Raw genomic sequence first — 56,104 nt, forward strand, 5'->3', positions numbered from 1 at the left:
TGGCGGTCAACCACGGCGGTGACTCGGACTCCACGGGCTCGGTGTGCGGCAATCTGCTGGGCGCGCTGCACGGGGAGACCGCGCTGCCGCCCGGCTGGCTGGTGGAGTTGGAGGGCAGGGCGGCGATCGCCGAACTGGCGGACGACTTCGCCCTGGAGATGACGCAGGGGCCGGCGCTGCACGGCCCGGGGGAGTCGTCCGCGGCGTGGCTGGAGCGCTACCCGCGCGGCTGACCGGCCGGGGTGCCCTCCCGGCGTGGTGGGAGAGAACGGGAGGGCATCCGTACCGCTGGTGTGCCGTGCCGGCACGGTGGTGGTGCGGATCAGCGCGGCGGGAACCCGGTGGTCCGTGCCACCGCGCCGACGAACTCGGTCCAGGGTCCGGTACCGAACCCGAGCCGTGGCCCGTACGGCACTTTGGAGTCCCGGACGCTCAGCAGTGCGGGGGCGTCGGACCTCACCTCGAGACAGGCGCCGTTTCCGCCGGAATACGAGGATTTTCTCCAGGTGGGGGTGGTGCCCTGCTTCACTGCCATGGCTGCTCCGGCTCTCTCTCCCGGTGGGGGTGGGAGCGCCGCCGGGTGATCATGCGGCGGCGCATCGGAGCGACCGTACTCGTCCGGCCGGACACCTGACGGAGACCTTCACCCGACCGAATGATGAGCGCGTAATTCCCTTTACTGAAAAGGTTTTTGACACTACAATATGCGCCCGCTCGATCGCGGTGCGCTACGACGCCTGCTTGATGAACTCCGCGAGCAGCCCCTCCAGAAAGTCCCTGGTCTGCTCGGGACTGAGCGCCTGCGCCCGCAGATGCTCGTACATCACGCTGTAATGCTGCACGTCATGGGGCTTCTCCAGATAAAGATCATTGGTGACCCCCTCCAGATACACCACCGTGGAATCCGAGTTCTCCGGGAACTCCATGATCGTGTACTGCCCGTTCACCCCCGGATGCGCGCCCGCCGAGAACGGCATCACCTGAAGCGTCACGTGCGGCAGCCGTGAACAGTCCAGCAGATGCTCGACCTGACCGCGCATCGTGTCCGCGCCACCCACCGCGCGCCGGAGCGCGCCCTCGTCCACCACCGCCCACAGCCGCAACGGGACCCGGTCCTCGTGGATCCGGTGCTGACGCCGCAGCCGCACCTGCACCCGGCTCTCCACCTCCTCCAGCGCCACCTCCGGCAGCGCGCCGGCGATCACGGCCGCCGCGTAGTCGTGCGTCTGGAGCAGCCCGGGAACGATCTGCGGCTCGTACACGCGCAACGAGGACGCGTCCATCTCCAGGCCGATGTACACGCTGTAGGTGGGCGACAGTTCGGCGAACGCGTGCCACCAGCCCTGGAGCCGCGACTCGCGCGCCATCTGCATGAGGGACTCGATGAGCTTCTTGTCATCGACCTCGTACACGCCGCACAGATCGCGCACATCGCGCTGGCTTATGCTCCGGCGCCCGTTCTCCAGCCGGCTGATCTTGGACTGCGACACCAGCAGACGGTCGGCCACTTCCTCGGCCGTCATGCCTTTGTCCTCGCGGAGCCGCCGCAGTTCCTGCCCGAGTCTGCGTCGCCGGACAGTGGGATTGACATTGCCCGCCACTGACGGTGCACCTCCGTTGCGTAGATCGCGTGGATCACGTCGATCGCGTTGATCAATATGACCGGTGCTCAGCAGCCTGCCATCTACGGAGGTGTGCCCGCTGGAAAACATCGGCATGGGGTACGACAGGGGTGCGGTCTGCACCCCCGTCGCACCCCATGCCGGATGCGGCTCCCGGTAGGTCTAGTGGGAGAGCGAACGGGACCGGACGCGCACGCCGCCGCCGTGGGCCGCCGCGCCCTTGCCCGCGCCCGCGGCAGCGGCAGCCGGCGCAGGGCCGACGGCGGCGGGAGTCCGCTCCGTCACCTGCTGTTGCTGCTGCTGTGCCTGGCGCCGGGCGGCGGCCTGGCCCGCCACCCCGTTCTGCACATCCATCACCGCGTGAGCCACCAGCCCGCCCATCGGGTCGTGCCGGATCAGATCCCGCAACCGGGAGCGGGATGACCGCCCCTCGTTCCCGGGATACAGATGCTTGCCGAGCCCCACCGCATGCGCGAGCGCCGCGAGCGCGGCGGTCCGGGCATCCGGGGGCGTACCGGTGCGGATGGCGGTGTCCAGCCGCGCCCGGATCTGCCGGCTGACGGCAGTGTCCGTCGCCTGATACCGGGTCGTCGGCAGTACGCCGCACATCTGGTTCTCGACCGCGTGCACCATGCCGCAGCGTTCGAGATGCGATAGGTACGTCTGGCGCAGCCCCAGGCGGGGCCCGCCGATCCAGTTGACCGCCCGCACGGGGCTGCCGCGGCGGCGCAGCAACTCCAGGGCGGAGTCCAAAGTGGGATCTCCAGTCGGCCGTGGCAGTACCACGGCAATGCGGTCCCCGTCTGGGGCTATCCGTCCTGCCAGAGCCAGCTCTACAAGCTGGGCCCCGGCCAGGCCGAGGTCGAGTGACTGCGGCTGTGCGGTGGTACCCGTGGCCGGGTCCAGAGCGAGCAGCAGCAGCTCCTCCGGAATGGTCCTACGACTCCTGCTCATCCATGCCTCCCCGCGTGGATGAAAGACAGGGTGACGCCTCTCACATTGTTCTGTCGAGAGTGCGTGGTTGATTTGTGATGGAACCCGTAGATATGTCGGCGCCGTCAAAGGGGAGGGAGAGCGTTTTTCCGCCACCCCGGGAGTGGTCAGCCATGGTGCACAGCACCCGGCAGACTGTTAGGGCCAGCGGCGAACGACATGAAGATCAGGTTGCTAAGGAGGCACGGTGGCGGGCGAGTCCCCGGACATCGCGGAGCGGGAGCAGGATCAGCAGGAGTCAGGGGGAAGGACGTCCGGCCCCCCGGAAACAGTTCCCACCCCGGAGGACACCCGCGCGACGACGACTCCGCCGGACGCGACCCTGAGCTTCTCGCCGACGTCCGACACGGAGCGGGAGCCAACCCCGGCGGACGAGGCCGGGGGCGCCGAGGACGCCGGGGGCGCCGGGGCGGCCACGTCCGCCGAGGCGGAGGGTGCGGGCCCGGTCCCGCCGAAGCCGAAGCCGAAGCCGGACGTGCGGGGGGCGGGGGAAGCGAAGTCCGGCGGCGACGCGCCCGCCGGCTCGGACGCGACGCTGCACTTCTCGCCCGCTGCCGCGCTGCGCGACAAGGACGGTTCGACGTCGGCGGGTTCCGACGCGTCCGCCGATGAGGCCGGCGACGCTCCGGCGACGCCCGGCGCGGCCGGGCGGAAGTCCGCCGGTGGAAAGCCGTCCGGGCCGGTGCGGCCCGAGCGCGACGAGCCCGCCGGCTCGGACACCACGGACAGCACCGGTACCCCGTCGGAGCCGGAGCGGGACGACCGTGCCCCCGCCGGCTCCGACGCGACGCTGCACTTCTCGCCCAGAGCGGCTGCCGAGGACGGCGATGCCGCGCGCGAGCCCGCCGACGGCGCGGGCTCGGTCCCGTCGAAGGAGAACGCCGGGCCGGTGAAGCCGTCCGCCGAGGCGGAGGGTGCGGGTTCGGTCCCGGCGAAGCCGGGTGCCGCCCCCAAGGTGGCGAAGCAGGACGCGCCCGCCCGGTCGGGTGCCGCGTCCGAGGCGTCCGCCGAGGCGGACGGTGCGGGTTCGGTTCCGCCGAAGCCGGATGCCGCCCCCAAGGTGGCGGAGCAGGACGCGCCCGCCCGGTCGGACGCGACGATGGTGTTCTCGGCCGGGGCCGCGGCTGCGGACGGTCGTGACGCCCCGGCGAAGGCTGCGGACGGGCCGGATTCCGTCCCGGCGAAGCCGAGCTCCGCGCCTGCTGCGCCCGGGGCCGTCGACGGTGGGGACTCCCTGCCGCCGAAGCCCCGTTCCGCCCCTGGCACGGCCAAGTCCGCCGCCGGCGCGGAGAAGGACACGCCGGGCGAGGGCGCCGGGCGTTCCATACCGGCCGAGCCGGCCGGTGCCGCCGGGGAGGACTCCCCGGACGCGGCGGCCGGTGATGACGTCCCGCCGAAGCCCGCCACGGCGCCCGCCGCCGGTGGCAAGGCTCCGAAGGAGGACCCTCGTTCGGCCTCCGGGGCCGCCGTGGCTCCGAAGGGCGACTCCCGCCCGGACGCCTCGGGCGAACCCGCCTCCGCCTCCGGTGGCGACGGTCCGGGCCGCGGTGGGGCCGATCTGCGGAAGCCCCCGCCCGCTGCCCAGACCGAGGCACCGGCCAAGCCCGACGCACAACCCTCGCCCCCCGCCAAGCCCACCGACGCCCCGGCGAAGCCGGCTGACGCGCCCGCCAAGCCGGTTGACGCGCCCGCCAAGCCGGACGCTCAGTCGGCCGCGTCGGCCGCGCCCGCGGCCCCCGTCACCGCCCCGCCGCCGCCCGCCGGGCCGCCGCCCGTGGCGGACTCCGAGCGCGAGCCCCTCGAACTGCTCGCCGCGCTCACCAACACGCCCCCGCCGCCGCCCACACCGCTGCGCACCTTCGTGCGGCGGGTCAAGATCTGGACGCCCCTGGTCGTCCTGCTCCTGGTGGTCTTCTCCGTGGCGCAGTCCCTGCGCCCGCTGCCGGAACCCACCCTCCGGCTCACCGCCGCCGAGTCCTTCACGTTCGACGGCGAGGTGCCCGCCGCGCCCTGGCCGTCCTCCGGCCAGGCGGCGCTCGACGTGGACGGCATCGGGACGTTCGGCACCTCGGGCGACCAGGAACCGGTGCCGATCGCCTCGGTCGCCAAGGTCATGACGGCGTACATCCTCATGCGGGACCACCCCATGGAGGCCGACCCCGAGTCCACCGGCGCCGAGATCCCGGTCGACCAGAAGGCCGAGGACGAGGTGGCCCTGGGCGACTCGGACGACGAGTCCGTCGTCGCCGTCACCAGCGGCGACGTCCTCACCCAGCGCGAGGCGCTGCAGGCGATCATGATCGCCTCGGCCAACAACGTGGCCCGCCTCGTGGCCCGCTGGGACGCCGGTTCCGAGGCCGACTTCGTCGCCAAGATGAACGAGACCGCCGCCGAACTCGGCATGAAGAACACCACCTACACCGACCCGTCCGGCCTCAGCCCCGACACGGTCAGCACGGCCGAGGACCAGGTCATCCTGGGCAAGGCGGCCATGGAGGACCCGGTCTTCCGGCAGGTCGTGCGGCTGCCCGAGTACTACGACAGCAACGGTGAGCGGCAGGGCAACTGGAACCACCTGGTGCCCATGAACGGCACGGTCGGCATCAAGACCGGCACCACGACCACCGCCCTGGGCAACCTCCTCTTCGCCGCCGAGCAGACCGTGGGCGAGGAGACCCGGCTGATCGTCGGCGCGGTGCTGCGCCAGCCGCCGGACCCCGTCGACCTGTCGATCCTCACCGGGGCGCTCAACGCGGGGAAGGAGCTGATCTCCTTCGCCCAGGAGGAACTGATCGAGGAGACGGTGCTCAACGCCGGCGATGTCGTCGGGTACGTGGACGACGGGCTCGGCGGACGTACCCCGGTCACGGTCACCGAGGACGTGCGGGCGGCGGGCTGGCCGGGCCTGAAGCTCACGCTGGAGCTGAACGGTGGCGAGGGCGAGGAGGCCCTGCCGCACGCCGCCTCCGCCGGTACCGAGGTCGGCACGCTCACCGTCGGCGACGGCACCGGGGGCAGCGAGACCACCGTGCCGGTGGCGCTCCAGCACGATCTGACGGAGCCCGGCTTCATGGCCAGACTCGGCCGGCTGGGCTGACCCGCCCGGCCGGCCCGGCGCCCCCTGGAACAGCCCCCGGAAACGGCGCCCGGAAACGGCCCCCGGAACCGGACCGGCCCCGTACCGCGCGGTACGGGGCCGGTGGCCGTTCCAGGGGATAGCATCGCCCAGTGGCGCGATCACCACAGGACGAGGCGGCGTGGCGGGACCTGGACCCGGCCACCCGGGCGAGGATGGACTTCCTCGACCCGGAGGACTTCACCGTGGGCCCCACCGCAGAGGGCGCCGAGCAGTGGCAGCGCTTCACCGCCATCCTCGACAAGGCCGAGAACTACCGCTCCGGCCGGTGAGCCGGGCCCCCGCGCCGCCGGTCCCCGGCCCCCGGCCTTACGCCGGGCAGGTGTTCAGCATGGCGCTCAGCTCGTCGTGCTCGTCCTGGGTGACCGTCAGGTCGTACTCGTGCTTGACCCGGGTCCAGGCCAGCCCGTACTCGCACCAGAACTCCTCCAGCGGCGGCTGCCAGTCCTCGGGGCCCTGGTCACCCTTGGAGCGGTTGGAGGAGGCGCTGACGCCCAGCAGCTGCGGGTGGGTCAGGTCGTTGGCGAAGGCGGCGCGCCGGTCGTTGTCCCAGCTGTCCGCCCCCGAGCGCCAGGCGTTGGCGAGCGGCACCATGTGGTCGATGTCCACGTCCTTGGCCTCGTTCAGGGTCTCCCCGTCGTAGGCGCTGTACCAGCTGCCGGAGGTGGGCTGGCACTTGTCGTCCGTGACCACGTCCTGGCCGTCGCGCAGCAGCGTCTGCTGGCGGGCCGTGCAGCCGTCCTGGGACGCCCAGTGCGGGAACTTGTCCCGGTCGTAGCCGGTCATGGGGCGCTGTTCGGCCACGGTGAGTTCGCCGAGCTGGGTCCTGGCGTCCTCGGGGGTGGGCAGACCGGGGAGCGCGGTGACGATGAAGTCGGTGGCCGGCGGGGCGCCGTCGGCCGGGGGCGCGGACGGGGCCGGGTCGCCGTCCGCCGCGTCGGTGAAGTCCTCGGCGGTGCAGCCGCCGAGCGCCAGCGTGCCGCTGAGCGCCACGGCGACCGCGACCGCGACTGTGTGTTTCCGGCTCCGGCCGCGCATGCGCCCACCCCATGTATCCGTTGAGTTCCGTGCTGATCGTTGTGTCGATCAATCGACGACGATCTTATGAGCCGGTACGGAACGTCAACACGGTGGTGAGGATGTCAGCCACCGGCGCGCGGGCGGGCGTTCACCTCAGCTGGTGGCGGCGGCGAACTGCGCGAGGAACGCCTCGTCGAAGGCCGGCAGGTCGCCGGGCTTGCGGCTGGTGATGAGGGTGTTGGGGCCGTTGTTGTCGATGACGACCTGTTCGTCCACCCAACTGCCGCCCGCGTTGCGGATGTCGGTCTTCAGGCTGGGCCAGGAGGTGAGGGTCCGGCCCCGCACGGCGTCGGCCTCCACCAGCGTCCACGGGGCGTGGCAGATGGCGGCGACGGGGCGGCCGGTGGCGAAGAAGCCATTGATGAACGCCAGGGCGCGGCTGCTGAGCCGCAGCGCGTCCGGATTGGCCACGCCGCCGGGCAGGACCAGGCCGTCGTAGTTGTCCACCGAGGCGTCGGCGACGGTCTCGTCGACGGCGAAGGTGTCGGCGGCGTCCAGGTGGTTGTAGGCCTGGATCCGGCCTCCGTGGGTGGAGATCAGACGGGGTTCGCCGCCGGCGGCGAGCAGGGCGTCCCAGGGGTCTGTGAGTTCGATCTGCTCCACGCCTTCTGGCGCCATGAGGAAGGCGACGCGCACGTCGGTCACATCCTTTCGGCTTGTCCGTGTTCCGGGTTCCGGGTTCGTGTTCGTTTCCGTGCTTCCGGATGCGGATGGGGTACGGACGGCCGGGTGCCCCGGACGCGGGCGGATTATGCGTCCGGCGTGTGCACGAAGCGCAGGGTGAGGGCGAGCCGGGCGGGGCCCTTCATCATCCGGGCGAGGTTCCAGGTCATGCCGTGTGCCGCCGGGTCGATCTCCGGTTCCGCGTTGAGGGTGACGCCGTCGGGGGCGGCCTCGGTGGCGCGGGCGGTGAAGGTGAGGGGCCGGGTGACGCCGGTGACGGTCAGTTCGCCGCTGACGCGGACCTGACCCGCGTCGTCCTCGGGCGCGATCCGCTCGGCGGCGAAGAGGATCTTCGGGTGCACGGCGACGCCGAAGAAGTCGGCGGACCGCAGATGCCGGTCGCGCCGCGCGTTGCCGGTGTCGAGCGATCCGGCGCCGATGGTGAGGGTGCCGCGCGCGGTGCCGTCCGCCAGGACGTCGGCGTGTCCGGCGATCTCGCCGAACGTGCCCGTGACGGTGATCAGCCCCCACAGGCCCTTGCGGGCGAAGCGGACGGTGGAGTGGGCGGCGTCCAGTGTCCAGCGGCCGGCGAGCAGCCCGGACGAAAGATCATCTGACATGACAATCCTCTTGCTGGTTATTAGGTAACTAGCGAGATATTAACGATGCCGGTTATCCTTCCGCAAGAGGACGGAGTTCGGCATGCGGACGGAACAGGGCCAAGGCTCCCCGGCGGACCCCCCGGCGCATCACGCCCCGGAGGACTGCCCCGGGGCCGAGGAGCGCGAACTGCTCCAGCACTGGCACGCCATGCAGAGCGGCTTCCGCCGCCTGAACGACCGGCTGCTGGCCGAGGTCGCCGCCGGTACGGGCGTCGCCGCCTCCTCGTTCCAGGTGCTGTGGCATCTGCTGACCGCCCCCGGACAGTCGGCCCCGATGCGCGAACTGACCGAGACCCTGGGCTTCTCCACCGCCGGCACCACCAAGGTCGTGGACCGCCTCGCCCAGCAGGGGCTGGTGGACCGCAGCCCCTCCCGCACCGACCGCCGGGTGGTCTACGCCGTGCTCACCGAGGAGGGCGCCGCCACCGCCACCGCCGCCTCCCGGGCCCTGGCCGGCGCGCTCCGCCGCCATCTGGTGGCACCGCTGGGCCCCGAGGGCTGTGCTGCCCTGCTGGGCGCCCTGCTCACGCTGGAGGACGCGGCAGCGGACGGACCAGCAGCATGACCGGCGCGCCGTCGAGCCGGGTGACGACGACCGTGGCCTGACCCGGGCCGCTGGGCTTCAGGCGCTTGCGCAGCTCGTCCGGGTCGATCGCGGAGCCGCGCTTCTTGATGGTGACCGTCCCCACCCCGCGCTCGCGCAGCAGCGCCCGCAGCCGCTTCACGTGGAACGGCAGCACCTCGTCGATCTCGTACCCGCTCGCGTACGGGGAGCCCGCCGCGTCCGGCCCCGCGCCCCCGGGCGGCTCGTCCGTCGTGATGTACGCGATGGTCGGGTCCAGCAGCCGGCCGCCGAGCCGCCGGGCCGTCTCCGCCACCAGATGGGCGCGGATCACCGCCCCGTCCGGCTCGTACAGATAGCGCCCCGGGGCTCCCGCCGGCGCCTGGCCGGTGTCGCCGGTGAGGGTGTCACCGGCCGGCAGCAGGGTCGCGCGGCGTACGCCGGCCCCGCCGGTGCCGAACCACAGCACCGCCTCCTTGACCTCCCCGCGGTCCGAGACCCACTCCGCCTCGGCCTGCTCCGGGATCGCCTCGTGCGGGATGCCGGGGGCGATCTTCACCGCGGCGTACGGGGCGGCGGTGGCCGCCGCGATCGCCCAGGAGAGCGGCGGTGAGTACGCCTCGGGATCGAAGATCCGGCCGCGCCCGCCGCGCCGGGCCGGGTCGAGGAACACCGCGTCGTACCCGCCGGTGTCCACCTCGGTGACATCGCCGCAGCGCACCTCGATGAGTCCGTCCAGGCCCAGCGCCCGGGCGTTGGCCTCGGCCACGGCGCAGGTCAGCGGGTCGCGGTCGACGGCGAGGACCGCGATGCCCTCCCGGGCCAGCGCGATCGCGTCGCCGCCGATGCCGCAGCACAGATCGGCCACCCGCCGGATGCCCAGGCCCGCCATCCGCCGGGCCCGCCAGGTCGCGACGGTGGTCCGGGTGGCCTGCTCGACGCCGTTGGGCGTGAAGTACATGCGGGCCGCGTCGGCGGCCCCGAACTTCGCCACCGCGCGCTGCCGCAGCCTGGCCTGGCCGAGCGCGGCGGAGACCAGCTCGGCGGGGTGGTCGCGGCGCAGCCGGGTGGCGAGGGTCAGCTCGTCCGCCGGGTCGAAGTCCCGCAGTTCGGCCAGCAACTGCCGGCCCTCGGTGCTCAGCAGGGCGTCGAAGGTCGATCGGGCGGAGGAATCGGGTGCGGCCACGTGGGTCATTCTCCCTGGCGCGCCGGAAGGTCGTGCCGCGTGTCCCTGGCGGCCGGTGTCAGCATCCGCTCCATGAGGATTATCAGACAAGTACGACAAAAGTCTTTTTTCTGGACCGGAATCACCGGAACCGGCCTCGCCATACTCGGACTCACCCTCCTGTCCTGCGGCACCGCCACCACCGCCGCCGGCTCGGCGACGGACGCCGCCGCCCCGGTCGCCGCCCTGGGCACACCGCAGCGCGCCCAGGCCCGCACCGCCGCCGACGCGCTCGCCGCCTACGCCGACGGCCTGCTGAAGGCCGAGGCCAAGCGGCTCGCCGCCGCCAAGAGCTGGGGCCTGCGCAAGGCGCCGCTGCGCCCGCCGGCCCCGCCCGCGAAGAAGGCCGAACCCGTCACCGAGCCGGGGCACATCACCGGCAAGGGCCTGCCCGCCGTCATCACCCGGGTGCCCACCGACGACAAGGTCGTCTTCCTCACCATCGACGACGGCGCCCACAAGGACCCCGACCTGCTGGAGATGCTCCGCGAGCTCGACGTCCCCGTCAGCGCCTTCCTCTCCGACTACGTGGCCCGGGACGACTACGACTACTTCCGCGAGGCCCGGGACGACGGCTGGGGCATCCACAACCACACCGTCAACCACAAGGAGCTGCCCAGGCTCTCCGCCTCCGGGCAGCGCGAGGAGATCTGCGACCAGCAGGACACCCTGGAGGAGGAGATGGGCGAACGTCCCACGATGTTCCGCCCGCCCTATGGCGCCTACGACCGCGAGACGCTGCGCGCGGCGGCCTCCTGCGGCGTGGAGGTGGTCCCGCTGTGGGCCGAGGAAGCCTTCCCCGACCGCATCGCATGGGGCCGCCCCGACCGCGAGTTCCACCCCGGGGACATCATCCTCACCCACTTCCGCGGCAGCTCGGAATGGGCGGGCACGATGCCCGACGTGATCCGCCGCGTCCTGGACACCGCCACCTCCCAGGGTTTCGCCGTCGCCCGCCTGGAGGACTACCTCTGAGCCGGTCACGGGGAACGTCCACGGGGCGCGGGAGGGGCGCGTGTTGGCACTCTGGTTGACTGAGTGCTAATCGACGCCTACTCTCAAGGCTGGCACTCTCCACCGGCGAGTGCCAGCATGCGCGACGGGCGGATCCGGCACCCGCGACGACGGGTCCTCCAGGGCGCTATCACAAGACAGCAGACCCTCAAGAGCTCTCCGAAGGGGGAGGTCGGACGTGACCGCCACCACCAGTTCCAAGGTTGCCATCAAGCCGCTCGAGGACCGCATCGTCGTCCAGCCGCTCGATGCCGAGCAGACCACGGCCTCCGGCCTGGTCATCCCGGACACCGCGAAGGAGAAGCCCCAGGAGGGCACCGTCCTCGCCGTGGGCCCGGGCCGCTTCGAGAACGGCGACCGCCTGCCGCTCGACGTCAAGGTCGGCGACATCGTGCTGTACAGCAAGTACGGCGGCACCGAGGTGAAGTACAACGGCGAGGAGTACCTGGTGCTCTCCGCCCGCGATGTGCTCGCCATCATCGAGAAGTAAGCCCCAGCGCTTCGCTTCACCCGGCCGCGCCCCGGCTCCCCGTCATCGACAAGCCGGGAAGTGAGGGGCGCGGCTGCCTTTTCGTCCGAGCTGAGCCAGCCAGCTCGCTCCGGCTTTCCAGCTTCCACACACTTTTACGAGGGATACGCACGTCATGGCGAAGATCCTGAAGTTCGACGAGGACGCCCGGCGCGCCCTCGAGCGCGGTGTCAACCAGCTCGCCGACGCGGTGAAGGTGACCATCGGCCCCAAGGGCCGCAACGTGGTCATCGACAAGAAGTTCGGCGCCCCGACCATCACCAACGACGGCGTCACCATCGCCCGTGAGGTGGAGATCGAGGACCCCTACGAGAACCTCGGCGCCCAGCTGGTGAAGGAGGTGGCGACCAAGACCAACGACATCGCGGGTGACGGCACCACCACCGCCACCGTCCTGGCCCAGGCGCTGGTCCGCGAGGGCCTGCGCAACGTCGCCGCCGGTGCCTCCCCGGCCGCCCTGAAGAAGGGCATCGACGCCGCGGTCCGCGCCATCTCCGAGGACCTGCTGGCCACCGCGCGCCCGATCGACTCCAAGGAGGACATCGCCGCCGTCGCCGCGCTGTCCGCCCAGGACAAGCAGGTCGGCGAGCTCATCGCGCAGGCGATGGACAAGGTCGGCAAGGACGGTGTCATCACCGTCGAGGAGTCCCAGACCTTCGGCCTGGAGCTGGACTTCACCGAGGGCATGGCCTTCGACAAGGGCTACCTCTCGCCGTACTTCGTCACCGACCAGGAGCGTATGGAGGCCGTCCTCGACGACCCGTACATCCTGATCCACCAGGGCAAGATCTCCTCCATCCAGGACCTGCTCCCGCTGCTGGAGAAGATCATGCAGGCCGGCGGGGCCTCCAAGCCGCTGCTGATCATCGCCGAGGACGTCGAGGGCGAGGCGCTCTCCACCCTCGTCGTCAACAAGATCCGCGGCACCTTCAACGCGGTGGCCGTCAAGGCGCCCGGCTTCGGTGACCGCCGTAAGGCCATGCTCGGTGACATCGCCACCCTCACCAACGCGACCGTGATCTCCGAGGAGGTCGGCCTCAAGCTGGAGCAGGCCGGGCTCGACGTGCTCGGCACCGCCCGCCGGGTCACCGTCACCAAGGACGACACCACCGTCGTGGACGGCGCCGGCGACAGCGCCGACGTCACCGGCCGCGTCAACCAGATCAAGGCCGAGATCGAGTCCACCGACTCCGACTGGGACCGCGAGAAGCTCCAGGAGCGCCTCGCGAAGCTGGCCGGCGGCGTGTGCGTCATCCGCGTCGGCGCCGCCACCGAGGTGGAGCTGAAGGAGAAGAAGCACCGTCTGGAGGACGCCATCTCCGCGACCCGCGCCGCGGTCGAGGAGGGCATCGTCCCCGGTGGTGGCGCCTCCCTGGTGCACGCCTCCAAGGTGCTCGAAGGCGGTCTTGGCAAGGAGGGCGACGAGGCCACCGGTGTCGCCGTCGTCCGCCGCGCCGCCGTCGAGCCGCTGCGCTGGATCGCCGAGAACGCCGGCCTGGAGGGCTACGTCATCACCTCCAAGGTCGCCGACCTGGACAAGGGCGAGGGCTTCAACGCCGCCACCGGCGAGTACGGCGACCTGGTGAAGGCCGGCGTCATCGACCCGGTCAAGGTCACCCGCTCCGCGCTGGAGAACGCCGCCTCCATCGCCTCCCTGCTGCTCACCACCGAGACCCTCGTGGTGGAGAAGAAGGAAGAGGAGCCGGAGGCCGCCGCCGGCGGTCACGGCCACAGCCACTGACACCGGCACCGGTATCCGTGCGTACGGAAGGCCCCCGGCTCGCCCCTTCGCGGGGCGGGGTGGGGGCCTTCTCCCGTGACAGCGGCGGCGCGCCCGATACGGCTCGCCGGGTCGCGACCGGCCAGGTCGCGGCCGGCTAGGTCTCGACCAGGCCGAGCTGGCTCATCACACCGAGCTGGTCCCAGTTCCACCAGCCCTCGGCGATCTTCCCGTCCGCGAAACGGAACGTGGTGTGGCCGGTGATGGTCAGCGACCGACCCGTGGGTTCGAGCCCCAGGTACTCACCGGAGTGCGTGCCTGTCACCGTCCACCGGGTCGTCACCAGATCCCCTTCCGCGATCTGGTCCTCGATGACGAACACCGGCTCGAAGGCGCTCATGTACATGCCCGCCTGCTCCTTGAACTCCCGCAGCCCGTGGGGATCGGCCGCGTTGCCCGGGTCGTGGTCGGCGTAGTCCGGGCTCATGAACCCGTCCGCCGCCTCCAGCTCCCGGTCATTGATCACGGTCTCGAAGAAGGCGCGTACCGCTCGCTTGTTGAGCTGCTCGTCGCGGACGACGTCCAGGTCGGTGAAGCGCGGGACGTCGTCGCACAGTTCCATCATCTCCTTGAATATCCGGTCGGTCTCCGGGAGCTTCGAATTCCTCATCGCCTCCTCGTACGAGGGAAACTCCACGATCTCCACGACATGAGTGGAATCCGACCGGTCCTTGCCGACGATCGAGTGAGTGGCCGTGCGCTTCCCGCTGGTCGCCTCGGTCCAGCGATCCATCAGGCGGTTCATCTCACCGACCCGTGTGGTTTTGAGATCAATTACCTGCACGAATGTCATGGGGGGATTCCCTCGGGAGAGTGCATTCACTTCACACTGTCAGCGTAAAACCTGGAGGATGGTCATTTCCTCCTACGCCCCGGGGGTATCCGGGCCCTCCCGCCGCGGCCCGTACTTCCGCCCCGCCCGGCCCGTGATCCCGCCCAGCGCCCCGCGCGGCACCAGCTTGGCCGCGCCCATCAGGGCCTTGTACCGGGGATCGGGGATGGAGACCGTGCGCCCCCGGGCCAGATCCCGCAGCCCCGCGTCCACCACCTTGTCGGCGTCCAGCCACATCCACTCCGGAATGGCCTTCGTGCCCATCCGCGCCCGCTGATGGAACTCGGTGCGCACGAACCCCGGGCACAGCGCCATCAGCCGCACCCCGCTGCCCGCCATGTCCCGGGCCGCGCCCTGCGTGAACTGGACGACCCACGCCTTGGACGCCCCGTACGTGCCGCGCGGCACGAACGCCGCCACCGACGCCACGTTCACCACCCCGCCGCGCCGCCGCACCCGCATAGTGGTGACGGCCGCCGTCGTCAGCCGCAGCACCGCCTCGCAGTGCACCTTCAGCATCCGCAGCTCGTCGGCCATGGGGACCTCCGGATAGACCCCCTTGAGGCCGAAGCCGGCGTTGTTGACCAGCAGGTCCACGGGGTGGCGGCGGTCGCCCAGCCGTTCCTCGACCGCCCCGATCCCCTCGTCCTCGGCCAGGTCGGCGACCAGCACGGCCGCCTCGATCCCGTGCAGATCGTGCAGCTCCGCCGCCGTGCTCCGCAGCCGTTGCGCGTCCCGTGCCACCAGCACCAGATTGTGGCCGTCGCGCGCCAGCCGCCGGGCGAAGGCGGCCCCGATCCCGGCGGTGGCTCCCGTCACCAATGCAGTTGTCATAAGCGGAGACGGTAGTCGGTCGCCTCCGCTCAGTCCCGGCGGGTTGGCGTGCTCGCGTCGATGAGGGGCTGTCGTCGGATGGGGCGCCCGGCAGCCCGCGGCGTCTGGTGCGTGCGATCGCAAGGCGGAGGGTCGGCCTTGTACTGGGTGTACTTGGGCGATTCCGACAACGCAGCGAGCGTGCGTGCCAGGCGTCGTGGGCAGGGCGGCCTATCCGACGACAGCCCCTGGACCCCGGCGGGCCCGGCCCATCAGCTCCTCGCGCTCGTCCTCGGTCAGTCCGCCCCACACGCCGTACGGCTCGCGGACGGCCAGCGCGTGCGCGGCGCACTCCGAGCGCACCGGGCAGCGCATGCACACCTCCTTGGCCTGCGTCTCGCGGGCGCTGCGGGCGGCGCCGCGCTCGCCCTCGGGGTGGAAGAAGAGGGAACTGTCCACGCCCCGGCAGGCGGCGAGCAGCTGCCAGTCCCACAGGTCGGCGTTCGGGCCCGGAAGGCGGGAGAAATCTGCCATGAGAGTGTCCCATCGGATACGAGCTGTCGTGCTGGCCTGGCTCGGTCAGTCCACATCCGCCGCTGTCAGGCAGATGTAAATATGACTACCAGTCGAATATATCCGGAAACCTCTCAAAAGGGATGAGAGCGTCTAAATAGGGCAAAAACGAATGTTCGGCGTGTTGGATGGAAGCACCTGTCGCGTGACGGAAGCGTCACGTAGAGTGCTGAAGGCTGTGGGGTTGATAGCCCAACGACGATCGAAGGTGAAGTGCGGAAGCCGTAACTCTTTCGGGTGACCGTCGTTGAGAGGGCGGAGGCGGTTGACGGAAGAGACCACCGCCCGGACCAGCGGGTCCGGGGCTGTCAATCGCACAGGTGACGACACACAACAGCCTGGAGGCTCAACGTGATGCGCATCAGCTGCGGAGGCCGGCCATGACGTCCGTTCTTGTCTGCGACGACTCCCCGCTCGCCCGGGAAGCCCTGCGCCGCGCGGTCGCCACCGTGCCCGGCGTGGAGCGGGTCACCACGGCGGCCAACGGCGAGGAAGTCCTCCGCCGCTGGGGTGCCGACCGGTCCGATCTCATCCTGATGGACGTCCGGATGCCCGGACTCGGGGGGGTGGAGACCGTACGGCGGCTGCTGTCGGCCGACCCGGGCGCCCGCATCATCATGCTCACCGTGGCCGAGGACCTCGACGGCGTCGCCCTCGCCGTCGCCGCCGGAGCCCGCGGCTATCTGCACAAGGACGCCTCGCGCGCCGAACTGCGGGCCACCGTCACCCAGGCGCTGGCCGACCCGACCTGGCGGCTGGCCCCGCGCCGGCTGCGCTCCTCCGACATGGGAGCGGCCCCCACGCTCACCGCCCGGGAGATCCAGGTACTGGAGGGAATGAGCCACGGACGGTCCAACGCCGAGATCGGGCGTGAGCTTTTTCTCTCCGAGGACACGGTCAAAACCCACGCCCGCCGACTGTTCAAAAAGCTCGGTGCTTCCGACCGCGCACATGCTGTGGCCTTGGGTTTCCGCTGGGGCCTGGTCCGCTGAGGCGGCCGGGCCACGAGAACCGGACGGGGAGGGGCGGCCCGAGTCTGTCGCCCCGTCCGGCACGGAGCGGGCCTGAAACTTTTCCCGGTGCCGCATGCTTGAGGCATGACGCTCCTTGGGGACGAGCCGGCCACGCGCGAGGGGAGGGCCCGGGACATGACGGGCAGCGGCACTCCCGCTCCGAACACTTCGAACGCTCCGAAGACAGCTCCGCGCACTTCACATAACGCTTCGGTGCACAACTCCGCACACGGTGCACCGGACCGTGGTGCGACGGTGCACCATGGACCGATGCGCGATGACGAGACCACGGCGATCGGCGCCCTCGTCCATCGGGCCGCCGAGGGCGATGCCCAGGCGACTCATGATCTGCTGGCCCATGTGCACCCACTCGCGGTGCGCTACTGCCGCACCCGGCTGGCCCGGCTGCCCGGCGAGGCCAGACACTTCGTCGACGATCTGGCGCAGGAAGTGTGCCTGGCGGTGCTCTACGCACTGCCTCGCTACCGCGACACCGGACGGCCCTTCGACGCCTTCGTGGTGGCCATCGCCCAGCACAAGGTCGCCGACCTCCAGCGGGCGGCGATGCGCGGGCCCGGATCCACCGTGCTGCCCTCCGACGAGATGCCCGAACGGGCTGACGACTCGCTGGGACCCGAGGAGCGGGCGCTGCTGAGCAGCGACGCCGAGTGGGCCAGAAAGCTGCTGGCGAACCTCCCCGATCATCTGCGCGAGCTGGTGCTGCTGCGGGTCGCGATCGGACTGACCGCCGAGGAGACCGGGCAGAAGCTGGGCATGTCGCCCGGCGCCGTACGGGTGGCACAGCACCGTGCGCTCAGCCGGCTGCGGGCGCTCGCGGGGCGCTGAGCGCGCCGGCCTGCCGTCCGCCGGCCGTCCCGTCCGGAACCCCGGACGTCACCAGGATCACGTCCGGGGGATAAGCGGGCGGTAAGAGGACACCGCCGGTTCCGCTTAGCATGGACAGCCAGGCTGGGCAAGGGTGCGTAGGCCGGATGGATGCGTGCGTGATCGAGCAGCGCGTGAGCCGCGAGCGTGGAGAGGGCAGACATGAGTGATCACACCGAGGGAATCCCGGACAAGTTCGCCGCGCTCGGCCTGACCTTCGACGATGTGCTGCTGCTGCCGGGCGCCGCCGACATGGCCCCCGGCGACATCGACACCTCGTCGCTGATCTCGCGCAACGTACGGGTGAACGTCCCGCTGCTGTCGGCGGCCATGGACAAGGTCACCGAGGCGCGGATGGCCATCGCCATGGCGCGGCAGGGCGGGGCCGGCGTGCTGCACCGCAACCTGTCCATCGAGGAGCAGGCCGCCCAGGTGGACCGGGTGAAGCGCTCCGAGTCGGGCATGGTCACCGACCCGATCACCATCCGTCCCGACGCGTCGCTGCGCGAGGCCGACGAGCTGTGCGGGCGGTTCCGGATCAGCGGTGTGCCGGTCACGGACGGCGCCGGGAAGCTGCTGGGCATCGTCACCAACCGCGACATGGCGTTCGAGTCGGACCGCAGCCGGCAGGTGCGCGAGGTCATGACGCCGATGCCGCTGGTCACCGGCCAGGTCGGGATCTCCGGCGAGCAGGCCATGGAGCTGCTGCGCCGGCACAAGATCGAGAAGCTGCCGCTGGTGGACGCGGACGGCCGGCTCGGCGGGCTGATCACCGTCAAGGACTTCGTGAAGGCCGAGAAGTACCCCAACGCCGCCAAGGACGCCGAGGGCCGCCTCATCGTCGGCGCGGCGGTCGGTGTCGCCGGGGACGCGTACGAGCGGGCCCAGGCGCTGATCGAGGCCGGCGTGGACTTCGTGGTCGTGGACACGGCGCACGGGCACTCCCGGCTGGTCCCCGAGATGGCCGCCAAGATCAAGTCGAACCACGACCGGGTCGACGTGGTGGCCGGCAACGTGGCCACCCGGGACGGCGCGCAGGCGCTGGTGGACGCTGGGGTCGACGGCATCAAGGTCGGGGTGGGGCCCGGCTCGATCTGCACCACCCGCGTGGTGGCCGGCATCGGCGTGCCGCAGGTGACGGCGATCTACGAGGCCGCGCTGGCGGCGCGCGAGGCCGGCATCCCGGTGATCGGCGACGGTGGTCTCCAGTACAGCGGCGACATCGCCAAGGCGCTGGTGGCCGGCGCGGACACGGTGATGCTCGGCAGCCTGCTGGCGGGCTGCGAGGAGTCGCCGGGCGAGCTGCAGTTCATCAACGGCAAGCAGTTCAAGTCGTACCGGGGCATGGGTTCGCTGGGCGCGATGCAGACGCGCGGCGAGAAGCGCTCGTACTCCAAGGACCGGTATTTCCAGGAGTCGGTCGGCGACGACGACAAGCTGATCCCCGAGGGCATCGAGGGCCAGGTGCCCTACCGCGGTCCGCTGGCCTCCGTGGTGCACCAGCTGGTGGGCGGGCTGCACCAGTCGATGTACTACCTGGGCGGCCGTACCGTCCCGGACATCAAGGAGCGCGGCCGGTTCGTCCGGATCACCGCGGCGGGGCTCAAGGAGAGCCACCCGCACGACATCCAGATGACGACCGAGGCCCCGAACTACTCGCGGCGCTGAGCCCGGGGAATACTGGGACGTCTGCCGGCGAAAGCACAGGGAAAGGCTCATCAGGTGACGGAGATCGAGATCGGGCGCGGCAAGCGCGGGCGGCGGGCGTACGCGTTCGACGACATCGCGGTGGTGCCCAGCCGGCGTACCCGGGACCCCAAGGAGGTCTCGATCGCCTGGCAGATCGATGCCTACCGCTTCGAACTGCCCTTCCTGGCCGCGCCGATGGACTCCGTGGTCTCGCCGGCCACCGCCATCCGCATCGGTGAGATGGGCGGCCTCGGGGTGCTCAACCTCGAAGGTCTGTGGACCCGTTACGAGGACCCCGAGCCGCTGCTCGCGGAGATCGCCGAGCTCTCCGAGGACGGCGCCAACCAGCGGCTTCAGGAGATCTACGCGGCGCCGATCCGTGAGGAGCTGATCGGGCAGCGCATCAAGGAGGTCCGGGACGCGGGCGTCGTCACGGCCGCCGCGCTCTCGCCGCAGCGCACCGCGCAGTTCTCCAAGGCGGTCGTGGACGCGGGCGTGGACCTGTTCGTGATCCGCGGGACGACGGTCTCGGCCGAGCATGTGTCGGGGGCGGCGGAGCCGCTGAACCTCAAGCAGTTCATCTACGAGCTGGACGTGCCGGTGATCGTCGGCGGCTGCGCCACGTACACGGCGGCGCTGCACCTGATGCGGACGGGGGCCGCCGGCGTGCTGGTCGGCTTCGGCGGCGGCGCGGCGCACACCACGCGCAACGTGCTGGGCATCCAGGTGCCGATGGCGACGGCCGTGGCCGATGTGGCGGCGGCGCGGCGCGACTACATGGACGAGTCGGGCGGCCGGTACGTGCATGTGATCGCGGACGGCGGCGTCGGCTGGTCCGGCGACCTGCCGAAGGCGATCGCGTGCGGCGCCGACGCGGTGATGATGGGCTCCCCGCTGGCGCGGGCCACCGACGCGCCGGGGCGCGGGAACCACTGGGGCATGGAGGCGGTGCACGAGGACGTGCCGCGCGGCAAGAAGGTGCGGCTGGGGACGGTCGGTTCGACCGCCGAGATCCTGACCGGCCCGTCCCGTATCCCCGACGGTTCGATGAACTTCTTCGGCGCGCTGCGGCGGGCGATGGCGACCACGGGATACTCCGAGCTCAAGGAGTTCCAGCGTGTGGAGGTCACGGTCGCCGACTCGCGTTAACGCGATGGAGTGATCATTTCCCTCAACTGGCGGTATGGCGCGCGGACGCCCGCATGATGGTGCCGGGGCACCCATGCGGGCGTAGCCAGTCACCAGGGAGGGAAAGGGCGGAGAGCGACGATGATCGCCGGAGGCGCCATCGATTCTGCCGATGATTCTGTGACCGAGCGCGTGGAGAAGCCACGAACGGACCCCATCGATCTGTTGATCGCGCTCGAGGAGGCAGTGGACGTCCCGCTTCGACCCGAGTTCGTCGAGGGGATGGCGATCGTGCCACCGCAGCGCGGGGACGCACACAATCACGGTGCGAGCGAGCTGTATTTCCAACTGCGTTCCGCCGGCTTTCGGTTGGCGGGCATGGGCAACGGTTTCCGCACGGGGGTCAGGGGCGAACAGACGCAGGGCCTCCTCATTCCGGATTTCTACGTGCTGCGCCGTCGGCCTTCCGAGGTCGACGAGGCGTATTGCCGGGCGCACAAGGGCTGGTATTCGGTCGATCTGCTGGATCTGGTCGGGGAAGTCACGTCCAGCAATCACGAGACCGACACCGGCCCCAAGTACCGCACGTACGCCGCGGCGGGTGTTCCCGTTTATGTGCTGATTCACCGGGACGAGAAGAAGGCGTACGCCCACTCGGACCCGAAGCCGGGGGACGAATCGGCCAAGGCGCGTTACGCCACCAAGGTCGAGGTGGACCTGGGGCGTTCGCTCCCGCTGCCCGAGCCCTATCCGGCGCTGGACACCTCGGTCTTTCTCGCCGTATAGGGCCCGTCCGGCGTGCCTAGGTGCGGGGCTGGTGGCGCCAGGGGCCGGTGATGGCCAGCAGGATGCCGGGCTCCTGGATGCTCGCGTACAGCGTCCGGCCGTCCGTGGAGAAGACCGGGCCGGTGAACTCGCTGTACTCGGGCGCCTCGTCGGTGCCGATGTTGAGTTCGTTGCGGGCCAGTTCGTAGGTGCGGCCGCCGTCGGTGGCACCGAAGAGGTGCTGGAGGCCGTCGCCGTCCTCGGCGATGATCAGGCCGCCGTAGGGGGAGACGGTGATGTTGTCCGGGCCGTCGAAGGTGTCCTCGGCTCCCAGGATCACCTTGAGGGTCATGGTGCGGCGCCGGGGGTTGTAGAACCACACCTGGCCGTCGTGCGGGGCGCCGGGGCTCTGGCCGTCGCGGGCGTAGGAGCAGACGAAGTAGGCGCCGCCGTCGCCCCACCACATGCCTTCGAGCTTCTGGCCCCGGGTGACCGTCCCCGTCCGGAACTGCTCGCGGACGGGCCGCTCGCGGGCGTCGCGGTCGGGCACCGTCTCCCAGTCGACGCCGTACACGGTGCCGGTCGCGGTCGCCCGCGACAGGTCGTCCACGTACCGGCCGCCCGAGTCGAAGCAGCGGGCGGCCTGGAGGGTGCCGGCCTCCTCGGCGAGGGTGCGCAGGGTGCCGCGACCGGGGCGGAAGCCGTGCGGCGGGACCCAGCGGTAGAACAGGCCGTTGGGGTTCTTGTCGTCCTCGGTCAGATAGAAGTAGCCCTGTTTGGGGTCGACGACGACGGCCTCGTGGTCGAAGCGGCCCAGGGCCTTGACGGGGCGCGGGTCGCGGCAGGCGGTGCGGTCGTACGGGTCGACCTCGAAGACGTAGCCGTGGTCCCGGGTCATGCCGTTCTCGCCGGCGCGGTCGGAGTTCTCCTCGCAGGTCAGCCAGGTTCCCCAGGGGGTGGTGCCGCCGGCGCAGTTGGTGGAGGTACCGGCGATGGCGACCCATTCGGCGACGTACTCGCCGCCGTGGCTGATCTCGACGACGGTGCAGCCGCCGGCGGCGGCCGGGTCGTACACCAGGCCCTCGGTGAGCGGTACGGGGTGTTTCCAGTCGGCGCGCGGGCCCTTGAGTTCGTGGTTGACGACGAGCAGGTCGCTGCGGCGCGGGCCCTCGAAAGCGCCGGTGGCGTCGTGGTTCGAGGGGGTGGGTTCGCCGGAATCCAGCGTGGTGCGGCCGGCGTGGGTGATGATCCGGTAGGAGAAGCCCTCGGGGAGGGCGAGGATGCCGTCCGGGTCGGGGATCAGCGGGCCGTAGCCCAGGCCCTGGCGGCCGGGGGCGGCGATCGCGCCGGGCGCGGTGGTCAGGACGCCGACGCTGCCGGCGAGGGCGACGCCGGCGCCGGTGACGGCGGAGTGCTGGACGAAGTCTCTGCGGCTGAGGGGCATGGCCTCACGATGGCGGCGCGGGGCGAACGGCCGTTGAACGGTACGGGGCCGTCCGGCGTCGGTCATCGCGGGCCGGTCGGTGGGGCGCTCCGGGTCACAGCCGGTACGCGGCTCCTGCCGGGGTGGCGCCGCGGGTGTCGAGCAGCAGCTGGGCCTTGGCGGCCAGGCCCTGGAGGTCGTAGACGGAGTGGTGCTGGAGCAGCAGCGTCAGATCGGCGCCGGCGGCGGCCTCGTAGAGGGAGTCGGCGCGCGGGACGGGCTGTCCGCCGACCCGCCACTGGGTGACGTACGGGTCGTGGAAGCTGAGCCGGCCGCCGAGTTCGGTGAGGTTCCGGGCGATCTCGCGGGCGGGGGCGCCCTGCTGGTCGGGGAGGTCGGGCTTGTAGGTGACGCCGAGGAGCAGCAGGCGGGCGCCGCGTACGGACTTGCCGTACTCGTTGAGGAGGGTGGCGGCGCGCTGGGTGACGTAGCCCGGCATGCGGGCGTTGACCTCCTGCGCGAGTTCGACCATCCGCAGCCGTCCCGGGGCGACGTCGATGGGTGGGGTGTGGCCGCCGACGCCGGGTCCTGGGCGGAAGGAGCGGAAGCCGAAGGGTTTGGTCTCGGCGCAGCGCACGACGTCCCACAGGTCGACGCCGAGTTCGTGGCAGAGCACGGCCATCTCGTTGACGAGGGCGATGTTGACGTGCCGGTAGTTGGTTTCCAGGACCTTGACGGTTTCGGCCTCCTTGACGCCCTTGGCGCGCACCACCTTGTCGGCGAGCCGTCCGTAAAAGGCGGCGGCGGCCTCGGTGCAGGCGGGGGTGAGGCCGCCGATGACGCGGGGAGTGCCGGAGTAGTCGTGGCTGCGGTTGCCGGGGTCCAGGCGCCCGGGGGCGTGGGCGAGGTGGAAGTCGCGGCCGGCGCGCAGTCCTGATCCCGCTTCGAGGGCGGGGGCGAGGAGGTCCTCGGTGGTGCCGGGCGGCACGGTGGATTCCAGGACGACGAGGGTGCGCGGGCGCAGCCGGGGGGCGAGGGTGCGGGCGGCGTCGAGGACGCCGGTGAGGTCGAGGCTGCGGCGGTCGGCGGCCGGCGGGGTGGGGGCGCAGATCAGCGCGGTGCGGACCCGGGTGAGGACGGTGGGGTCGCTGGTGGCCTGGAACCCGGCGGCGAGCATGCGGCGCAGGTCGGCGGCGGCGAGGGTGCTGTCGGCCGGTGGGCGGCCCGCGTTGAGTTCGGTGGTGGTGTGCTGGTCATCGGTGTAGCCGACGGTGCCGACGCCGATGGCGGAGGCGGCCTGGGCGGCGGGCAGACCCAGATGGCCCAGTCCCAGGACGGCGAGGTCTGCGGGCATGTGCGGCGGGTTCCCTTCTCCCCTGTGCGTACGAGCGCACATATATGACATATATACCGGATTGTCAGTCTGGCGTGGTTCGTGCCGCGCGGGGGTGGCGGAAATGGGAGAGCATCGACAAACGGGACAGATGCCCGGCCGCGGCGGCCGGGGGAGGGGACCGCGGACGGAGCACGGCGAACGCCCGGGCGGCGGGCGGACGACCGGCGGACGAGAAACGGACGACCTAGGAGGCGGCACGGTGAAGACAGCGACCCTGGGGCCAGGCCAGCGGGCCGAGGCACTCGCGCGGATGGCGGAACGCGAACTGGACGTCCTGGTGGTGGGCGGCGGCGTGGTCGGCGCCGGCACCGCCCTGGACGCCGTGACCCGCGGGCTCGCCACCGGCATCGTCGAGGCCAGGGACTGGGCGTCCGGCACCTCCTCCCGCTCCAGCAAGCTCATCCACGGCGGCCTGCGCTACCTGGAGATGCTGGACTTCGCGCTGGTGCGCGAGGCACTCAAGGAACGCGGGCTGCTGCTCGGCCGGATCGCCCCGCACCTGGTGAAGCCGGTGCCGTTCCTGTACCCGCTGCAGCACCGCGGCTGGGAGCGGCTGTACGCGGGCACCGGCGTCGCCCTGTACGACACCATGGCCCTGTCCTCGGGCCACGCCCGCGGCCTGCCGCACCACCGGCACCTCACCCGGCGGCACGCGCTGCGGGTGGCGCCCTGCCTCAAGAAGGACGCGCTCGTCGGCGCCCTCCAGTACTACGACGCCCAGATGGACGACGCGCGGTACGTCGCCACCCTGGTGCGTACCGCCGCCTCGTACGGGGCGCTGGCCGCCAACCGGACGCGGGTGACCGAGTTCCTGCGCGAGGGCGAACGCGTGGTCGGCGTGAAGGTGCTCGACCTGGAGGACAACGGCGCGTACGAGATCCGCGCCAAACAGGTCGTCAACGCCACCGGGGTGTGGACCGACGACACCCAGGGGATGATCGCCGAACGCGGACAGTTCCACGTCACCGCCTCCAAGGGCGTCCATCTGGTGGTGCCCAAGGACCGCATCCAGTCCTCCACCGGGCTGATCCTGCGCACCGAGAAGAGCGTGCTGTTCGTCATCCCGTGGGGGCGGCACTGGATCGTGGGCACCACGGACACCCCCTGGGACCTGGACAAGGCACACCCGGCGGCCTCCAGTGCCGACATCGACTACGTGCTCGAACACGTCAACTCGGTGCTGGCCGTCCCGCTGACCCGGGACGACGTCCAGGGCGTGTACGCCGGGCTGCGGCCCCTGCTGGCGGGCGAGTCGGACGCCACCAGCCAGCTGTCGCGCGAACACACCGTGGCCCACCCCGTACCGGGCCTGGTGGTCGTGGCGGGCGGCAAGTACACGACGTACCGGGTGATGGCCAAGGACGCCGTGGACGCGGCCGTGCACGGCCTCGATCAGCGGGTCGCCGCCTGCTGCACCGAGCAGGTCCAGCTCACCGGCGCCGAGGGCTACCACGCGCTGTGGAACTCCCGGGCCAGGATCGCGGCCCGCACCGGGCTGCACCACACCCGGGTGGAGCACCTGCTCAACCGCTACGGCTCCATGACCGAGGAGATCCTGGAGCTGATCGACGCCGACCCCTCGCTGGGCGAGCCGCTGCCGGCCGCCGACGACTACCTCAAGGCCGAGATCGTGTACGCCTGTTCGCACGAGCAGGCCCGGCACCTGGAGGACGTGCTCACCCGGCGCACCCGGATCTCGATCGAGACGTTCGACCGGGGGACGCGCAGCGCGCGCGAGTGCGCCGAACTGATGGCCGGCGTCCTGGGCTGGGACCAGCAGCAGATCGAGCGCGAGGTCGAGCACTACGAGAAGCGGGTGGAGGCGGAGCGCGAGTCGCAGCTCCAGCCCGATGACCAGACGGCGGACGCGGCCCGGCTGGGGGCGCCGGACACCGTGCCGCTGTAGGACTGCGGGGTCGCGGGGCGTACGGGCCGGCGGCGCGCCCGCCGGCCACGGGTGTCCCGTGTCCCGAGGTGGGTGGCCCCGGCCGTCGCCGGCTTCCGTGGACTCGGTGTGCGGGGGAGCGTTGCGAGACCGGGGCGGGACGCGTGACCTGACGGGTGCCACCGGCTCATGGGCGTCGTGACCTGCGAAGTCCGGGTCGCGGGACGTGCGGTGGCGGGGGCGGGCCGTCGCCGCCATGGCGGGTGGCGCGGCGCGGGCGCGCAGGGGTGGATCAACAGCGGGGCGGCCGGGGCCGGGTGGCCGGCCCGGGGACCGTATGGAGCCGTGTGCGGTCGGCCATGACTGGGCCGCACGCTGCGGAACCGGCCCAAAGGGCCGCCGTCGCCCACCAGTCGGGCCCGGTCGCGCCGCCTCCGCCGGTGGCGCCGAGCTGAAGGTCCGTGGTCGGAGCGGCTCCCGCATGGGTGACAATGGCCCGGGAAGCCGGAGGGGACACGACGCATGGGCCAGGACAGCGGGGACACCGGAACGCGGACCGGTGAGCGGGCCGGCGAGCCGGCCGGTCAGCCGACGAGGGCGGCGGACACCGGGGCGGTGGTGGCGGCGCCACCGGCGGAACCCGGCGCGCCGGAGCACGCCGCGCCCGGCCGGGAGGCCGGTGACGGTGACCCGGCGGCTGTCGAAGGGCCGGTCGTGGGCGCGACGGAGCGAGCTGGGGAGTCCGCTGTGCGAGACCACGAGGAGTTGGCCGTGGAACCGGAAGTCGACCCGAAGAGGGAAACGGAACGGGAAGCGGAACGGGACGCGCCGAGTCTGGTGAAGACCGGGCGCGCCGGATCGGGGGAACCGGCGGAACCGGCGGATGCCGTGCCGGCCGGCACGGCGGAGCGGAAGGGGGCGGCGGAGGCCGCGCCCGAGGACGGGGCCGTACCGGCGGACGACGCGGGGAAGTCGGCCCCCGCCGACGCCGCGCCCAAGCCCGCGGCAGCCCCCGGAGCCGACGCCCCGGCAGCGGCAGCGGAACCGGAGGAACAGGCGGAACCGGAACCGGAAGCGGAACCCGACGCCGCACCGGAAGCGGAACCGGAGCCCGCGGAGCGGCCCGCGACGCCATCGGGCGCGAAGCCGGCGGCACGGCCCGCCGGAACGCCCGCCGAGGCCACCGACCGGCCCGCCGCGCGTCGCGCCCCCGTGGACGCCGACGAGGCCGCCGCCCGCAAGCGGGCCGGCGAGATCGCCGGCCTGACCACCCCGCCCCCCGGACGCCTGCTGAGCGGCCGTTACCGCCTCATCTCCATCGTCGGCCGTGGCGGCATGGGCACCGTGTGGGAGGCCACCGACGAGATCCTCGGCCGCCAGGTCGCGGTCAAGGAACTGCGCCTCACCAACGGCATCGACGACGGCGAACGCAAGCGCCTCATCACCCGCACCCTGCGCGAGGCGAAGGCCATCGCCACCATCCGCAGCCGTGGCGTGGTCACCATCTACGACGTGGTGGACGAGGGTTCCCGCCCGTGGATCGTGATGGAGCTGATCGAGGGCCGCTCGCTGGCCGACCTCATCCGCGAGGACGGGCCCATGTCGCCCACCCGCGCGGCCGAGATCGGCCTCGCCATCCTCGACGTGCTGCGCGCCGCCCACGACAAGGGCATCCTGCACCGCGACGTGAAGCCGTCCAACGTCCTCATCGCGGACGAGGACGGCCGCATCGTGCTCACCGACTTCGGCATCGCCAAGGTCGAGGGCGATCCGTCCATCACCTCCACCGGCATGCTGGTCGGCGCCCCCTCGTACATCTCGCCGGAGCGGGCGCGCGGCGAGGCGCTCGGCCCGGCCGCCGACCTGTGGTCGCTCGGCGCGCTGCTGTACTGCTGCGTGGAGGGCCGCCCGCCCTACGACGAGGGCGGCGCCATCGCCACCCTGTCCGCCGTCATGAACTCCCCGCTGAAGCCCCCGCGTCAGGCCGGGCCGCTCGCCGAGGTCATCACCGGGCTGCTCGCGAAGGCCCCCAGGGACCGGCTCGACGAGCCGCGCACCCGGGAGTTGCTGACCGCCGCCCTGACCGCCGATCCGGCCGGATCGGACGACCGGACCATGGTCGTCGGGCTGCGCACCGCCGGTGCCGCGCCCGCCGCGCCGCCGCCGCCCGCCCCGCAGGGCACCCCGCCGTACGGCGCGCCCGTGGTCGGCACGGGCGCGGCGAACGGGCGCCGGCGCGCGCTGATCGTGGCGGCGGCGCTGATCGCGGTGCTGGCCGTGATCGGCACCACCTTGATCCTGGTGCGCGGCGACGGTGACGCGGACGGCCAGGGTTCGGGCCAGGACCAGGAACAGCCGGAGGACGGGTCGCCCGGCGGCGAGGACGCCGCGGGCGACGAGGGTCAGGACGGCGCGGGCGGCGACGCCGGCCCCGGCGACGACCCGGACGCCTCGGACGGCGGCGCGGCAGGACAGGACCCCGGACAGGAACCGGACCCGGACGCGGAGCAGCCGCCCGGCGGTGAACAGGACGGCGACCCGGACGCCGGCGGCACCTCGGGGCCGCCCGGCACCCAGCCGGAGAACGACGGTGACGGCACGCTGCCCGAGAACCCGCAGGGCTACGCCGAGTTGACGGACGACGACTTCCGTTTCCGGATGTCGCTGCCCGAGGGCTGGCGCCGTACCGGGATAGCCGGACAGAACTCCGGCGGCATCTTCAGCGCCCCCGACGGGGGACCGCCGAAGGTGCAGGTCGACTTCAACGCCAGTCCGGGGGATGACGCGGCCGGTGCCTGGCGCAGTCTGGAACCGGCCGTTCGGAACAACAGCACCGACTACCGGCGCATCGACATCCAGCAGGTCGGCTGGCGCGGTTACCCGACCGTCGCGGACTGGGAGTTCGAGCGTACGGAAGGTGGCAAGCGGGTACGGATCCTGAACCGGGGCTTCCAGGTCGACCCGGGCCGTGGCTACGCGATCATGATCACGTGCGCCGCGGACGCCTGGGACGAGGAGGAGTGCCGCACTCTTCGCGAGACCGCGTTTCTCACGTTTTCGCCGCTGCCCTGACTCGGTCCCGATACAAGTGGCTTGGCCAGGAGTTGACGGATCGTGGGTGTGGTATGTCTACGCCCAGTATCGTGAGTGACCGAGTCACGGAAGCGGTGGGGAGGCGGCGTGGATACGTACGCGGGGCGGCTGCTGGCCGATCGCTATCGGCTTCCCAGGACGCCGTCTGAGGCGTTCGAACTGGTGGAGTCGCGGGCGTTCGACACGGCGAGCGGGCAGGAAGTGCTCGTACGGCAGGTGCCGTTGCCGGAGGTCGTGGACGCCGAGGTCCTCGACGAGGACGGCAACAGGTCCGGTTCGGGCGGGACGCGCCGGGGGGTCGGCGACCGGGCGACGCGGTCGCCGGAGGACCCGGTGGTGCGGCGTGCGCTGGAAGCGGCCGCCGCGGCGGGGCAGTTGCCCGATCATCCCCGGCTCGACCAGGTCTTCGACGTGTTCGTCCAGGGCGACGGCCTGTGGATCGTGAGCGAGCTGGTGCCGGCCAGGCCGCTGGCGGCGGTGCTGGCGGAGGCCAGACTCGGCCCCTACCGGGCGGCCGAGGTCGCCGCGGATCTGCTGGCCGCCCTGCGGATCGTGCACGCGCACGGCTGGACCCACCGCAACCTCACCACGCGTACGGTGCTGATCTGCGACGACGGCCGGGCGCTGCTGACCGGGCTGGCTTCGGGGGCGGCGGAGGAAGTGCTGTGCGGGTACGACCCGCTCCCGGCACCCCCGGCGCAGGGCCGGCAGTCGCTGCCGGCGGCGGGTGTGGCCGGCGGTGCCGTAGCCGGTGTGGTGGAGGAGGCGGGTCGGGGCGGGCAGGACATCGCGCCCTGGGGCGTACCGGGGCAGGGTGCGGCGCAGGCCGCACCGGCCGCCGGAGCGCCGTGGAACAGCGACAGCGGCGCGGCGGTGGCGGACCGTTACCAGCGCTGGGGGACAGCGGCGGACGGCGGCGGCCAGCAGTTCGCGCCGGGCGGGCAGGGGCCGCAGGGCGCGGAGAACTGGCACGCCCCGCACGGTGGTGACGGCCAGGGCGGCCCCGGCGGTCAGGACGGCCACGGCGGTCACGGCCCGGTGGGCTGGACCGGCGCCCCCGAGGGCCACCCCGGAGCGGGTGACGGACCGTGGAACGGCCGGCCGGGGGCCCCGGCGGAGACCGTTCCCCCGGGCGACCGGGGACCGGTGAACGGCGCGCAGGTCCACCCCGGCGCCTCGGAGGCTCACGGCGGCCACCCGTCCGGACCGGTAGCGCCCGTCGGCGCGGAGGACTGGCACGGCGCCGGGGACGGGGCGCAGGACCCCACCGGCCACGGGCCGCACGGCGGCCACCCGTCCGCCCCGGGCGCCCCAGGCGGCGCGGAGGACCGGCAGGGCCCCGACGGCCCGCAGGGCGGCTGGTCCGCCGTTCCGCAGGGCACGGACGGGTACCCGCCGCAGGGCGCCGCCCCGACCGGTGCGCGGAGCTGGCACGGTCCGCACGACGGTGACCCGGGCGCAGCCGCGACCGGCGGCCCGGACGCACAGGGTGCCTGGGAGACCCAGGAACTGCCCGGGGCGCACGCGGCCGAAGGCCCGGCCGATGGCGGGTACGGCTACGGGTACGGGTACGGCGGGCCGGACCACCCGCACGAGGCCAACGGCGCCGCACCCGGGCAGCACGGCACCGAGGCCCGGGACGGCCACGCACCGCCGAACCCGGCCCCCCGGGGGCAGGGACCGTCGGACTCCGGCCAGATCCGGCCGGCGCAGCCGGGAGACGCGTCCGGTGAGCGGGGCGGCACCGAGGGCCCGCCTCCCGCAGCCGGGGGGCACGGCCCGCTGGGCGCCACCCAGGACCGCTGGGACGCCGACGCCGAGACCGGCACCTCCGACCGCTATCGGCGGTGGGGCGGCGGCGAGCCGCCCACCGCGCAGGGATTCCCCGCCGCCTGGGACTTCGAGGGCGGCGGTGGCGCAGGCGCCCGGCTGTCCGCCGAGGAACGGGCCGCGCGCAGTGGGGCCATCGCCGCGTACCGGGCGGGCACCAGGGCCGGGGCGCACGCCGCCGGCACGGCGGGCGGCTCCGGAGGGCCGGCCGAACTGCCCGCGCCCGGTCGCGAGAGCCGCGCCGTACGCACCGGCTGGGACCCCGTACCGCAGCCGCGCGCGGCCATAGAGACATCGGCGACGCCCCGGTACCGCGGCCCCGACACCGCCCTGGCCGCCGAGCGTGCGCGCCAGGCGCGCATCACCACCGTGGGCGCCGTCACCGAGCGCTGGGCGCCCGAGCAGGCCGGTCCGGTGCACGACCACTGGCAGCTCGCCCCGCCCGTGGGCCCCCCGGCCGACTTCTGGGCGCTGGGAGCCCTGCTGTTCCGGGCCGTCCAGGGCCACCCCCCGTACCCCGAGGAGAACCCCGCCGAACTGGTGCAGGCCGTCTGCGCCGAGCCGCCCGCCTTCGCCGAGGAGTGCGGCGCGCTGCGCCCCATCGTGGAGTCGCTGCTGCGGCAGGACCCCACCGAGCGCCCCAGCGCCGAGGAACTGCGCGGCTGGCTGCGGTCGTTGCTGCGCAGCGCCCCGGAGCCCGAGGTCGGCAGGCGTACCGTCACCACGCCGCTGCCGGCGCTGGAGCCTGGCCGGCCCTCGGACCCGCGCCGGCTGCCGATCGTGCGCCGCCGCGGCGACCTGGTCGGCCCGCGCCGCCGCGGGGGACGCGGGAACGGCAACCATCCGCGCCGCCTGGGCAAGGTGCTGCTGACGCTCACCCTGCTCGGCCTGGCCGGTTCGATCGGCTACATCATGCTGTTCCTCGCCGAGGACCCGCAGGACCGGGCCGGCCAGCCGCCGTCCCCCGAGGCCACCGCGCCGAACTCCCCCGAACCCACCCCGGAGCCCACCCCCGCACCGCCGTCGCCGGATCCCGAGACGGAGCCGAGCCCGGACGGTCAGGGGAGCGGCGGCATACCGCAGGGGTACGGCCCGCAGGAGGACCCGGCCGGGTTCTCCATGACGCTGCCGGACGGCTGGCAGCGGTCCACCACCGCGGACGGGTCGGTGGTGTTCTCGGACGGGGACGTCGAGATCGTGGTCGTACCCGGCAGGGACGGCACCGCCCAGTTCGCCCAGGGGCCGATGAACTACCAGATGGAGCACCAGCAGGAGCTGTCCGGTTTCCGCGCCGACACGTACGGCACCTCCAGCGGGCTGCGCGAGACCCGCGTCGGCGCCTCCGTGATGGCACAGGGCGACTTCCGCTGGCGCGCGGACGGCACGCAGTGGGTCGCGCTCAACCAGGTGATGCAGCTGGCGGACAGCTATCACGTGGTGCTGGTACGGGGCCCGGTCGCCGCCGACGACCAGGTCGCCGAGGTGTTCGACGTGGTGGCGGACAGCTACCGGTACTGACGGGTGGGCAGGGGGCCGCCCCCGCCGTACCCTCCCGCTATGACGACTACGCCGTCCGACGAGCTGTCCGCGGAGCTGCCCGCCGAACTGCCCGCCGAGGTGGTCGCGCGGCTCACCGAGGGAGTGCCCGGCAGCGGCCGTACCGCCTGCCACAGCGCGCTGACCGGCCGGCCGCTGGCCGAGCTGCCCGAGGCCACCGAGACCGAGGTGACCGCGGCGTTCGGGCGGGCCAGGATCGCCCAGGACCCCTGGGCGCGGTGGCCGGTACGCCGCCGGGCCGCCGTGCTGTTGCGCTTCCACGACCTGCTCCTCGCCCGGCAGGAGGAGGTCCTCGACCTCATCCAGCTGGAGACGGGCAAGGCCCGGCTGCACGCCCACGAGGAGTTGCAGGCGGTGGCGAGCGCGGCGCGCCACTACGGGCGCAGGGCCCCCGGGTATCTGCGCCCCCGGCGGCACACCGGCGCGTTCCCGCTGCTGACCCGGGTGCGCGAACTGCGCCATCCGCGCGGCGTCGTCGGGCACATCGCCCCGTGGAACTACCCCCTGGAACTGACCGTGGGCGACGCCCTGCCCGCGCTGGTGGCCGGGAACGCGGTGGTCATGAAGCCGGACACCGAGACGGCGCTCACCGCGCTGTGGGCACGCCGGCTGCTGATCGAGGCCGGGCTGCCGCGGGACGTGTGGCAGATCGTGCTCGGTCCCGGTCCGGTGCTGGGGCCGCACCTGGTGCGCGAGTCCGACTACGTGACGTTCACCGGCTCCACGCGCACCGGCCGCGAGGTGGCGCACGGCGCGGCGGAACGGCTGATCGGCGCCAGCCTGGAACTGGGCGGCAAGAACGCCATGCTGGTGCTCGCCGACGCCGACATCGAGCGGACGGCGGCCGGCGCCGTACGGGCCTGCTTCTCCTCCGCCGGGCAGCTGTGCATCTCCATCGAGCGGCTGTACGTGCACGCGTCGGTCGCGGACGCCTTCGTGCGGCGGTTCGCGGAGCTCACGGCGGCGCTGCGCCTGGGCGCCCCGCTGGACTACGGCACGGACATGGGCTCCCTCAGCTCGCGGGCGCAACTGGACGCCGTCACCCGCCATGTCACGGACGCGGTCGAGCGCGGGGCGGTGGTGGTGACCGGGGGCCGGGCACGTCCCGACCTGGGCCCGTACTTCTACGAGCCGACCATCCTGGAGGGGGTGCGGCCGCCGATGCTGGTGTGCGAGGAGGAGACGTTCGGCCCCGTGGTGTCGGTGTACCGGTTCACGGAGGAGGCGGACGCGGTGACGCGGGCCAACGCCACGCCGTACGGGCTCAACGCCTCGGTGTGGTCGGGGAACGCACGGCGCGCACGCCGGGTCGCGGCACAGCTGCGCGCCGGGACGGTGAACATCAACGAGGGGTTCGCGGCGGCGTACGGGAGCGTGGGCGCGTCGATGGGCGGCTGGGGCGACTCGGGTCTCGGGCGGCGGCACGGCGCCGAGGGCATCACCAAGTACACCGAGGCGCAGACGGTGGCGCAGCAGCGCCTGGTGCCGATGGGGCCGGCGTTCGGCGTGGACGACCGGCGGTACGCGGCGGTGGTGTCACGGGTGCTGCGGGTGCTGAAGGCCCTGCGGGTGCGCTGAACGCGCGGCCTGGGCACCCGTGTTGAACGGGCCCGGGCACGGCGAAGGGACCCGCCCTCCGGGGGAACAGGGGCGGATCCCTTCGGTCTGTGCGGCCGTCAGGCTCAGGCGATGCCGGCGCCCGTACGGCGGCGGACGAGGAACATCGCGCCGGCGCCGAGACCCACCGCGGTGGCACCCGCGAGGGCGAACATCGGCAGCGCCGAGGACGCACCGGTGGCCGCCAGCTCGCCGGTCACCGGGAGCTGCTCGAACTCACCCTGCGGGGCGGGCTTGTTGCCCTGCCCCTTGGTACCGGTGGAGGGCTTGTCGTCCGGGGTGGTGCCGGCGGGAACGATCTCGAAGTCGTAGACGTTCCACTCGCCTTCCTGGCACAGGCCGCCCTCGGCGGAGACATAGACGCCGGTGCTGAGCGCGTAACCGGAGCCGGCCGGGGCGTCGTCGGCGACCTTCAGCCGCAGCTGGGCCTCGACGTACTCACCGGGGGCGAGGACGTCGGTCTCACCGAAGTAGCCGTACTGGTCCTCGATGTTCTCCCACGCGCCGTCGAAGAACCACTGGAGTTCGATGGCGATGTCGTTGAAGTCCTCGTCGTCCCAGCCGAAGACCTCGGCGTAGGCGTAGAGCGTCTCGACGGGCTTGTCGAACTCGTTGCTGATGCGGTAGGTGAACTCGGTCCACTGGCCCGCGACGACCTGGCTGGGCAGGCCGATCAGCTCGGCGTTGATGGGGGCGTCGAACTCCCAGTCGACGCACTCGTCCTCGGGGTTCGGCAGCACCGGGTCGCCGTCGTTGTCGCCGCCGCTCTCCTCGTCCTCGTCCTCTTCCTCCTCCCCGTCCTCTTCCTCGTCGCTCCCGTCCTCGGAACCGTCGTCCGACCCGTCGCCGGTGTCGCCCTCGTCCTCGTCGTTGTCGCTGTTGTCGTCCTCGGGGTCGGGGACGGTCTCGCCGTCGGTGATGCCCTCGCCGGCCGAGCCGGTCTCGTCGGTCCCGGTCTCGTCCTGCCCGGTCCCGTCCGTGTCGTCCCCGGCCTGCGGTTCGGGGGTGGGCGCGTCCTGGACGACCTCGGGCGTCTCGGACGGGTCCCCGTCGGCGGCGAACGCGGGGGAGGCGGCGAGCAGAGCCGCCGGGGCCATGACAGCGGTCACGGCAGCGGCTGCGGCGGCGCGACGAAGCTTCATCAAGTGCCTCTCGGTAAAACGATGATGACACCGGGTTGGACAGCTCGTGGAATCGATCGGTTGTGCCTATTGTGGTTACGGAATGGACACGAGATGCCCATGAGAAGAATGGGGCGCTCACCGGCTGGGCACAAAGAGAGGCCCCGGCCGCCGGCTTGGGGAAGCGGCGGCCAGGGCCTCTGCGATCAGCACGGGCGGCAGGGCGGGTGCCGCCGGTGCTGGGTGCCGCGGCGCCCGGGGGAGGCGCCGCTGCCGGAGGTCGGACCAATGGCGAGGGGAGGCCACTGGCCGACCGGGTCGGATGACGCGTGCGCGGTATCGGACATGGTGGGGGATGGGGGGCGTTCCGGGCAAGGCCCTGACGCGGGAATACGCGGATGAGCCCGGTTAGGTCGCGTTCGCCGTCCGTCTCCCCCTCGATTCCCGCCCTGAGCTGCCCTTCCCGTCCCCCGCCGCATGCCCCGCCGCACGCCAGTCGGCCGGTCCTCGGCGTCCCGAGGACCGGCCGTCAGGGTGGTGACCGGCCGGCTGTCCCCTGCTGCCCGGCCACGCGCACCGGAGCGAGGTCCCACGACGCCCAGGCGTCTCATCGCTCCGGGGACACTTCCTTCAACGAGGCGCGGGCCGCCCTGGTCACGCGCCGTACGGGTGACGGGCCGCGCGTGCGCGCGACGGTCAACGGCCGCCGGTGCCCCGGCACAGCTCCAGCAGCGTCATGGCCAGCCGGGTACCGCGCTCGCGGCCCAGCGCGTCACTGTAGTGCCGCAGGATGTCCATCTCGCGGGCCAGATCGACCCGCCGCCCGCCGTCGGTGATGCGGATCTGCTGGATCTCGTCCGAGGCGCTCATCCGTTCCTTGATCAGCGCGACGATGCGGGCGTCGAGATCGTCGATCCGCTGCCGGGCGCCGGAGATGCGGGCGGTCGCCGTGTCGGCGGCGTCGCCGCCGACGGCCGCGCCGGATCCGGTACCGGTCGCGGCGGCGGTCACGGCTGTGGCCGGGCTCGTACGGGTGCTCTGGGTGCTCTGGGTGGTGGTCATGTGTCGCAGGTCTCCTCGGTACGGACGGAGCCCCGGCCGGTCACGGACCCGGCGCACCACGCGAAAGCGCCCCGGGCCGTGAGCCCGGGGCGCCTGGTGGTCGCGTGTGCCGCGTCAGTACTGAACGCAGCGCGCCGTGTGGCAGCCGGCCGGGCCGGTGCCATAGGTAAACAGACGCGCGTGACGAAGCATGCGCCCGAGTATGCCAGCGCCCCCCGGCAGCCGGCCAGCCGGGGCGCCCCCGCGCTCTCGGTAGACTCGGTGCCAAGAACCCCGCTCCACCGCCGAAAGGCCGCCCCGTGGCTTCTGCGCCTCCTCCCGCGCCTGTGTCCGCGCCCGACACCGTTCTCGTCGTCGACTTCGGCGCCCAGTACGCCCAGCTCATCGCCCGCAGGGTGCGTGAGGCACGGGTGTACAGCGAGATCGTGCCGTCCACCATGCCGGTGGCCGAGATGCTGGCCAAGCGTCCCAAGGCGATCATCCTCTCCGGCGGACCCTCGTCCGTGTACGCGGAGGGCGCGCCGGACCTCGACCGCGCGCTCTTCGAGGCCGGGGTGCCGGTGCTCGGCCTGTGCTACGGCTTCCAGCTGATGGCCCGCGCGCTGGGCGGCACCGTCGACAACACCGGCTCGCGCGAGTACGGCCGTACCGAGCTGGCCGTGGAGCGGATCGACTCCACGCTCTTCTCCGGCACCCCCGAGCGCCAGCAGGTGTGGATGTCGCACGGCGACGCCTGCTCCGCCGCCCCCGAGGGCTTCACGGTGACCGCCTCGACCGACACGGTCGCGGTGGCGGCGTTCGAGAACGACGAGCGGCGGCTGTACGGCGTCCAGCACCACCCCGAGGTGCTGCACTCCACGCACGGCCAGCAGCTGCTGGAGCATTTCCTGTACCGGGGCGCCGGGCTCGACCCCAGCTGGACCACCGGCAGCATCGTGGAGGAGCAGGTCGCCGCGATCAAGGCCCAGGTCGGCGGCAAGCGGGCGATCTGCGCGCTGTCCGGCGGGGTGGACTCGGCGGTGGCCGCCGCCCTGGTGGTCAAGGCCATCGGGGACCAGCTCACCTGTGTGTACGTGGACCACGGACTCATGCGGCAGGGCGAGAGCGAGCAGGTCGAGAAGGAGTTCGTGGCCTCCACCGGCGCCCAGCTGCGCGTGGTGGACGCCTCCGAGCGCTTCCTGGACGCGCTGGCCGGGGTCAGCGATCCGGAGCAGAAGCGGAAGATCATCGGCCGGGAGTTCATCCGGGTCTTCGAGCAGGCCCAGGCCGAGCTGATCGCCGAGGCGGGCGCGGCCGGCGAGGACGTGGCGTTCCTGGTGCAGGGCACGCTCTACCCGGACGTGGTGGAGTCGGGCGGCGGCACCGGCACGGCGAACATCAAGTCCCACCACAACGTGGGCGGGCTGCCGGACGACATCGAGTTCGAGCTGGTCGAGCCGCTGCGGATGCTGTTCAAGGACGAGGTCCGGATGGTCGGCGCCGAGCTGGGCCTGCCGGACTCGATCGTGCACCGGCAGCCGTTCCCGGGCCCCGGCCTGGGCATCCGGATCGTCGGCGAGGTGACCCGCGAGCGGCTGACCGTCCTGCGGGCGGCCGACGCGATCGTCCGCGAGGAACTGACGGCGGCCGGCCTGGACCGGGAGATCTGGCAGTGCCCGGTCGTGCTGCTGGCGGACGTCCGCAGCGTCGGCGTGCAGGGCGACGGCCGCACCTACGGCCACCCGATCGTGCTGCGTCCGGTCTCCTCGGAGGACGCGATGACGGCGGACTGGTCGCGGCTCCCGTACGACCTGCTGGCGAAGATCTCCAACCGCATCACCAACGAGGTCCCGGACGTCAACCGGGTCACCCTCGACATCACGAGCAAGCCCCCGGGCACCATCGAGTGGGAGTGACCCCACACCGCACCGTCAAAGGGTTCGCCCTCACCCACATGTGTGGGTGAGGGCGAACCCTTTCTGCGGTCGATAGGCTGATTTCCCGGTCTACTGTCCCGTCGCATGGGAGGAATCATGACTGCCGCAAAGCCGCAGACTTCTGCCGCGTGGCCGGTGCCGCCGCCCGACGGATACACGGTGGACCACCTGCTGACGCTGCCCGACCTCCCGCCCCACACCGAGCTGATCGACGGGAGCCTGGTCTTCGTGAGTCCGCAGCGGAGCTTCCACACGCTGACGATGTTCGTACTGGAGGCGGGGCTCCATCGGACGGTTCCCGGTGAGCTGCGGGTGCGGCGGGAGATGACGGTCGTCATCGACACACGGCAGGGGCCGGAGCCCGACATCTGCGTCCTGCGGGCGGAAGGCATCCCCGACGACGAGAACGACGAAACGTACTACCGGGCCCGGCACGTGATCCTGGCGGTCGAGGTGGTGTCACCCGATTCGGAGAAGCGCGACCGCGAGCGCAAGCCGCAGCTCTACGCACAGGCCGGGATCCGGCACTTCTGGCGCGTCGAGCGTGGTGAGGACGGGCTGCCGCGCGTTCACGTCTATGAGTTGGACGAGACGACCCGTGCTTACGGCCTCACCGGCATCCACCACGACCAGCTGAAGGTCTCGGTGCCCTTCACCATCGACATCGATCTGACCGCCGTCCAGCGGCTCTAGCCACCGGACAGCGATCGCCGAAGCGGAGTGGTCAGACCAGGCGGCGGGCCGTGGCCCAGCGGGTCAGTTCGTGGCGGTTGGAGAGCTGGAGCTTGCGCAGCACCGCCGAGACGTGGCTCTCCACCGTCTTCACCGAGATGAAGAGTTCCTTGCCGACCTCCTTGTACGCGTAGCCGCGCGCGATCAGGCGCAGCACCTCGCGTTCGCGCTGGGTCAGCCGGTCCAGGTCCTCGTCGACCGGGGTGGTGTCCGAGGAGGCGAAGGCGTCCAGGACGAAGCCGGCCAGCCGCGGGGAGAACACCGCGTCGCCGTCCGAGACGCGGAAGATCGCGTCCACCAGGTCGGTGCCGGTGATGTTCTTGGTGACGTAGCCGCGCGCCCCGCCGCGGATCACGCCGATGACATCCTCCGCCGCGTCCGAGACGGACAGCGCCAGGAAGCGCACCGAGGACAGCAGGCCCGCGCTGCGGCGCAGCACCTCCACGCCGCCGCCGCCCGGGAGGTGGACGTCCAGCAGCACCACGTCGGGGCGGGCCGCCTTGATGACGGTGACCGCCTGGTCGACGTCGCCCGCCTCGCCGACGACCTCGACGCCGGTCTCCTCGGTGCGGCCGATCTCCGCCCGTACCCCGGCCCGGAACATCCGGTGGTCGTCCACCAGGACCACCCGTGCCCGCCGCTCCGCCGCCGCTCCCGCCGTCATGCCGATCGCTCCATCGTCAGTTCCACTTCTGTCCCCTCGCCCGCCGTGGACTTCACCCGCGCCGTGCCGCCGTGCCGCCCCATTCTGCCGATGATGGACTCGCGCACGCCCATCCGGTCGGCCGGTACCGTCTCCGGGTCGAAGCCGGGGCCGCGGTCGCGGACCGATACGAAGACCGTACGCCCTTCGACCTCCGCGAAGACCCGTACCGGACCGCTCTCGCCACCGTACTTGGCGGCGTTGACCATCGCCTCGCGGGCCGCCTGGAGCTGCGCGTTCAGCGCCTCCTCCACCGGGCAGTCGCCGACGCACACCACCTCGATCTGCACGCCGTGGTGGTCCTCCACCTCGGCGGCGGTGGCCCGTACCCCCTCGGCGAAGGTCTGCGGTGTCGCGTCGTCCTCGGCCTCCGCCCCTCCGGGGTTCTCCGCCGACTTGTACAGCCAGGTCCGCAGGTCCCGTTCCTGGGCGCGGGCGAGCCGGGCCACCTCGCGCGGGTTCTCGGCGTTGCGCTGGATCAGGGTCAGGGTGTGCAGCACCGAGTCGTGGACGTGGGCGGCGACCTCGGCGCGTTCCTGGGCGCGGATGCGCATCGTGCGCTCCTCGGACAGGTCCTGCACGATGCGCACCAGGTACGGGCCGGCCAGCAGGGCGATGCCGACCAGGACGGCCACGGATGCCTGGAGCGCGGTGCTCAGCGTCTCGCCCGGTTCGGTCGCCGAGCGCAGCCACACGAAGCTGGTGACGCCGAGGGTGACGAGGACGGCGCCGGCCGCCGAGCGCAGCAGCGGCAGCCAGCGGGTGCGGCGGGTGACCTCGGCCCAGTGTTCGCGGCGGGCGTTGTCGGCCTGCCGCCACACCATCGCGGCGCCCACCGCGATGATCAGCATCGGCCACAGATAGACGTCGCGGACGGAGAACTGGAGGTTGGCGACGAGGACGCCGAGGGCGGCGGCCAGCACCGCGAACGCCACCAGCTGCCCCTTGGCGGGTCGCCGCCTGCGCGGCGGGCGCTGTGCGGCGGCGGCAGCGGCGGCGGCCTTCTGCCCCGGCGTGCCCAGCGGGACCACGAACCAGAACGCGCCGTACACGAGCACGCCCAGACCGTTGGCCATCACCAGGACGGCCAGCACGAGCCGTACCCAGGAGACCGGCACGCCCACATGCCCGGCCAGGCCCTGCGCCACGCCACCCAGCCAGCGGCCCTCGGCGCTGCGGTACAGCTTGCGCGGGGGCACCTCCTCGGGCGGTGGCGCGGCCGCGGGCAGCGTGCCGCCCGCGGGCGTGGTGGCGGTGGTCATGCTCCGATCGTCACACGACCGGCCCCCCGCGCACATCAGGGGTGCCCCCCAGGGGAGGTGGGGAAATCCCCCGGAACACCGCTTCGCGGATCTCAGGGATTCCTCGGGGGCGGTCCCGGATCCCGGCCGCCGGCGGCAGGCCGCACCATGGAGGGCATGAGCGTGGACGAGGCGGGCCCCTCCGCACCCCCGGCAGCGGCGGCGTCACCGGGCGCACCGGTGACGGCGCGGCTGACCCGCAGCCGCCGGCACAAGGTGGCCGGCGGGGTGTGCGGTGGCCTGGGCCGGTATTTCCATCTCGATCCGGTGCTGTTCCGGGTGCCGCTGGCCGTGCTGTCGGTCATCGGCGGCCTCGGCCTGATCGCGTACGGGGTCGCCTGGCTGCTGATCCCGTTCGAGGGCGAGGAGGAGAACGAGGGCCGGCGGCTGCTGTCGGGCCGGGTGGAGGGCCCGGGGCTGACCGCGCTGCTGTGCACGCTGGTGGGCTGCGGGCTGTACGTGGCGTCGGTGAGCACGCGCCATCCGGCGACGTGGTTCTCGGCGATGCTGGTGGCCTCGGTCGGCGGGGCGGCCTACTGGTCGCGGCGCCGGGCGCTGGCGGGGGAGGACGAGCGGGAGCGGCACACGGGTGCCGCGGAGGCGGTGGCGACCGCGCCGCCGGAGGCGCAGGCGCCCCCGGCCAGGGCGGTCGCGTCGTGGTGGCGGGAAGCGGGCGGGCCCGCCGGGCCCGGGGGCGCCGGGGGAACCGGGGGAAGGACGATGGCGGTGCACGGGCAGCAGGGGAACTATCTGTGGGGGCCGGCGGACGCGGCGACGGGGCAGTACGCGCCGTACGCCGGGCCGCCGCCCACCGGCACGGCGCATCCGGGGGGCCCGGGCGGGCCGTGGGCGGCGCCGCCGCCGGGCACCCCGCTGACGCGGCGGGCCCCGATGCCGCCGCCGCGCCGTGGCGCGTGGCTGGGCGGGCTGGTCTTCCTGTCCGCCGTGGTGGCCGGGCTGCTGGTGATGGCGGCCACCTGGTTCCGCTACCCGCTGGGCACGGTGCTGGTGTGCACCTTCGCCATGGTCCTGGTGGTGTACGGGGGCGGCTGGCTGATCAGCGCGTTCTTCGGGCGGCTCGGGGTGGGCAGCGTGGTGGTGGTCGTGCTGACCACCGTGCTGCTGGCCGGGGCGTCGGTGCTGCCGAAGAACATCACCACGAGCTGGACGGACAAGTCCTGGGAAGCGGTGGCGGCCGAGCAGGTGGCGGACCGGTACGAACTGGGCACCGGGCGCGGCTCGCTGGATCTGGGCGGGCTGGTCCTGGCGGACGGCGAGACCGTCCGCACCACGGTGGAGGCCGGCGCCGGGCAGATCAAGGTGATCGTGCCGCTGAACGCCGAGGTGGTCGTGCACACCAGGATCTCCGCCGGCGCGTACACCTACAACGAGGCGCCCGAGTACGAGACCACCGGCGGCCCCGACCATGTGTGGGGCGGGATCAACAGCGACCAGACGGACCGGTACGCGCCGCCGGGCGACATGGAGGCGGTCGGCACCGTGGAGCTGACCCTGGACATGGGGATCGGGCATGTGGAAGTGGTCCGCTTCGACACGCTCGCGGCACTCGAACCGGAAGCGGAGATGGGGTCATGAGTCAGTACCGAGGGATCGACCGGCACCGTTTCGAGCCGGCCCGGCTGGTGCTGGGGCTGGCGCTGCTGACCATCGGCGTCCTGGCCTACGTCCAGGCGCGCGACCACGAGGGGCGGCTTCCGGTGGCGGTGCTGCTGGCGCTGGTGGCCGGTTCGCTGCTGCTGGCCGGGGTGGTGTCGATCATCACGCAGTCGGTGCGGCGCTCCCGCAAGGAGAAGGACGGGGAGCGCGGCGAGCGCGATCGGGCGGCCCGGGACGGGATGTCCTGAGTACCGTCCCCCGGACTGCCGTCAGCCGAAGATGAGGCTGCCGCGCCGGTGTTCGCGGTGGGCGAGGTGGGCGTCCAGCGCGTACGGGCCGCTGCCGGTCAGCGCCAGCGTGATGAAGCCGAAGAGGTAGGGCAGGTCGGCGCCGAAGTAGTACGGGGACGTGCTCCAGGAGACGGTCAGCCACATCAGGAACGTGAGCAGCGCGCCCAGTACGGCGGCGCCCCGGGTCAACAGCCCCGTCAGCACGCAGAGTCCGACGAGGATCTCGGTGATCGCCGCGCCGTGGCCGACGAGCGTGGGGTGGTCCACGGCGAGATCCACCAGCCACGGTACGGGGGTGCTCTCGTGGGAGAACTCCAGCAGGGCGAGGGAGTGTTCCCGGGAGAAGGCGGAGAACGGGCCCGCGTCCAGGTACTTGTCCAGGCCCGCGTAGAGGAACGTCACGCCCAGGAAGAGGCGCAGCGGCAGCAGCGCGTAGCGGGCGGCGGTCGGGCCGCCGGGGCGCGGATCGGGTGTCAGTGCCATGGCGGGCGCCCCCTCCGGTGGGTCGGAGTGGTTCAGTCTGCCACCGTGATCGGGTACCGGCCAGACTCCGTGCCCGCCGCGGTGATGACCTGGATGTCGACCGGGCCGGGGTCGAGTTCGGCGGGGACCGGCAGCCGCAGCACCGTGTCGCTGGGGTTGGCGAAGCCGCCGCCGGGCACCGGGACGAGCGGCACCGGGACCAGCACGTCGCCGATCCGTACGGTCGTCCCGGCCAGCAGCTCGGCGGCTTCGGCGCCGGGGGGCACGAAACCGGAGCCGCGGATCTCCAGTTCGTCGCCGTACCGGATGGGGGAGTGCGGCGCGCCCGGCTCGCGGACCCGGACCACCGACTGGATGACCGGCCGGCCGCCCTCGGTGAGCTTGGCGGCGGCGTAGCCGAGCGCGGAGATCGCCACCAGGGCGGCGAGTGCCCAGGGCGGGCTGGGCAGTTGGTAGGGGTCGCGGGTCAGCTGGACGGCGGCGAAGACGAGGGCGGCGGTGTTGACCAGGACGTACTGGGCCGCGGTGAAGCTGATGCCGCCCGAGTCGTCGGTGAGCGGATCGAGGGCGCGCGGGCGCGGGGCCCGCACCTTCTGGGCGCGGAAGTGCCGTACCCGGTGCGCCACGGCGTGCCCGGTCCACAGGGCGACGGCGCAGCTCAGCGCGACGACGGTGAGCAGCCCGCCGCCGTGCGGCAGATCGAGCCCGGTGCGCAGGCCGGCGCGGCGTGCGGGGTCGTCGGTGCCGGCGAGGGTGAGGGCGAGCGTGAGTACGGCGTACGCGGCGAGCAGCAGCCAGCCGGCGGCGACCGTACGGGAGGTGGAGACGCGGTTGTCCGGGCCGATCAGCGGCGCGAGCACACCGCCGCGGTCGCGGTGCAGCCAGGCCACGGCGGTGAGCGGCGCGGCGAGGAGCACGGCGGCGAGCAGTGCGGCGGTGCGGGGCAGGGTCCAGCCGGAGCCCATCGCGGTGAGCGCCTGGCCCAGGAGGAGGGCGAGGACCGCCGACCACAGCACGAGGGTGGTGCGCCGGGCGCGCAGCCGCAGCCAGGCGGGGCCGGCGGCGCGGGCCCGGTCGGCGACGGTGTGGGCGGCGGCGGTGAGTTCGTCGGAGACCCACTGCCGGGTGGCCTCGGGGGAGTAGGCGAGGGCTTCGGGTATGCCGTGGCCGGCGGCCAGGCGTTCGCGTTCGGCGCGGAACGCCCGCTCGGCGCGCCGGTGGTCGGCGCGGGCCGCCAGCGGGCAGTCGCCTTCTGGGGCCGGCTGCACGGACACGATGGGTTCCCTCCCCCGCCTGCACTGTGGGAGGGAAATTCTGCCCTATCCGGGGCGGTTCACATCACGCGGGCCGGGTCGCGCCGGCGAAGGGCATGGAGTCCACCGGGGCGGTGCGGACGGGGGTTCCGGGGCGGGAGGCGTGCACGATCTGGCCGTTGCCGATGTACATGCCGACATGGGTGAGACCGGAGTAATAGAACACCAGGTCACCGGGGGCGAGTTGGTCGCGGCTGACCCGGGTGCCGGCGCCGGACTGGCTCTGGCTGGTGCGCGGGAGGGAGACTCCGGCGGCGGACCAGGCGGCCTGGGTGAGCCCCGAGCAGTCGTACGCGTCGGGTCCGGTGGCGCCCCAGCCGTACGGCTTGCCGAGCTGGGCGAGGGCGTAGGCGGTGGCGGCCTGGGCGCGGGGGCCGGCGGCCGGGGCCGGGGCGGTGGGCGCCGGGGCGGCCGGCGTACCGGCGGCCGGTGTGCCGGTGCCGTGGGACTCCCGGGCGAGCAGCTGCCGCTGTTCCCGTTCGGTGAGGGTCGCCAGCAGCTCCTCGGCCTCGGCGAGCTTGGCCTCCACGGTGTCCCGTTCGGCCTCGGCCTCCTCGCGGGCGCCGGTCAGCTCGTCCCGTACGTCGGCGGCCTCGGCCCGCAGCCGTTCGAGGTCGCGCAGCTGCTGCTGGGCGCCGGACAGGGCGTCGGCCTGCCGGTCGCCGCTGCGGTCCATGGTGGCGGCGCGGGCGAGGTACTCGTCGGGGTCGGAGGAGAGCGCCAGCTGGACCTCGGGGGGCAGCCCGCCGGCCCGGTACTGGGCGGCGGCGTGCGAGCCCAGGGCCCGGCGGTAGCCGTTGAGCCGGTCGGTGCTGCTGTCGGCGGCCCGGCTGATCCGTTCGAGGTGGCGTTCCGCCTGCTCGGCGGCCTCGTTGGCGGCGTGGTGGCGCTCGGTGGCCTGCTCGGCCTCGTGGTGCAGGGTGTCGACCTGCTCGCGTACCTCGGCGATCCCCGGCCCCTGGGCGGCGGGGTCGGCCAGCGCCGTACCGCCACCGGCCACCGCCGCCGAGGCCGCGCCGGCCAGCGTGAGGGTGGCGGTGGTCCGCACGGCACCGCCGGAGCGGGGCCTGCGGTGACCGGCCGGGGCGCCCGTCCCGGTGCCGGCGGCCGGGGTGGTGGGGGTGACGGTGGGTCTGCGCCACGGGTAGCTGGGGGAGCCGGGCTTGCGATGCTGGGCCATGGCTGAGGACGCTAGGCGGGCCGGGTACCGCTACGGAGCCACTAGAACGGGATTGGCGGCAAACACTCGATCGGTGATCGATGGTGACCGTTTCACTCCGGGTGATCTGGCCGGGTCGGTTCGCTCTTGACGATGGGTGTGATGGTCGTCACGCGGCGTCGAGAAGCTGGTCGATGGTGTCGCGGAACGTGTCCATGGACTGCGCCCCCACGATCGGATGACCGTTGACGAGGAAGGCCGGCGTGGTGGTGGCGCCCAGCTCGACCCCCTCCTCGGCGTCCGTGGCCACCGCCTCGTCCGCCTCCGGGGACTCCATGTCGGTGAGCATCCGCTCCACGTCCGGCACCCCCGCCGCCTGCGCCAGCTCCCGCAGGCCCTCCTCGGAGAACCGGCCGGTGTCCCGGTGGAACTCGTCCGCGAACGCCGCGTCGTAGAACTCCCAGAACAGCCCCTGCTGCCCGGCCGCCCAGGCGGCGCGCGAGGCGGCGTCGGACTCGGGACCGTAGACCGGGAAGTTGCGGAACTCGATGCGCAGCGCCCCGGCGTCCACGTACTCCTCGATCAGCTCGTGATGCACGCCACGGGCGTGGGTGCCGCTGAACGCCGACTGGAAGTCGCTGTACTCGATCATGACCACCGGGGCGTCGGCGTCGCCCATCGCGAGCGGGTCCTCCGCGTCGCGGCGGGCCAGGGCGAGGGCCGGGTGCCCCTCGGGGAGCGGCTGGACGGTGCCCTCCTCGGGGATCGGGTTGCGCTGGTTGTCCGCGGTGCTGTTGCCGCTGCTGAACAGCGCGGCCATCGCCCCGAAGACCAGCACCAGGATGAGCACCCCCGCCAGCACCGCGAAGGTCAGCGGGCGCTTGCGCACCGCGTACGGGCGCTGCTGCTGGGCGGCGGGGCGCCGGGCGGGCTTGGACGGCCGGGACGAGGGCATCGCAGGACCTTCTGAGGCTGGGGGAGAGTGTGCACACGCTTCCTGCCGAGCGTAATGCGGGGGCCTGTTTTTCCGGGAAAAGGGGGTGCGTACGCTGCGCGGCATGGACGTACTCATCCACATTTTCGTCGCCCTGCACATCATCGGTATCGCGGCTCTGCTGGGTGGTTTCCTCACCCAGATGAAGGCGATGGGCAAGGGCGAGGCCCGGATCGTTCCCGGCATGCTGCACGGCGCGGCGACGATGCTGGTGACGGGCCTCGTGCTGGTCGGCCTGAACCAGGCCGACGACAACGAGGTGAACAACACCAAGATCGCCGTGAAGCTGGCCCTGCTGCTGGTCCTGAGCGTGCTGGCCTACATCAACCGCGACGAGGAGAAACTCTCCGCCCCCGTCTTCGGCACCATCGGCCTGCTGACCACGGCGAACATCTTCATCGCCACGCTGTGGTGAGCCGCAGCCCGGCGGCAAACCGCTTGCCCGGGGCGGGCCCCGGGCGGTGTGATCGGTGTCATGGCCAGTGATGCGGACATCGCGCGGAATCGGCGGTACTGGGACGGGGTCGGTGCCGACGCGCACGGGCCGGTGGCGCGGGGGCACTGGGAGGCGGCCGAGCCCAGCTGGGGGTTGTGGGGGACGCCGGAGGCACGGGCGGGGGTGATTCCGGCGGACATCGCCGGGCAGCGCGTCATCGAGCTGGTCTGCGGTACGGGCTACGTCTCGGCCTGGCTGGCGCGGGCCGGGGCCCGGGTGGTGGGGGTCGACGTCTCGGCGCGGCAGCTGGAGACGGCGCGGGCGCTGCGGGACGAGTTCGGCCTCCGGTTCGCGCTGGTGCAGGGGGACGCGGGGCGGGTGCCCTGCCGGGACGGTGTGTTCGACTTCGCGATCAGTGAGTACGGGGCCTCCCTGTGGTGTGATCCCCAGCACTGGATCCCGGAGGCGGCGCGGCTGCTGGCGCCCGGCGGGCGGCTGGTGTTCCTGCGGCCGTCGCCGTTGTTCGCGATGTGCCTGCCGGAACGCGGTGAGGTGGGGCCGGAGTTGCTGCGCCCGCTGTTCGGGCTGCGGCGGCTGGAGTGGGAGCGGGGCGCTACCGAGTTCAACCTGCCGCACGGGGAGTTGATCGCGCTGCTGCGGGAGAACGGCTTCGAGGTGGAGGAGTTGCTGGAGCTGGCGGCGCCCGAGGGGGATCCGGGGACGCGGTGGTTCAGCGATGACAGCACGGTGGAGCCCGAGTGGGCGCGGCAGTGGCCGACCGAGGAGATCTGGAAGGTGCGGCGCGCCGTGTGATGCGGCGTGTGATGGGCCACGTGGGGTGCCGGTGTGTGCCTGGTGGTGCGCCGGGGGACGGGTCGCACGACGCCTCGTGCGAAGCGTCTTGTGACGGGAAGTCGGCTCTGGGACTGTTGGGGCCATGACACCTCCTCCTGTCTCCCGCCGCACCCTCTTCGGCGGGGCCGCCGCCGCGGCCGGCGCCTCCGCCGTCGGAGCGGCGGCAGCCGCGCCCGCGCAGGCCGCCGCCGCCACCGCCGACGCGACCCCGCCCCCGGCCCCCGCCGCCACCGGCGACTGGACCGAGGCCGAACTGCGCGACCGCTCCCGCGTCCTGCGCCTCGGCTTCACCGAACAGGAGGCGGACGCCTGGCTCCTGGTGGCCCGCGCAGGCGCCGCGTTCTTCGCACTGCCGCAGATCCACCCCTCCGACACCCCCGATGTCGTCGACGCGATCCACGTCATGCAGCGCATCCTGATGCAGCGCCCCGCCTACAAGCAGTACCGCCAGTGGGGCGAGGAAGAGGAAGGCGGGCCCGCTAGCTGAGCTCCGCCGCCAGCAGATCCATCAGCAGCCCGTCGTGCCACTCGCCCTCCGGGCCGCGCTCGTACTGCCGCATGATGCCCACCGGCCGGAACCCGACCTTGCGGTAACAGGCGATGGCCGCCGCGTTGTCCGCCGCCGGGTCGATCACCAGCCGGTGGTGGCCGAGGTCCGTCACGAGGTGCCGGGCGAGGGTGCGCACCGCGTCGGTGCCCACCCCGCGCCCGTGCACCGCCGGATCGACATAGATGTCGATGCCCGCGTGCCGGTAGTCCGGCTCCGACTCCTCGTGCCACTGGACCGCCCCGGCCACCGCCCCCGCGTACTCGATGACCAGCACGGTGGTGCCCGGCTCGGCCAGGTCCTCGTGCACCGCCGCCACCAGGTCCTGTCCGCCGCGCCACCGCGCGTAGACTTCCGGGGTGTCCCGGATCGCGGCCAGGGCCGGGATGTCCGCGTCCGTCACCGGTCGCAGGGTCACCTGTGCCCCGCGCAGGATCGTCTCCATGCGCTCCATCGTGCCAGGCTGCCGGTATGAGCGAGGAGTTGTACCCGAGCGCGCGCATCGGGGCCGCCGGGTGGATCGGACCCCGGCCAACGACCACGCCTGGTGTGTGGCCTCCGAGATCGACTTCGACTCGACCCTGGTGGCGGGCAGCACGGCGCTGGTCGGCGAACTGCTGCGCGCACCGGGTCTTGAGGTGGCGGCCATCGGTCCGGACGACTCCCTCGCGGCCGACGCCGACCGGATCAACGCGGCACCGGGATACGGGGGTTCGCCGGACGCGGGCACGCGTGGCCGGTCATGGCCGAGGTGGTGGCGTAGCCGATGACCTCGTCCATCCGCTGCCGGGTGCGCAGGAGCGAGGTGATCTGCGCGTCGATGCGCTCGCGCTCGGCCGCCAGCCGGTCCAGCGTTCCCGGGTTCGCCCTGCCCTCCACCACACACGGCAGCAGGTCCAGTACGGCCCGGCTCGACAGCCCGGCCGCGTACAGCTGCTGGATCAGGACCACCCGGTCCACCGCGCTCTCCGGGTAGTGGCGCTGCCCGCTGGTGCTGCGCTCGGACGTCAGCAGGTGCTGCTCCTCGTAGTAGCGCAGCGCCCGTACGCTCACCCCGGTCCGCTTCGCCAGTTCGCCGATCCGCACGGCCCTCGCCCGCCTCTCCCAGTCCTCCCGGGTGACCCCGGTCACAGAACTTGCCTCTGACGTCAACGTCAGGTTTTAGCGTAACGGAGCAGTCAGCCAAACCCTTCTCTACGCCAAGGACAAGCTTGTGACCAGCATGTTCGACAGCTACCAGCTCGGTGGCCTCCGGCTCCCCAACCGCATCGTGATGGCGCCGATGACCCGGGCCCGCGCCACCGCGGACGGTCTGACGACGCCCGCCATCGCCACCTACTACGCGCAGCGCGCCACCGCGGGCCTGATCGTCAGTGAAGGCGTCGCCCCCAACGAACGCGGTCAGTCCAACGTCAAGGCGCCCGGGCTGTACACCGACGAGCAGGTCGCCGCCTGGCGACCGGTCACCGACGCCGTGCACACCAACGGCGGCCGGATCTTCGCCCAGATCATGCACGGCGGGCGGGTCGGCCACGAGGCGGTCCAGGGTCACCAGCCGGTCGGGCCCTCCGCCATCGCCCTCGACGGCCAGGTGTACGCGGGCACCGCGCTCGGCTTCCAGCCGGCCCCGGTGCCCTACGCCCTGTCCACCCGGGAGGCGGCGGCCGAGGCGCGCGTCTACGGGGACGCCGCCCGGCGCGCCGTGGAGGCCGGGTTCGACGGCGTGGAACTGCACGGCGCCAACGGCTACCTCATCCAGCAGTTCCTGTCCTCCGGCGCGAACCACCGCACCGACGTGTACGGCGGCTCGATCACCGGCCGGATCCGGTTCGCCGTCGAAGCGGTGGAGGCGGCGGCCGACGCCATCGGCGCCGACCGGGTCGGGCTGCGGATCTCGCCCGGCGGCACCGCCTGGGACACCGTGGAGGAGGACGTCCCGCAGCTGTACGGAGCGCTGACCGAGGCGCTCGCGCCGCTCGGGCTCGCCTACCTGCACACCCTGGTCACCACCGACGACGACACCCTCATCGCCCTGCGCAAGGCGTGGCCCGGCACCTTCCTCGTCAACCCCTCCGAGCAGATCGGGCCGGTCGAGGCCACCCGGGAGGGCGGCGAGGAGTGGCTGGCCAAGGGCGCCGATCTGATCAGTTACGGGCGCAAGTACCTGGCCAACCCCGACCTGGTCGAACGCTTCCGCACGGGCGTTCCGCTGGCTCCCACCCCGGAGCACATGACCTTCTACCAGGACGACACGGCGTTCATCAGCTACCCCAGCGCCCAGTACGCGTAGGCGCGTTGTCCTGGCACGTCGGCGACAGGCGTGCCGGGTGGGTGAACGGGTGAGGGCCTTCTGGGTTCGGTGGGCATCGCGCCGTCCACCGCCGGCCGCCGGGAGGCCCTCGTGTCCCGCCGTCATGGCCCGCCGGCAGCGGCCCGACATCAGTCCGGACACCGGGAGGCCGGGACACCGGGCCGGGCGATCTGCGGGACCTCGCGGAGGTCAGGGGTGGAGCGTCTCCCCGGAGCGCATGGCGTCGGCGATCCAGGCGTAGGGGAAGGAGTCGTGATCCTCCTCGACGGTGGTCCCGTTGATCGCGGCCACCAGGGACACGTAGCGGCCGTGGGTGGTGTCGTAGACGGGGCCCGCGGAAGCGGCGTCCTCGGCGGCGACCTGGCGCAGGATGTCGGGCACCCGCTCGTACGCCTTCGCCAGCCGGTCCCGTACTTCGGGGGTGAGCGGGGTGTCCGAGAGCGCGGTGGCCGCTTCGAGGAAGCGGGTGACGGCCTCCTGGACCCACGGGGACCGGGGGGACTGACCGGCACGGTGTGCGGCCAGGATCTCTTCCATGACCGCGGCTCCGCCCCCGTGCATGAAGTCCTGGAACGGCTCGGTCGTGATGGCGCGGGTCTCCGGCGCGGTGTAGGTGTCTTCGAGGTAGGCGCGGACCGATGCGCGGAACGCCGGGTTCCGCACCAGGTCGGCCAGCTCGATCCAGCCCTCCAGTTGGGCGGGCGTGGGGTCGGCGGGCAGCACCGGGCGCATCGCCCGCAGCCGGTCCACGAAGTTCTCGGGGACGTCCAGATCCCGGCCGACATCGTTCCAGAAGTCGTCGATGATCTCCTCGCGTTCCTCGTCGGTCATCGAGACGAGCCTGTGCATCAGGTCGGCCTGGGCGGTCGTGGCGCCCTGGCTGATCAGGGCCCGGAGCACCGCCCGTCTGGCGCTCAGGGTGCGTGCCTGGCCTTCGACGATCTCCAGATGGGTGGTGAGCAGCTCGTGCAGGGTCGTGCCGCCGTCGAGGAGGCGGCGGATCTCGTGGAGTTCGGTGTCCAGTTCGCGCAGCGTGCGCACGAGTTCCAGCCGGGCGATGGCGTCGATGTCGTACATCCGCTGGCCGGCGCCGTTCAGGTGGGTGGGCTCGACGAGGCCGGTGTCGGCGTAGAACCGGACGGCGCTCACGCTCAGGCCACTCCGGCGCGCGGCATCGCCGATGAGATACAGCTCGTGTTCGTTCACCTCGCCACTGTCGTACCTCAAGCCGCTTGAGGCGCAACCCGGCCATCGCCGCTGACCTGTCCGACCCGCGTGCGGACGAGCAGCATGCCCTGGCGGCAACTGCGCCCCAGCCACCCCAGCGCGAGATACGCGTGGGTGGCCTGATCTGGCGGGCCCGCCGAAATTCGCTCGCGGCCGGGCCGTGTGAGCCACTACACCTGGCGCACGTGATCGAAGTCGAAGGACTGGTCAAGGAGTTCCGCCGTCCACGGCGCGTAGAGGGGCCGCTGGGCGGCCTGCGTACGCTGCTCACCCGGCAGTACGTCACCACCCGTGCCGTGGACGGCGTGTCCTTCGCCTTGGCCGAGGGCGAGTTCGTCGGCTACCTCGGCCCGAATGGCGCCGGCAAGTCGACCACCATCAAGATGATGACGGGCATCCTGCGGCCCACCGCTGGAACGGTGCGGGTGGGCGGCACCGTCCCCTGGCAGGACCGGGAACGGCACGCCCGCACCATCGGCGTCGTCTTCGGTCAGCGCACCCAGCTGTGGTGGGACCTGCCGCTGCGCGACTCGCTCGATCTCATCGGCCGGCTGTACGGGGTGGACCGGGCCCGGCACCGTGCCGTGCTCGCCCGGTTCACGGAACTGCTGGGCCTCGGCCCGTTCCTGGACACCCCGGTCCGGCAGCTCTCCCTCGGCCAGCGCATGCGCGGCGATCTGGCCGCCGCCATGCTGCCCGAGCCGCGTGTGCTCTTCCTCGACGAACCCACCATCGGCCTGGACGTGGTGGCCAGGGAACGCATCCGCGCCTTCCTCGCCACCCGCAACCGCGAGGACGGCACGACCATCGTCCTCACCACCCACGACCTGGACGACGTGGAACGGCTGTGCCGGCGCATCGTCCTCATCGACGGGGGCCGGGTGCTGTACGACGGCGATGTCGCACGGCTCACCCGGCAGTACGCCGTGGGACGCCGGCTGGTCGTGCAGTTGGGCGAGGGAACACGGTGGCACGGTGTCACGCTGCCCGGGGTCGTCCGGGAGGACGGCGAGGCTGGCGGGGGTGGCGGAACGGAGGCTGAACCCGGGCGCGTCACGCTGCGCTTCGACCCCGCCCGTACCCCGGCCGCCGAGGTCATCGCGGCGGTACTCACCCGGCACGAGGTCACCGACCTCTCCCTTCCGGCGCCCGGCCTGGAGGGGGTCGTCCACCGGATATACGCCGCCCGCGAGGCAGACCCGTGCTGACGCGGCGGCAGAAGTTCACCGCCTGCCGCGCCATGGCCCACTTGCATCTGCGCGGCCAGCTGATGTATCGCGGTGACTTCCTGCTGCGCATGCTCGGCCTGCTGATCCAGGTGGCCCTGCTCGCCCTCGTCTGGCGCGCGATCTACCCCGAGGGGGAGGCCGTCTCCCTGGAGACCCAGCTCGCGTACGTCACCTACGCCGCCGTGCAGAACTGGGCATTCACCCCGCCGGGGCTCGCCCCCACCGCCATTCCGCAGCGGGTGCGCGAGGGCAGCGTGGTCTTCGATCTGGCGCGGCCCATCGGCTTCCCAGCCCAGATGCTCTCCGCCCAGGCCGGGGTCACCGCGGCCCTGTTGCCCCTCGCGCTGCTCGCCCTGCCCTTCGCCATCCTCGTCGGCGGCGCGCAGGCGCCCGCCTCGGCCGCGGCCGTCCTGGCGTCCGTGGTCAGCCTGGTGCCCGCGCTGCTCAACGCGCTGCTGCTGGCGGTGCTCGTCTCGATGGTCTGCTTCTGGACCCTGGAGATGACCGGCATCTTCATGATCCACCGGGTGGTGGCGCAGTTCTTCGCGGGCGCGCTGGTGCCGCTGTGGCTGATGCCGCCCTGGCTGGCGGCGCTGGCCCACGTGCTGCCGTTCCAGACCATCACCTACACGCCGATCGCCCTCTACCTGGGCCGGATCGAGGGGATGGGCCCGGTACTGGGAGCGCTGGTCGTGCAGCTGGGCTGGACGGTGGCGCTGTGGCTGCTGCTGCGGCGGGTGTGGGCGCGAGCCCACCACCGGGTCGTCGTGCAGGGCGGGTGAGCGGGCCATGACGTTCGTCCGCACGTATCTGCTCCTCGCCACGGCTGCCTACCGTGCGCAGCTCCAGTACCGGAGCAATCTGCTGCTCACCCTCGCGGGCGGCGTCGCGTACCAGGGCACGGGGCTGCTCTTCCTGTGGGTCATCACCTCACGGTTCGGGGATCTCGGCGGCTGGAGCATGGCCGAGATCGCCTTTCTGTACGGCATGCGGGTCACTTCCCACGGGCTGCTGGTCGTTCCCACCAGTCAGCTGCACCATCTCGATGTGGCTATTCGCACGGGAGAGTTCGACCGTTATCTGGTGCGTCCGGCCGGGGTGCTCACTCAACTGCTGTGCCGCCAGGTTCATCTGCCGACCCTCGGTGACCTGGCCACCGGCATCACCGTCCTGGTGCTGGCGGCCGGACCGGTGGGCTTCACACCCACCCCCTCCGCGCTGCTCTACCTCGTCCTGGCCCTGGTCGGCGGTGCGATGGTGGAGGGCGCGCTGCAACTCGCCTGCGCCTCCTTCTCCTTCCGGATGCTCTCCAACCTGGCGCTGCGCGGCCTGATCGACGACCTCATGAACACGTTCGGCGGCTACCCGCTGAAGGCGTTCCCTGACGCTGCCCGGCTGGCGCTGACCTACCTGGTGCCGGTGGCGTTCGTGGCCTATCTGCCGGCCGGGGTGCTGCTGGACCGGGCGGACGGTCTGCACGTCACCGTGTGGGTGGCGTACGGGGCGCCGCTGGCCGGGCCCCTGCTGTACGCGGCGGCGTACGCGCTGTGGCGCGGGCAGCTGCGGCACTACTCCGGCTCGGGCACGTGAGCGCACGCGTGCGCATGTGCGCACCTGGGGCTCCTAGAATGCCGGGTGAGGGAAGGGGCGAGGTCATGGCAGATGCGCACGGCCCGCAGGAGCGTGGCGGTGGTGGTGCCGGTGGCGGTGAGCGGCTGGATGTCGCGGTGTCCGTCCTGGCGCTGCTCGCGGACCGTACGCGGCTGGGTCTGATGGAACGGCTCGGCCGGGGAGAGGCCGATGTCACCACGCTCACCGAGGCCACCGGGGCGGCCCGTACCTCGGTGAGCCAGCATCTGGCGAAGCTGCGGCTGGCCGGTCTGGTGGTCACCCGCAAGGAGGGCCGGCGGGTGGTGTACGCGCTGGGGCACGGGCATCTGCGCCGCCTGGTGGACGAGGCGCTGAACGTCGCCGATCACCAGATCGGGGCGTTGCCGCCACACGAGTAGTTCGTCACGTGCATACGTGTGCACATATTGTCTATGCTGGCCGGGTCGTTCCGCGCTGACCGGAAGAGGCCCGCCGTGCCGAGTGTGCTGCGCCATCGCACGTACCGCCGTCTGTTCACCGCCCAGGTCGTCGCCCTGGCCGGCACCGGCCTCGCCACCGTCGCATTGTCGCTGCTGGCGTACGACCTCGCCGGACGGAACGCCTCGGCCGTCCTCGGCACCGCGCTCGCGATCAAGATGGTCGCCTACGTCGTGATCGCCCCGGTCGCCGGTGCGCTCGCCGGGCGGATACCGCGCCGGGCCCTGCTGGCCGCCATGGACCTCATCCGGGCCGGGGTCGCCCTCGCGCTGCCGTTCGTGACGCAGATCTGGCAGATCTACGTCATGGTCGTGCTGCTCCAGGCGGCCTCCGCCGTCTTCACCCCGGTCTTCCAGGCCACCCTCCCCCAGGTGCTGCCCAGGGAGGAGGACTACACCCGGGCGCTGTCCCTGTCCCGCCTCGCCCAGGACCTGGAGACCCTCCTCAGCCCGGCGCTCGCGGCGGCGCTGCTCACCGTCATCTCCTACGACTGGCTGTTCGCGGGCACCACGGCCGGGTTCCTCGCCTCCGCCGCCCTCGTCCTGTCCACGGTGCTGCCCAAACCGGTACCGGTGGAACGCACCGTCGGGACGGTGGCGTTCGGCGGGCGGCTGTTCCTGCGCACCCCGCGCCTGCGGGCGTTGCTCGCCCTCGACCTCGCGGTGGCCTCGGCCGGGGCGATCGTCTACGTCAACACCGTGGTCATCGTCCGCGACCACTTCCAGCACCCGGCCGGCGCGGTGTCGCTGGCCCTCGGCGCGTACGGGGCCGGGTCCATGGCCGTCGCGCTGGCGCTGCCCCGGGTCCTGGCCACCCGGGGCGACCGTCCGGTCATGCTGACCGCCGCGTTCACCCTGCCCCCGGCCCTGGCCGCCGTCGCCGCACTGACCGCCGCCGCCCCCGCCACCCCGACCTGGGCGGCGATGCTCGCGGCGTGGGCGCTGATCGGGGCGGC

General features: G+C 72.6%; 52 protein-coding genes (2 of these 52 only partly in view). 29 read left to right on the forward strand and 23 right to left on the reverse strand.

Translation table 11 applies throughout. The features are described from left to right. On the forward strand, positions 1-233 hold the final stretch of the coding sequence (locus tag ACTFAP_RS17525) for an ADP-ribosylglycohydrolase family protein (protein WP_390122925.1). The gene continues 886 nt to the left of window position 1, outside the view; 233 of the gene's 1,119 nt are visible here — the last part of the coding sequence; its start codon lies beyond the left edge, outside the window; the stop codon is at positions 231-233. An 89-nt stretch (positions 234-322) separates the two neighbouring features. Here the strand turns inward: ACTFAP_RS17525 and ACTFAP_RS17530 are convergent, their stop codons facing one another. The 3 genes from ACTFAP_RS17530 to ACTFAP_RS17540 all read right to left on the reverse strand — a co-directional run bounded on the left by ACTFAP_RS17530 (position 323) and on the right by ACTFAP_RS17540 (position 2,576). Beyond that, entirely contained in the window at positions 323-535 is a 213-nt protein-coding gene (locus tag ACTFAP_RS17530) for a DUF397 domain-containing protein (RefSeq protein WP_390122923.1), read from the reverse strand. A gap of 193 nt (positions 536-728) precedes the next feature. Further along, positions 729-1,601: a helix-turn-helix domain-containing protein gene (locus ACTFAP_RS17535; protein WP_436979376.1), complete on the reverse strand. Its 873-nt coding sequence runs from the start codon at positions 1,599-1,601 to the stop codon at positions 729-731. 183 nt (positions 1,602-1,784) lie between these two features. After that, a complete protein-coding gene (locus ACTFAP_RS17540) occupies positions 1,785-2,576 on the reverse strand; it encodes a GOLPH3/VPS74 family protein (RefSeq protein ID WP_500466803.1) in 792 nt (263 codons plus the stop codon). A gap of 226 nt (positions 2,577-2,802) precedes the next feature. Here ACTFAP_RS17540 and ACTFAP_RS17545 point away from each other — a divergent pair, with 226 nt between their 5' ends. Then, entirely contained in the window at positions 2,803-5,712 is a 2,910-nt protein-coding gene (locus tag ACTFAP_RS17545; protein ID WP_500466804.1) for a D-alanyl-D-alanine carboxypeptidase family protein, read from the forward strand. Between the two features lie 131 nt (positions 5,713-5,843). Next, complete coding sequence (locus ACTFAP_RS17550; protein WP_200365233.1) at positions 5,844-6,023, forward strand: hypothetical protein; 180 nt, start codon at positions 5,844-5,846, stop codon at positions 6,021-6,023. Positions 6,024-6,060: 37 nt separating this feature from the next. On the opposite strand, the gene ACTFAP_RS17555 is transcribed toward ACTFAP_RS17550, so the two are convergent. The 3 genes from ACTFAP_RS17555 to ACTFAP_RS17565 all read right to left on the reverse strand — a co-directional run bounded on the left by ACTFAP_RS17555 (position 6,061) and on the right by ACTFAP_RS17565 (position 8,114). Next, positions 6,061-6,789 carry a GmrSD restriction endonuclease domain-containing protein gene (locus ACTFAP_RS17555; RefSeq protein ID WP_495681437.1) on the reverse strand — a complete coding sequence of 243 codons (729 nt, stop codon included), beginning with the start codon at positions 6,787-6,789 and terminating at the stop codon, positions 6,061-6,063. Between the two features lie 135 nt (positions 6,790-6,924). Then, positions 6,925-7,467: a DJ-1/PfpI family protein gene (locus ACTFAP_RS17560; RefSeq protein ID WP_495684968.1), complete on the reverse strand. Its 543-nt coding sequence runs from the start codon at positions 7,465-7,467 to the stop codon at positions 6,925-6,927. A 113-nt stretch (positions 7,468-7,580) separates the two neighbouring features. After that, positions 7,581-8,114: a YceI family protein gene (locus tag ACTFAP_RS17565; RefSeq protein ID WP_495681438.1), complete on the reverse strand. Its 534-nt coding sequence runs from the start codon at positions 8,112-8,114 to the stop codon at positions 7,581-7,583. A gap of 82 nt (positions 8,115-8,196) precedes the next feature. Between ACTFAP_RS17565 and ACTFAP_RS17570 the strand changes: the two genes are divergently transcribed. Next, a complete protein-coding gene (locus ACTFAP_RS17570; RefSeq protein ID WP_495681439.1) occupies positions 8,197-8,721 on the forward strand; it encodes a MarR family transcriptional regulator in 525 nt (174 codons plus the stop codon). Here ACTFAP_RS17570 and ACTFAP_RS17575 read toward each other — a convergent pair. Further along, complete coding sequence (locus tag ACTFAP_RS17575) at positions 8,681-9,913, reverse strand: THUMP-like domain-containing protein (protein WP_495681440.1); 1,233 nt, start codon at positions 9,911-9,913, stop codon at positions 8,681-8,683. The genes ACTFAP_RS17570 and ACTFAP_RS17575 overlap by 41 nt on opposite strands. A 63-nt stretch (positions 9,914-9,976) precedes the next feature. Here ACTFAP_RS17575 and ACTFAP_RS17580 point away from each other — a divergent pair, with 63 nt between their 5' ends. From ACTFAP_RS17580 to groL, 3 genes are all read left to right on the forward strand, one after another. Further along, complete coding sequence (locus tag ACTFAP_RS17580; RefSeq protein WP_500466805.1) at positions 9,977-10,918, forward strand: polysaccharide deacetylase family protein; 942 nt, start codon at positions 9,977-9,979, stop codon at positions 10,916-10,918. Positions 10,919-11,135: 217 nt separating this feature from the next. Next, positions 11,136-11,447 carry a co-chaperone GroES gene (gene groES, locus ACTFAP_RS17585; protein WP_019431600.1) on the forward strand — a complete coding sequence of 104 codons (312 nt, stop codon included), beginning with the start codon at positions 11,136-11,138 and terminating at the stop codon, positions 11,445-11,447. Positions 11,448-11,601: 154 nt separating this feature from the next. Then, positions 11,602-13,227 (forward strand): chaperonin GroEL, encoded by a 1,626-nt coding sequence (groL, locus tag ACTFAP_RS17590; protein WP_495681442.1) that lies wholly within the window; start codon positions 11,602-11,604, stop codon positions 13,225-13,227. A gap of 136 nt (positions 13,228-13,363) precedes the next feature. Here the strand turns inward: groL and ACTFAP_RS17595 are convergent, their stop codons facing one another. The 3 genes from ACTFAP_RS17595 to ACTFAP_RS17605 all read right to left on the reverse strand — a co-directional run bounded on the left by ACTFAP_RS17595 (position 13,364) and on the right by ACTFAP_RS17605 (position 15,445). Then, a complete protein-coding gene (locus ACTFAP_RS17595; RefSeq protein ID WP_495681443.1) occupies positions 13,364-14,059 on the reverse strand; it encodes an ester cyclase in 696 nt (231 codons plus the stop codon). A gap of 72 nt (positions 14,060-14,131) precedes the next feature. Further along, positions 14,132-14,932: an SDR family NAD(P)-dependent oxidoreductase gene (locus ACTFAP_RS17600; protein ID WP_400010304.1), complete on the reverse strand. Its 801-nt coding sequence runs from the start codon at positions 14,930-14,932 to the stop codon at positions 14,132-14,134. A gap of 210 nt (positions 14,933-15,142) precedes the next feature. Beyond that, entirely contained in the window at positions 15,143-15,445 is a 303-nt protein-coding gene (locus ACTFAP_RS17605) for a WhiB family transcriptional regulator (RefSeq protein WP_495681444.1), read from the reverse strand. 419 nt (positions 15,446-15,864) lie between these two features. Between ACTFAP_RS17605 and ACTFAP_RS17610 the strand changes: the two genes are divergently transcribed. From ACTFAP_RS17610 to ACTFAP_RS17630, 5 genes are all read left to right on the forward strand, one after another. Beyond that, positions 15,865-16,476 (forward strand): response regulator transcription factor, encoded by a 612-nt coding sequence (locus tag ACTFAP_RS17610; RefSeq protein ID WP_019431595.1) that lies wholly within the window; start codon positions 15,865-15,867, stop codon positions 16,474-16,476. Positions 16,477-16,767: 291 nt separating this feature from the next. Then, positions 16,768-17,343 (forward strand): RNA polymerase sigma factor ShbA, encoded by a 576-nt coding sequence (gene shbA, locus ACTFAP_RS17615; RefSeq protein WP_019431594.1) that lies wholly within the window; start codon positions 16,768-16,770, stop codon positions 17,341-17,343. Between the two features lie 201 nt (positions 17,344-17,544). Further along, entirely contained in the window at positions 17,545-19,050 is a 1,506-nt protein-coding gene (gene guaB, locus ACTFAP_RS17620; RefSeq protein ID WP_390122896.1) for an IMP dehydrogenase, read from the forward strand. Positions 19,051-19,104: 54 nt separating this feature from the next. After that, on the forward strand, positions 19,105-20,220 hold the full coding sequence (locus ACTFAP_RS17625) for a GuaB3 family IMP dehydrogenase-related protein (RefSeq protein ID WP_495681445.1): 1,116 nt from the start codon (positions 19,105-19,107) through the stop codon (positions 20,218-20,220). A gap of 120 nt (positions 20,221-20,340) precedes the next feature. Further along, entirely contained in the window at positions 20,341-20,985 is a 645-nt protein-coding gene (locus ACTFAP_RS17630) for a Uma2 family endonuclease (protein WP_500466806.1), read from the forward strand. Between the two features lie 16 nt (positions 20,986-21,001). On the opposite strand, the gene ACTFAP_RS17635 is transcribed toward ACTFAP_RS17630, so the two are convergent. Next, positions 21,002-22,408 (reverse strand): alkaline phosphatase PhoX, encoded by a 1,407-nt coding sequence (locus ACTFAP_RS17635; RefSeq protein ID WP_500466807.1) that lies wholly within the window; start codon positions 22,406-22,408, stop codon positions 21,002-21,004. 94 nt (positions 22,409-22,502) lie between these two features. Continuing rightward, the gene (locus ACTFAP_RS17640; RefSeq protein WP_400010298.1) at positions 22,503-23,741 is read right to left on the reverse strand and encodes a nucleotide sugar dehydrogenase; all 1,239 of its coding nucleotides are present in this window, start codon (positions 23,739-23,741) and stop codon (positions 22,503-22,505) included. A gap of 241 nt (positions 23,742-23,982) precedes the next feature. Here ACTFAP_RS17640 and ACTFAP_RS17645 point away from each other — a divergent pair, with 241 nt between their 5' ends. From ACTFAP_RS17645 to ACTFAP_RS17660, 4 genes are all read left to right on the forward strand, one after another. Continuing rightward, positions 23,983-25,689, forward strand: a complete 1,707-nt coding sequence (locus ACTFAP_RS17645; protein ID WP_390122886.1) for a glycerol-3-phosphate dehydrogenase/oxidase — start codon at positions 23,983-23,985, stop codon at positions 25,687-25,689. Between the two features lie 501 nt (positions 25,690-26,190). Beyond that, complete coding sequence (locus tag ACTFAP_RS17650) at positions 26,191-28,740, forward strand: serine/threonine-protein kinase (protein WP_500466808.1); 2,550 nt, start codon at positions 26,191-26,193, stop codon at positions 28,738-28,740. 108 nt (positions 28,741-28,848) lie between these two features. After that, positions 28,849-32,109 (forward strand): serine/threonine kinase C-terminal domain-containing protein, encoded by a 3,261-nt coding sequence (locus ACTFAP_RS17655; RefSeq protein ID WP_500466809.1) that lies wholly within the window; start codon positions 28,849-28,851, stop codon positions 32,107-32,109. Between the two features lie 39 nt (positions 32,110-32,148). Then, complete coding sequence (locus tag ACTFAP_RS17660) at positions 32,149-33,726, forward strand: succinic semialdehyde dehydrogenase (RefSeq protein WP_500466810.1); 1,578 nt, start codon at positions 32,149-32,151, stop codon at positions 33,724-33,726. 104 nt (positions 33,727-33,830) lie between these two features. Here ACTFAP_RS17660 and ACTFAP_RS17665 read toward each other — a convergent pair whose 3' ends face one another. Beyond that, positions 33,831-34,910, reverse strand: a complete 1,080-nt coding sequence (locus tag ACTFAP_RS17665; RefSeq protein ID WP_500466811.1) for a hypothetical protein — start codon at positions 34,908-34,910, stop codon at positions 33,831-33,833. Between the two features lie 672 nt (positions 34,911-35,582). Beyond that, positions 35,583-35,948 carry a chorismate mutase gene (locus ACTFAP_RS17670; protein ID WP_500466812.1) on the reverse strand — a complete coding sequence of 122 codons (366 nt, stop codon included), beginning with the start codon at positions 35,946-35,948 and terminating at the stop codon, positions 35,583-35,585. A gap of 299 nt (positions 35,949-36,247) precedes the next feature. Here ACTFAP_RS17670 and guaA point away from each other — a divergent pair, with 299 nt between their 5' ends. Then, positions 36,248-37,843, forward strand: coding sequence for a glutamine-hydrolyzing GMP synthase (gene guaA / locus ACTFAP_RS17675; RefSeq protein WP_449657398.1), 1,596 nt, complete (start codon positions 36,248-36,250; stop codon positions 37,841-37,843). A gap of 117 nt (positions 37,844-37,960) precedes the next feature. Continuing rightward, positions 37,961-38,557 (forward strand): Uma2 family endonuclease, encoded by a 597-nt coding sequence (locus tag ACTFAP_RS17680; RefSeq protein ID WP_500466813.1) that lies wholly within the window; start codon positions 37,961-37,963, stop codon positions 38,555-38,557. A 31-nt stretch (positions 38,558-38,588) separates the two neighbouring features. On the opposite strand, the gene ACTFAP_RS17685 is transcribed toward ACTFAP_RS17680, so the two are convergent. After that, complete coding sequence (locus tag ACTFAP_RS17685) at positions 38,589-39,260, reverse strand: response regulator (RefSeq protein ID WP_030729093.1); 672 nt, start codon at positions 39,258-39,260, stop codon at positions 38,589-38,591. Then, positions 39,257-40,561, reverse strand: a complete 1,305-nt coding sequence (locus ACTFAP_RS17690) for a PspC domain-containing protein (protein WP_495681454.1) — start codon at positions 40,559-40,561, stop codon at positions 39,257-39,259. The genes ACTFAP_RS17685 and ACTFAP_RS17690 overlap by 4 nt, the downstream gene beginning before the upstream one ends. 156 nt (positions 40,562-40,717) lie before the next feature. Between ACTFAP_RS17690 and ACTFAP_RS17695 the strand changes: the two genes are divergently transcribed. Together ACTFAP_RS17695 and ACTFAP_RS17700 are read left to right on the forward strand one after the other, a co-directional pair. Next, complete coding sequence (locus tag ACTFAP_RS17695; protein WP_500466814.1) at positions 40,718-42,196, forward strand: PspC domain-containing protein; 1,479 nt, start codon at positions 40,718-40,720, stop codon at positions 42,194-42,196. Then, entirely contained in the window at positions 42,193-42,465 is a 273-nt protein-coding gene (locus tag ACTFAP_RS17700; RefSeq protein WP_500466815.1) for a hypothetical protein, read from the forward strand. The genes ACTFAP_RS17695 and ACTFAP_RS17700 overlap by 4 nt, the downstream gene beginning before the upstream one ends. A 21-nt stretch (positions 42,466-42,486) precedes the next feature. Here ACTFAP_RS17700 and ACTFAP_RS17705 read toward each other — a convergent pair whose 3' ends face one another. From ACTFAP_RS17705 to ACTFAP_RS17720, 4 genes are all read right to left on the reverse strand, one after another. After that, on the reverse strand, positions 42,487-42,990 hold the full coding sequence (locus ACTFAP_RS17705; RefSeq protein WP_495681457.1) for a DoxX family membrane protein: 504 nt from the start codon (positions 42,988-42,990) through the stop codon (positions 42,487-42,489). A gap of 32 nt (positions 42,991-43,022) precedes the next feature. After that, positions 43,023-44,264 (reverse strand): hypothetical protein, encoded by a 1,242-nt coding sequence (locus ACTFAP_RS17710; protein WP_495681458.1) that lies wholly within the window; start codon positions 44,262-44,264, stop codon positions 43,023-43,025. A gap of 64 nt (positions 44,265-44,328) precedes the next feature. Beyond that, on the reverse strand, positions 44,329-45,483 hold the full coding sequence (locus tag ACTFAP_RS17715; protein WP_500466816.1) for a C40 family peptidase: 1,155 nt from the start codon (positions 45,481-45,483) through the stop codon (positions 44,329-44,331). A 148-nt stretch (positions 45,484-45,631) separates the two neighbouring features. Continuing rightward, entirely contained in the window at positions 45,632-46,417 is a 786-nt protein-coding gene (locus ACTFAP_RS17720; protein WP_500466817.1) for a DsbA family protein, read from the reverse strand. 103 nt (positions 46,418-46,520) lie between these two features. Here ACTFAP_RS17720 and ACTFAP_RS17725 point away from each other — a divergent pair, with 103 nt between their 5' ends. From ACTFAP_RS17725 to ACTFAP_RS17735, 3 genes are all read left to right on the forward strand, one after another. Next, complete coding sequence (locus ACTFAP_RS17725) at positions 46,521-46,871, forward strand: hypothetical protein (protein WP_030729064.1); 351 nt, start codon at positions 46,521-46,523, stop codon at positions 46,869-46,871. A gap of 60 nt (positions 46,872-46,931) precedes the next feature. Continuing rightward, the gene (locus tag ACTFAP_RS17730) at positions 46,932-47,705 is read left to right on the forward strand and encodes a class I SAM-dependent methyltransferase (protein ID WP_500466818.1); all 774 of its coding nucleotides are present in this window, start codon (positions 46,932-46,934) and stop codon (positions 47,703-47,705) included. Positions 47,706-47,829: 124 nt separating this feature from the next. Next, positions 47,830-48,234 (forward strand): hypothetical protein, encoded by a 405-nt coding sequence (locus ACTFAP_RS17735; RefSeq protein WP_500466819.1) that lies wholly within the window; start codon positions 47,830-47,832, stop codon positions 48,232-48,234. On the opposite strand, the gene ACTFAP_RS17740 is transcribed toward ACTFAP_RS17735, so the two are convergent. Both ACTFAP_RS17740 and ACTFAP_RS17745 read right to left on the reverse strand, forming a co-directional pair. Then, positions 48,227-48,739: a GNAT family N-acetyltransferase gene (locus ACTFAP_RS17740; protein ID WP_495681464.1), complete on the reverse strand. Its 513-nt coding sequence runs from the start codon at positions 48,737-48,739 to the stop codon at positions 48,227-48,229. The genes ACTFAP_RS17735 and ACTFAP_RS17740 overlap by 8 nt on opposite strands. Positions 48,740-48,981: 242 nt before the next feature. Next, complete coding sequence (locus ACTFAP_RS17745) at positions 48,982-49,380, reverse strand: MerR family transcriptional regulator (protein WP_500469486.1); 399 nt, start codon at positions 49,378-49,380, stop codon at positions 48,982-48,984. Positions 49,381-49,507: 127 nt separating this feature from the next. Here ACTFAP_RS17745 and ACTFAP_RS17750 point away from each other — a divergent pair, with 127 nt between their 5' ends. Then, positions 49,508-50,584 carry an alkene reductase gene (locus ACTFAP_RS17750; RefSeq protein WP_500466820.1) on the forward strand — a complete coding sequence of 359 codons (1,077 nt, stop codon included), beginning with the start codon at positions 49,508-49,510 and terminating at the stop codon, positions 50,582-50,584. A 210-nt stretch (positions 50,585-50,794) separates the two neighbouring features. Here ACTFAP_RS17750 and ACTFAP_RS17755 read toward each other — a convergent pair whose 3' ends face one another. Beyond that, on the reverse strand, positions 50,795-51,811 hold the full coding sequence (locus ACTFAP_RS17755; RefSeq protein WP_500466821.1) for a helix-turn-helix domain-containing protein: 1,017 nt from the start codon (positions 51,809-51,811) through the stop codon (positions 50,795-50,797). A 206-nt stretch (positions 51,812-52,017) separates the two neighbouring features. Between ACTFAP_RS17755 and ACTFAP_RS17760 the strand changes: the two genes are divergently transcribed. From ACTFAP_RS17760 to ACTFAP_RS17780, 5 genes are all read left to right on the forward strand, one after another. Continuing rightward, positions 52,018-53,040, forward strand: a complete 1,023-nt coding sequence (locus ACTFAP_RS17760; protein WP_500466822.1) for an ABC transporter ATP-binding protein — start codon at positions 52,018-52,020, stop codon at positions 53,038-53,040. Beyond that, positions 53,034-53,843 carry an ABC transporter permease gene (locus ACTFAP_RS17765; RefSeq protein ID WP_500466823.1) on the forward strand — a complete coding sequence of 270 codons (810 nt, stop codon included), beginning with the start codon at positions 53,034-53,036 and terminating at the stop codon, positions 53,841-53,843. The genes ACTFAP_RS17760 and ACTFAP_RS17765 overlap by 7 nt, the downstream gene beginning before the upstream one ends. 7 nt (positions 53,844-53,850) lie before the next feature. After that, positions 53,851-54,651: an ABC-2 family transporter protein gene (locus ACTFAP_RS17770; protein WP_495681470.1), complete on the forward strand. Its 801-nt coding sequence runs from the start codon at positions 53,851-53,853 to the stop codon at positions 54,649-54,651. A 65-nt stretch (positions 54,652-54,716) separates the two neighbouring features. Beyond that, the gene (locus ACTFAP_RS17775; RefSeq protein WP_495681471.1) at positions 54,717-55,070 is read left to right on the forward strand and encodes a metalloregulator ArsR/SmtB family transcription factor; all 354 of its coding nucleotides are present in this window, start codon (positions 54,717-54,719) and stop codon (positions 55,068-55,070) included. 75 nt (positions 55,071-55,145) lie between these two features. Further along, positions 55,146-56,104, forward strand: the 5' portion of a protein-coding gene (locus tag ACTFAP_RS17780; RefSeq protein WP_500466824.1) for an MFS transporter. It continues 355 nt past the right edge of the window; only the first 959 of its 1,314 coding nucleotides appear in the window; its start codon is at positions 55,146-55,148; the stop codon falls past the right edge of the window.

The sequence above is a fragment of the Streptomyces sp. PH9007 genome (genome assembly GCF_059813725.1).

Bases quoted from the DNA above. Each gene is read 5' to 3' on its own strand.
- ACTFAP_RS17685 (WP_030729093.1), bottom strand. From the start codon at position 39,260: ATGACGGCGGGAGCGGCGGCGGAGCGGCGGGCACGGGTGGTCCTGGTG.
- ACTFAP_RS17640 (WP_400010298.1), bottom strand. From the start codon at position 23,741: ATGCCCGCAGACCTCGCCGTCCTGGGACTGGGCCATCTGGGTCTGCCC.
- ACTFAP_RS17570 (WP_495681439.1), top strand. From the start codon at position 8,197: ATGCGGACGGAACAGGGCCAAGGCTCCCCGGCGGACCCCCCGGCGCAT.
- ACTFAP_RS17595 (WP_495681443.1), bottom strand. From the start codon at position 14,059: ATGACATTCGTGCAGGTAATTGATCTCAAAACCACACGGGTCGGTGAG.
- ACTFAP_RS17770 (WP_495681470.1), top strand. From the start codon at position 53,851: ATGACGTTCGTCCGCACGTATCTGCTCCTCGCCACGGCTGCCTACCGT.
- ACTFAP_RS17530 (WP_390122923.1), bottom strand. From the start codon at position 535: ATGGCAGTGAAGCAGGGCACCACCCCCACCTGGAGAAAATCCTCGTAT.
- ACTFAP_RS17660 (WP_500466810.1), top strand. From the start codon at position 32,149: ATGACGACTACGCCGTCCGACGAGCTGTCCGCGGAGCTGCCCGCCGAA.
- ACTFAP_RS17605 (WP_495681444.1), bottom strand. From the start codon at position 15,445: ATGGCAGATTTCTCCCGCCTTCCGGGCCCGAACGCCGACCTGTGGGAC.
- ACTFAP_RS17705 (WP_495681457.1), bottom strand. From the start codon at position 42,990: ATGGCACTGACACCCGATCCGCGCCCCGGCGGCCCGACCGCCGCCCGC.
- ACTFAP_RS17610 (WP_019431595.1), top strand. From the start codon at position 15,865: ATGACGTCCGTTCTTGTCTGCGACGACTCCCCGCTCGCCCGGGAAGCC.
- ACTFAP_RS17735 (WP_500466819.1), top strand. From the start codon at position 47,830: ATGACACCTCCTCCTGTCTCCCGCCGCACCCTCTTCGGCGGGGCCGCC.
- ACTFAP_RS17580 (WP_500466805.1), top strand. From the start codon at position 9,977: ATGAGGATTATCAGACAAGTACGACAAAAGTCTTTTTTCTGGACCGGA.
- ACTFAP_RS17690 (WP_495681454.1), bottom strand. From the start codon at position 40,561: ATGACCACCGCCACCACGCCCGCGGGCGGCACGCTGCCCGCGGCCGCG.
- ACTFAP_RS17555 (WP_495681437.1), bottom strand. From the start codon at position 6,789: ATGCGCGGCCGGAGCCGGAAACACACAGTCGCGGTCGCGGTCGCCGTG.
- shbA (WP_019431594.1), top strand. From the start codon at position 16,768: ATGCGCGATGACGAGACCACGGCGATCGGCGCCCTCGTCCATCGGGCC.
- ACTFAP_RS17635 (WP_500466807.1), bottom strand. From the start codon at position 22,408: ATGCCCCTCAGCCGCAGAGACTTCGTCCAGCACTCCGCCGTCACCGGC.
- ACTFAP_RS17565 (WP_495681438.1), bottom strand. From the start codon at position 8,114: ATGTCAGATGATCTTTCGTCCGGGCTGCTCGCCGGCCGCTGGACACTG.
- ACTFAP_RS17540 (WP_500466803.1), bottom strand. From the start codon at position 2,576: ATGAGCAGGAGTCGTAGGACCATTCCGGAGGAGCTGCTGCTGCTCGCT.
- ACTFAP_RS17720 (WP_500466817.1), bottom strand. From the start codon at position 46,417: ATGCCCTCGTCCCGGCCGTCCAAGCCCGCCCGGCGCCCCGCCGCCCAG.
- ACTFAP_RS17680 (WP_500466813.1), top strand. From the start codon at position 37,961: ATGACTGCCGCAAAGCCGCAGACTTCTGCCGCGTGGCCGGTGCCGCCG.
- ACTFAP_RS17775 (WP_495681471.1), top strand. From the start codon at position 54,717: ATGGCAGATGCGCACGGCCCGCAGGAGCGTGGCGGTGGTGGTGCCGGT.
- ACTFAP_RS17575 (WP_495681440.1), bottom strand. From the start codon at position 9,913: ATGACCCACGTGGCCGCACCCGATTCCTCCGCCCGATCGACCTTCGAC.
- ACTFAP_RS17695 (WP_500466814.1), top strand. From the start codon at position 40,718: ATGAGCGTGGACGAGGCGGGCCCCTCCGCACCCCCGGCAGCGGCGGCG.
- ACTFAP_RS17600 (WP_400010304.1), bottom strand. From the start codon at position 14,932: ATGACAACTGCATTGGTGACGGGAGCCACCGCCGGGATCGGGGCCGCC.
- ACTFAP_RS17730 (WP_500466818.1), top strand. From the start codon at position 46,932: ATGGCCAGTGATGCGGACATCGCGCGGAATCGGCGGTACTGGGACGGG.
- ACTFAP_RS17670 (WP_500466812.1), bottom strand. From the start codon at position 35,948: ATGACCACCACCCAGAGCACCCAGAGCACCCGTACGAGCCCGGCCACA.
- ACTFAP_RS17725 (WP_030729064.1), top strand. From the start codon at position 46,521: ATGGACGTACTCATCCACATTTTCGTCGCCCTGCACATCATCGGTATC.
- ACTFAP_RS17700 (WP_500466815.1), top strand. From the start codon at position 42,193: ATGAGTCAGTACCGAGGGATCGACCGGCACCGTTTCGAGCCGGCCCGG.
- ACTFAP_RS17650 (WP_500466808.1), top strand. From the start codon at position 26,191: ATGGGCCAGGACAGCGGGGACACCGGAACGCGGACCGGTGAGCGGGCC.
- ACTFAP_RS17630 (WP_500466806.1), top strand. From the start codon at position 20,341: ATGATCGCCGGAGGCGCCATCGATTCTGCCGATGATTCTGTGACCGAG.
- ACTFAP_RS17715 (WP_500466816.1), bottom strand. From the start codon at position 45,483: ATGGCCCAGCATCGCAAGCCCGGCTCCCCCAGCTACCCGTGGCGCAGA.
- guaB (WP_390122896.1), top strand. From the start codon at position 17,545: ATGAGTGATCACACCGAGGGAATCCCGGACAAGTTCGCCGCGCTCGGC.
- ACTFAP_RS17740 (WP_495681464.1), bottom strand. From the start codon at position 48,739: ATGGAGACGATCCTGCGCGGGGCACAGGTGACCCTGCGACCGGTGACG.
- groL (WP_495681442.1), top strand. From the start codon at position 11,602: ATGGCGAAGATCCTGAAGTTCGACGAGGACGCCCGGCGCGCCCTCGAG.